57 protein-coding genes, 2 tRNA genes, 1 other RNA gene and 1 pseudogene (1 of these 61 running past the window's edge) are annotated in these 57,671 nt (G+C 26.9%); 35 read left to right on the top strand and 26 right to left on the bottom strand.

What is annotated here, in order from left to right:
* The 3 genes from ACWXVP_RS01130 to rplA all read left to right on the top strand — a co-directional run.
* Window positions 1-699, top strand: part of the annotated coding region (locus ACWXVP_RS01130; protein ID WP_456012682.1) for a hypothetical protein (this coding region is incomplete at its 5' end). 545 nt of the annotated region lie to the left of the window's left edge; 699 of its 1,244 annotated nt are in view.
* Between the two features lie 295 nt (window positions 700-994).
* The gene (gene rplK, locus ACWXVP_RS01125) at window positions 995-1,438 is read left to right on the top strand and encodes a 50S ribosomal protein L11 (protein WP_438340820.1); all 444 of its coding nucleotides are present in this window, start codon (window positions 995-997) and stop codon (window positions 1,436-1,438) included.
* On the top strand, window positions 1,438-2,130 hold the full coding sequence (gene rplA, locus ACWXVP_RS01120; protein ID WP_438340819.1) for a 50S ribosomal protein L1: 693 nt from the start codon (window positions 1,438-1,440) through the stop codon (window positions 2,128-2,130). Before rplK ends, rplA begins: the two co-directional genes overlap by 1 nt.
* Before the next feature lie 110 nt (window positions 2,131-2,240).
* On the opposite strand, the gene eno is transcribed toward rplA, so the two are convergent.
* Window positions 2,241-3,617, bottom strand: a complete 1,377-nt coding sequence (gene eno, locus ACWXVP_RS01115; protein ID WP_456012680.1) for a phosphopyruvate hydratase — start codon at window positions 3,615-3,617, stop codon at window positions 2,241-2,243.
* 150 nt (window positions 3,618-3,767) lie between these two features.
* Between eno and ACWXVP_RS01110 the strand changes: the two genes are divergently transcribed.
* The gene (locus tag ACWXVP_RS01110; RefSeq protein ID WP_444705117.1) at window positions 3,768-4,469 is read left to right on the top strand and encodes a hypothetical protein; all 702 of its coding nucleotides are present in this window, start codon (window positions 3,768-3,770) and stop codon (window positions 4,467-4,469) included.
* A 48-nt stretch (window positions 4,470-4,517) separates the two neighbouring features.
* Window positions 4,518-5,951 (top strand): trigger factor, encoded by a 1,434-nt coding sequence (tig, locus tag ACWXVP_RS01105; protein ID WP_456012678.1) that lies wholly within the window; start codon window positions 4,518-4,520, stop codon window positions 5,949-5,951.
* A 125-nt stretch (window positions 5,952-6,076) separates the two neighbouring features.
* On the opposite strand, the gene hpt is transcribed toward tig, so the two are convergent.
* The 13 genes from hpt to ruvA form a co-directional block, all read right to left on the bottom strand.
* On the bottom strand, window positions 6,077-6,631 hold the full coding sequence (gene hpt / locus ACWXVP_RS01100) for a hypoxanthine phosphoribosyltransferase (protein WP_438340815.1): 555 nt from the start codon (window positions 6,629-6,631) through the stop codon (window positions 6,077-6,079).
* On the bottom strand, window positions 6,601-7,272 hold the full coding sequence (locus tag ACWXVP_RS01095; protein WP_456002102.1) for a deoxynucleoside kinase: 672 nt from the start codon (window positions 7,270-7,272) through the stop codon (window positions 6,601-6,603). Before ACWXVP_RS01095 ends, hpt begins: the two co-directional genes overlap by 31 nt.
* Window positions 7,273-7,430: 158 nt before the next feature.
* Window positions 7,431-8,303: a tetrahydrofolate dehydrogenase/cyclohydrolase catalytic domain-containing protein gene (locus ACWXVP_RS01090; RefSeq protein ID WP_456012676.1), complete on the bottom strand. Its 873-nt coding sequence runs from the start codon at window positions 8,301-8,303 to the stop codon at window positions 7,431-7,433.
* A gap of 2 nt (window positions 8,304-8,305) precedes the next feature.
* Window positions 8,306-8,482 carry a DUF2188 domain-containing protein gene (locus ACWXVP_RS01085; RefSeq protein WP_438340812.1) on the bottom strand — a complete coding sequence of 59 codons (177 nt, stop codon included), beginning with the start codon at window positions 8,480-8,482 and terminating at the stop codon, window positions 8,306-8,308.
* 625 nt (window positions 8,483-9,107) lie between these two features.
* Window positions 9,108-9,500: a transfer-messenger RNA gene (gene ssrA / locus ACWXVP_RS01080) on the bottom strand.
* Window position 9,501: 1 nt separating this feature from the next.
* Complete coding sequence (gene smpB, locus ACWXVP_RS01075) at window positions 9,502-9,933, bottom strand: SsrA-binding protein SmpB (protein WP_455966273.1); 432 nt, start codon at window positions 9,931-9,933, stop codon at window positions 9,502-9,504.
* Window positions 9,934-9,964: 31 nt separating this feature from the next.
* Window positions 9,965-12,109: a ribonuclease R gene (rnr, locus tag ACWXVP_RS01070; protein WP_456012674.1), complete on the bottom strand. Its 2,145-nt coding sequence runs from the start codon at window positions 12,107-12,109 to the stop codon at window positions 9,965-9,967.
* A 12-nt stretch (window positions 12,110-12,121) separates the two neighbouring features.
* A complete protein-coding gene (gene secG, locus ACWXVP_RS01065; protein ID WP_438340809.1) occupies window positions 12,122-12,364 on the bottom strand; it encodes a preprotein translocase subunit SecG in 243 nt (80 codons plus the stop codon).
* A gap of 15 nt (window positions 12,365-12,379) precedes the next feature.
* On the bottom strand, window positions 12,380-14,053 hold the full coding sequence (gene aspS / locus ACWXVP_RS01060) for an aspartate--tRNA ligase (RefSeq protein WP_444705112.1): 1,674 nt from the start codon (window positions 14,051-14,053) through the stop codon (window positions 12,380-12,382).
* A 1-nt stretch (window position 14,054) separates the two neighbouring features.
* A complete protein-coding gene (gene hisS, locus ACWXVP_RS01055) occupies window positions 14,055-15,314 on the bottom strand; it encodes a histidine--tRNA ligase (RefSeq protein WP_456002093.1) in 1,260 nt (419 codons plus the stop codon).
* Window positions 15,315-15,329: 15 nt separating this feature from the next.
* Window positions 15,330-17,972, bottom strand: coding sequence for a protein translocase subunit SecDF (secDF, locus tag ACWXVP_RS01050; RefSeq protein ID WP_456012672.1), 2,643 nt, complete (start codon window positions 17,970-17,972; stop codon window positions 15,330-15,332).
* A gap of 87 nt (window positions 17,973-18,059) precedes the next feature.
* Window positions 18,060-19,007, bottom strand: a complete 948-nt coding sequence (gene ruvB, locus ACWXVP_RS01045; RefSeq protein ID WP_456012670.1) for a Holliday junction branch migration DNA helicase RuvB — start codon at window positions 19,005-19,007, stop codon at window positions 18,060-18,062.
* Window positions 18,991-19,602 (bottom strand): Holliday junction branch migration protein RuvA, encoded by a 612-nt coding sequence (gene ruvA / locus ACWXVP_RS01040; RefSeq protein WP_456012668.1) that lies wholly within the window; start codon window positions 19,600-19,602, stop codon window positions 18,991-18,993. Before ruvA ends, ruvB begins: the two co-directional genes overlap by 17 nt.
* Window positions 19,603-19,713: 111 nt before the next feature.
* On the opposite strand from ruvA, the gene ACWXVP_RS01035 reads away from it, so the two are divergent.
* The 3 genes from ACWXVP_RS01035 (at window position 19,714) to ACWXVP_RS01025 (ending at window position 22,076) form a co-directional block, all read left to right on the top strand.
* Window positions 19,714-20,262, top strand: coding sequence for an inorganic diphosphatase (locus ACWXVP_RS01035; RefSeq protein WP_456012666.1), 549 nt, complete (start codon window positions 19,714-19,716; stop codon window positions 20,260-20,262).
* A 140-nt stretch (window positions 20,263-20,402) separates the two neighbouring features.
* On the top strand, window positions 20,403-20,783 hold the full coding sequence (locus ACWXVP_RS01030) for a hypothetical protein (RefSeq protein ID WP_438340802.1): 381 nt from the start codon (window positions 20,403-20,405) through the stop codon (window positions 20,781-20,783).
* Window positions 20,784-20,966: 183 nt separating this feature from the next.
* Entirely contained in the window at window positions 20,967-22,076 is a 1,110-nt protein-coding gene (locus ACWXVP_RS01025) for an MHO_1580 family protein (RefSeq protein WP_456012665.1), read from the top strand.
* 146 nt (window positions 22,077-22,222) lie between these two features.
* Here ACWXVP_RS01025 and nadE read toward each other — a convergent pair whose 3' ends face one another.
* Window positions 22,223-22,990, bottom strand: coding sequence for an NAD(+) synthase (gene nadE, locus ACWXVP_RS01020; protein WP_456012663.1), 768 nt, complete (start codon window positions 22,988-22,990; stop codon window positions 22,223-22,225).
* 139 nt (window positions 22,991-23,129) lie between these two features.
* Between nadE and efp the strand changes: the two genes are divergently transcribed.
* Genes efp through ACWXVP_RS01005 form a run of 3 tightly spaced genes read left to right on the top strand, consistent with a single transcriptional unit; the run spans window position 23,130 to window position 25,832 of the window.
* Window positions 23,130-23,687 (top strand): elongation factor P, encoded by a 558-nt coding sequence (efp, locus tag ACWXVP_RS01015; protein WP_438340799.1) that lies wholly within the window; start codon window positions 23,130-23,132, stop codon window positions 23,685-23,687.
* On the top strand, window positions 23,687-23,998 hold the full coding sequence (locus ACWXVP_RS01010) for an MMB_0454 family protein (RefSeq protein WP_438340798.1): 312 nt from the start codon (window positions 23,687-23,689) through the stop codon (window positions 23,996-23,998). Before efp ends, ACWXVP_RS01010 begins: the two co-directional genes overlap by 1 nt.
* A complete protein-coding gene (locus tag ACWXVP_RS01005; RefSeq protein ID WP_456012661.1) occupies window positions 23,991-25,832 on the top strand; it encodes a hypothetical protein in 1,842 nt (613 codons plus the stop codon). The genes ACWXVP_RS01010 and ACWXVP_RS01005 overlap by 8 nt, the downstream gene beginning before the upstream one ends.
* 16 nt (window positions 25,833-25,848) lie before the next feature.
* Here the strand turns inward: ACWXVP_RS01005 and ACWXVP_RS01000 are convergent, their stop codons facing one another.
* Window positions 25,849-26,556, bottom strand: a complete 708-nt coding sequence (locus ACWXVP_RS01000) for a pseudouridine synthase (protein WP_438340796.1) — start codon at window positions 26,554-26,556, stop codon at window positions 25,849-25,851.
* Between the two features lie 124 nt (window positions 26,557-26,680).
* Between ACWXVP_RS01000 and ACWXVP_RS00995 the strand changes: the two genes are divergently transcribed.
* The 5 genes from ACWXVP_RS00995 (at window position 26,681) to ACWXVP_RS00975 (ending at window position 28,995) form a co-directional block, all read left to right on the top strand.
* Window positions 26,681-26,989 (top strand): MG284/MPN403 family protein, encoded by a 309-nt coding sequence (locus ACWXVP_RS00995; protein ID WP_444705106.1) that lies wholly within the window; start codon window positions 26,681-26,683, stop codon window positions 26,987-26,989.
* Window positions 26,973-28,106 carry an MHO_1580 family protein gene (locus tag ACWXVP_RS00990; RefSeq protein WP_444705105.1) on the top strand — a complete coding sequence of 378 codons (1,134 nt, stop codon included), beginning with the start codon at window positions 26,973-26,975 and terminating at the stop codon, window positions 28,104-28,106. Before ACWXVP_RS00995 ends, ACWXVP_RS00990 begins: the two co-directional genes overlap by 17 nt.
* The gene (locus ACWXVP_RS00985; RefSeq protein WP_438340793.1) at window positions 28,106-28,651 is read left to right on the top strand and encodes an MHO_1590 family protein; all 546 of its coding nucleotides are present in this window, start codon (window positions 28,106-28,108) and stop codon (window positions 28,649-28,651) included. Before ACWXVP_RS00990 ends, ACWXVP_RS00985 begins: the two co-directional genes overlap by 1 nt.
* A gap of 8 nt (window positions 28,652-28,659) precedes the next feature.
* On the top strand, window positions 28,660-28,884 hold the full coding sequence (locus ACWXVP_RS00980) for a phosphopantetheine-binding protein (RefSeq protein WP_444705104.1): 225 nt from the start codon (window positions 28,660-28,662) through the stop codon (window positions 28,882-28,884).
* A 36-nt stretch (window positions 28,885-28,920) separates the two neighbouring features.
* Window positions 28,921-28,995 (top strand) — tRNA-Trp (locus ACWXVP_RS00975).
* A 101-nt stretch (window positions 28,996-29,096) separates the two neighbouring features.
* Here the strand turns inward: ACWXVP_RS00975 and ACWXVP_RS00970 are convergent.
* Window positions 29,097-29,171 (bottom strand) — tRNA-Thr (locus ACWXVP_RS00970).
* Between the two features lie 95 nt (window positions 29,172-29,266).
* Between ACWXVP_RS00970 and prfA the strand changes: the two genes are divergently transcribed.
* The 10 genes from prfA (at window position 29,267) to ACWXVP_RS00920 (ending at window position 38,902) form a co-directional block, all read left to right on the top strand.
* On the top strand, window positions 29,267-30,346 hold the full coding sequence (gene prfA, locus ACWXVP_RS00965; RefSeq protein ID WP_444705103.1) for a peptide chain release factor 1: 1,080 nt from the start codon (window positions 29,267-29,269) through the stop codon (window positions 30,344-30,346).
* Window positions 30,346-31,056, top strand: coding sequence for a peptide chain release factor N(5)-glutamine methyltransferase (locus tag ACWXVP_RS00960; RefSeq protein ID WP_438340790.1), 711 nt, complete (start codon window positions 30,346-30,348; stop codon window positions 31,054-31,056). The genes prfA and ACWXVP_RS00960 overlap by 1 nt, the downstream gene beginning before the upstream one ends.
* Before the next feature lie 35 nt (window positions 31,057-31,091).
* Window positions 31,092-32,198 carry a molecular chaperone DnaJ gene (dnaJ, locus tag ACWXVP_RS00955; protein WP_455993996.1) on the top strand — a complete coding sequence of 369 codons (1,107 nt, stop codon included), beginning with the start codon at window positions 31,092-31,094 and terminating at the stop codon, window positions 32,196-32,198.
* Between the two features lie 90 nt (window positions 32,199-32,288).
* Complete coding sequence (gene topA / locus ACWXVP_RS00950) at window positions 32,289-34,130, top strand: type I DNA topoisomerase (protein ID WP_456012659.1); 1,842 nt, start codon at window positions 32,289-32,291, stop codon at window positions 34,128-34,130.
* Window positions 34,131-34,211: 81 nt separating this feature from the next.
* On the top strand, window positions 34,212-35,321 hold the full coding sequence (locus ACWXVP_RS00945; RefSeq protein ID WP_455966292.1) for a hypothetical protein: 1,110 nt from the start codon (window positions 34,212-34,214) through the stop codon (window positions 35,319-35,321).
* A 3-nt stretch (window positions 35,322-35,324) separates the two neighbouring features.
* Entirely contained in the window at window positions 35,325-35,615 is a 291-nt protein-coding gene (locus ACWXVP_RS00940) for a hypothetical protein (protein WP_444705101.1), read from the top strand.
* Window positions 35,615-36,283: a (d)CMP kinase gene (gene cmk, locus ACWXVP_RS00935; protein ID WP_456012657.1), complete on the top strand. Its 669-nt coding sequence runs from the start codon at window positions 35,615-35,617 to the stop codon at window positions 36,281-36,283. Before ACWXVP_RS00940 ends, cmk begins: the two co-directional genes overlap by 1 nt.
* Window positions 36,283-37,599, top strand: coding sequence for a ribosome biogenesis GTPase Der (gene der, locus ACWXVP_RS00930; RefSeq protein ID WP_456012655.1), 1,317 nt, complete (start codon window positions 36,283-36,285; stop codon window positions 37,597-37,599). The genes cmk and der overlap by 1 nt, the downstream gene beginning before the upstream one ends.
* 2 nt (window positions 37,600-37,601) lie before the next feature.
* Window positions 37,602-38,576 (top strand): NAD(P)H-dependent glycerol-3-phosphate dehydrogenase, encoded by a 975-nt coding sequence (locus tag ACWXVP_RS00925; RefSeq protein ID WP_455994565.1) that lies wholly within the window; start codon window positions 37,602-37,604, stop codon window positions 38,574-38,576.
* A 29-nt stretch (window positions 38,577-38,605) separates the two neighbouring features.
* Complete coding sequence (locus ACWXVP_RS00920; RefSeq protein ID WP_438340782.1) at window positions 38,606-38,902, top strand: HU family DNA-binding protein; 297 nt, start codon at window positions 38,606-38,608, stop codon at window positions 38,900-38,902.
* On the opposite strand, the gene recU is transcribed toward ACWXVP_RS00920, so the two are convergent.
* The 5 genes from recU to ACWXVP_RS00895 all read right to left on the bottom strand — a co-directional run bounded on the left by recU (window position 38,892) and on the right by ACWXVP_RS00895 (window position 44,413).
* A complete protein-coding gene (gene recU, locus ACWXVP_RS00915; RefSeq protein WP_438340781.1) occupies window positions 38,892-39,395 on the bottom strand; it encodes a Holliday junction resolvase RecU in 504 nt (167 codons plus the stop codon). The two genes, ACWXVP_RS00920 and recU, sit on opposite strands and share 11 nt — an antisense overlap.
* Before the next feature lie 51 nt (window positions 39,396-39,446).
* A complete protein-coding gene (locus tag ACWXVP_RS00910) occupies window positions 39,447-41,573 on the bottom strand; it encodes a UU173 family protein (RefSeq protein WP_455966300.1) in 2,127 nt (708 codons plus the stop codon).
* The gene (locus tag ACWXVP_RS00905) at window positions 41,563-42,414 is read right to left on the bottom strand and encodes an MAGa7180 family putative nuclease (RefSeq protein WP_438340779.1); all 852 of its coding nucleotides are present in this window, start codon (window positions 42,412-42,414) and stop codon (window positions 41,563-41,565) included. The genes ACWXVP_RS00910 and ACWXVP_RS00905 overlap by 11 nt, the downstream gene beginning before the upstream one ends.
* A gap of 191 nt (window positions 42,415-42,605) precedes the next feature.
* Window positions 42,606-43,124 carry a peptide-methionine (S)-S-oxide reductase MsrA gene (msrA, locus tag ACWXVP_RS00900; RefSeq protein ID WP_438340778.1) on the bottom strand — a complete coding sequence of 173 codons (519 nt, stop codon included), beginning with the start codon at window positions 43,122-43,124 and terminating at the stop codon, window positions 42,606-42,608.
* 221 nt (window positions 43,125-43,345) lie between these two features.
* Window positions 43,346-44,413, bottom strand: a complete 1,068-nt coding sequence (locus ACWXVP_RS00895; RefSeq protein WP_456012653.1) for a hypothetical protein — start codon at window positions 44,411-44,413, stop codon at window positions 43,346-43,348.
* 223 nt (window positions 44,414-44,636) lie between these two features.
* Between ACWXVP_RS00895 and ACWXVP_RS00890 the strand changes: the two genes are divergently transcribed.
* Genes ACWXVP_RS00890 through ACWXVP_RS00880 form a run of 3 tightly spaced genes read left to right on the top strand, consistent with a single transcriptional unit; the run spans window position 44,637 to window position 47,748 of the window.
* Entirely contained in the window at window positions 44,637-45,572 is a 936-nt protein-coding gene (locus ACWXVP_RS00890) for a Vmc-like lipoprotein signal peptide domain-containing protein (RefSeq protein ID WP_444705096.1), read from the top strand.
* 51 nt (window positions 45,573-45,623) lie between these two features.
* Window positions 45,624-46,583, top strand: a complete 960-nt coding sequence (locus ACWXVP_RS00885) for an ABC transporter permease subunit (RefSeq protein WP_438340775.1) — start codon at window positions 45,624-45,626, stop codon at window positions 46,581-46,583.
* On the top strand, window positions 46,573-47,748 hold the full coding sequence (locus ACWXVP_RS00880; RefSeq protein ID WP_455993983.1) for an ABC transporter permease subunit: 1,176 nt from the start codon (window positions 46,573-46,575) through the stop codon (window positions 47,746-47,748). The genes ACWXVP_RS00885 and ACWXVP_RS00880 overlap by 11 nt, the downstream gene beginning before the upstream one ends.
* Window positions 47,749-47,809: 61 nt before the next feature.
* Here ACWXVP_RS00880 and ACWXVP_RS00875 read toward each other — a convergent pair whose 3' ends face one another.
* Window positions 47,810-48,820, bottom strand: coding sequence for an HxHSH motif-containing lipoprotein (locus ACWXVP_RS00875; RefSeq protein WP_438340773.1), 1,011 nt, complete (start codon window positions 48,818-48,820; stop codon window positions 47,810-47,812).
* Between the two features lie 3 nt (window positions 48,821-48,823).
* A complete protein-coding gene (locus ACWXVP_RS00870; RefSeq protein ID WP_456012651.1) occupies window positions 48,824-50,689 on the bottom strand; it encodes an MAG3240 family lipoprotein in 1,866 nt (621 codons plus the stop codon).
* Window positions 50,690-50,790: 101 nt separating this feature from the next.
* On the opposite strand from ACWXVP_RS00870, the gene ACWXVP_RS00865 reads away from it, so the two are divergent.
* The 4 genes from ACWXVP_RS00865 to ACWXVP_RS00850 are packed head-to-tail and all read left to right on the top strand — an operon-like array spanning window position 50,791 to window position 55,215.
* Window positions 50,791-51,741, top strand: a complete 951-nt coding sequence (locus ACWXVP_RS00865) for a hypothetical protein (RefSeq protein ID WP_444705092.1) — start codon at window positions 50,791-50,793, stop codon at window positions 51,739-51,741.
* Between the two features lie 22 nt (window positions 51,742-51,763).
* A complete protein-coding gene (locus ACWXVP_RS00860) occupies window positions 51,764-54,112 on the top strand; it encodes an OppA family ABC transporter substrate-binding lipoprotein (RefSeq protein WP_456012649.1) in 2,349 nt (782 codons plus the stop codon).
* Window positions 54,113-54,122: 10 nt separating this feature from the next.
* Window positions 54,123-54,596 carry a hypothetical protein gene (locus tag ACWXVP_RS00855; protein ID WP_444705090.1) on the top strand — a complete coding sequence of 158 codons (474 nt, stop codon included), beginning with the start codon at window positions 54,123-54,125 and terminating at the stop codon, window positions 54,594-54,596.
* Window positions 54,597-54,633: 37 nt separating this feature from the next.
* Window positions 54,634-55,215, top strand: coding sequence for a hypothetical protein (locus tag ACWXVP_RS00850; protein WP_456012647.1), 582 nt, complete (start codon window positions 54,634-54,636; stop codon window positions 55,213-55,215).
* A 78-nt stretch (window positions 55,216-55,293) separates the two neighbouring features.
* Here ACWXVP_RS00850 and ACWXVP_RS00845 read toward each other — a convergent pair whose 3' ends face one another.
* Both ACWXVP_RS00845 and ACWXVP_RS00840 read right to left on the bottom strand, forming a co-directional pair.
* Entirely contained in the window at window positions 55,294-56,346 is a 1,053-nt protein-coding gene (locus tag ACWXVP_RS00845) for a helix-turn-helix transcriptional regulator (protein ID WP_456002014.1), read from the bottom strand.
* Window positions 56,347-56,358: 12 nt separating this feature from the next.
* Window positions 56,359-56,763 carry a cytidine deaminase gene (locus ACWXVP_RS00840; RefSeq protein WP_456011887.1) on the bottom strand — a complete coding sequence of 135 codons (405 nt, stop codon included), beginning with the start codon at window positions 56,761-56,763 and terminating at the stop codon, window positions 56,359-56,361.
* Between the two features lie 200 nt (window positions 56,764-56,963).
* Here ACWXVP_RS00840 and rpsP point away from each other — a divergent pair, with 200 nt between their 5' ends.
* Together rpsP and ACWXVP_RS00830 are read left to right on the top strand one after the other, a co-directional pair.
* Window positions 56,964-57,224, top strand: a complete 261-nt coding sequence (rpsP, locus tag ACWXVP_RS00835) for a 30S ribosomal protein S16 (protein WP_438340765.1) — start codon at window positions 56,964-56,966, stop codon at window positions 57,222-57,224.
* 2 nt (window positions 57,225-57,226) lie between these two features.
* Window positions 57,227-57,671, top strand: a pseudogene (locus ACWXVP_RS00830) (tRNA (guanosine(37)-N1)-methyltransferase TrmD); the annotation flags it as partial.

The following is a 57,671-nucleotide window of genomic DNA, read 5'->3' as shown; positions in this document are numbered from 1 at the left end:
CAAATCGATCCTCAACTTAAAAAAGAATTTAACAAAAATGTTAATTTAGGTGTTGAATTGAATAAACTTAATGTTAATTCGGATAAAAAATCAATAGAAGAATTTCAAAAATTACTTGAAGATGAAAAAAAATTAAATGAACTTCTGAAAAAATTTGATATTAAAGAATTTAATTACGAAGATGAAAAACTTAAAGATGCGCTTGAAAAAACTAAACTTTTACAGCCAGATAATATTCCACAACAAGCAAAAATTCAATTATTAGGAGAAATTAGTAAGCTATTAACAAAGACAGCAAGTGATTTGCTTTTCCCTAAGGGTGAAAATTTAAAATTCGAAGAAAAAACACAACAAGAAAAACAAATTGAAAACGTTAAAACTATTGTTTCTATGGTTAAAAATCTAAATATAGAAGCAAATGAATCTAGTTTTTCAAACCTTAAGAAAATGCTTGAAGAATATAAAGAAAATTACAAGAAAGATAATGATAAACTTTCTAAATATGGTCTTGGGGGAAACTCATATAATGAAAAATCAATTGACGAAGCAATAAAAACAACTGATGAACTAATTAAACTTTCAAAAATGAATAATTCAAAAGATGGCAATAATAAAAAATACCCAAACCTAAAAATTCAATTGCTGGATCATTTAGTTAGATTATTAATGCCAAGTAGTGCTGACTTTTTACAAAACTAAAGCCTTAGTAATTTTGTAAAGGTTATTATAAAGGTATCCGAATGTGGATACTTTTTTTATAAATTTAGTTAGAAAAGCATAAAAATTTCTAAAAAATTACTAATATAGAATTCTTATTATGCCTCTATATATGTCGATATTATTTATTTTGATTAAATTTTAAGATAAATATAATGAGTTTATTTTTATAAAATAAGTTATTTGCTATAATTTCTAGGTGCAATGTAAAATTGCCTAAAATGTGGAAGAATTTATTAATTCGTTTGAACCACAATTATCGAAAGGATTTTTAAAAATGGCAAAGGAAATAGTAAAAAAAGCTAAATTACAATTTTTAGCTGGACAAGCCAAACCGGGCCCTGCATTAGCAGGTGTTGGTATTAACATGCCTGAATTTACTAAAGCTTTTAACGACCAAACAAGAGATAGAGGTTCGGAACCAGTTCCTGTATTAATTACAGTTTATAAGGATAAATCATTTATTTTTAAATTATTTACTTCACCAACATCATATAAATTGATTCAAGCTTCAAAAATTAAAAAAGGTAGTGGAGTTCCAAACAAAGAAAAAGTTGGTTCAATTACTTTGGAACAATTAAAAGAAATAGCGGAATATAAAATGCCAGATATGAATGCAATAACTCTAGAAGGCGCTATGCATCAGGTTGCTGGAACTGCTAAAAATATGGGTATTACAGTTGAAGGTTATGAAGAATGACTAAAAGGAAGTGCTAACTAATGGCTAAGAGAGTTACAAAAAACGCTAAAGTTTTAAAAACATTAGTTAACAAAAAAGATATTTACCCTTTAGCAGATGCAATTGAATTAGCTAAGAAAGCTTCATTTGCAAAATTTGATGAATCATTAGATATTGCTATTAAATTAAATTTAGACACAAGAAAATCAGACCAACAACTACGTGGAGCTGTAGTGCTACCAAATGGTACTGGTAAAAGCATTAAAGTTTTAGTGGCTACCGATGAAGTTTCAGCGCAAAAAGCGGCATTAGAGGCTGGGGCAGACTTTGTTTATTCATCTTCAGAACTACCAGAAATTTTAAATCAAGATAAATATGAATTTGATGTGATTGTTGCCGATCCAAAAATGATGCTTGTTTTAGGAAAATATGGTAAAAAGCTTGGTCCAAAAGGTTTAATGCCAAACCCAAAGACAGGAACAGTTACAACAAATCCAGTTAAAGCTGTTGAAGAATTGAAAAAAGGTAAAGCAAATTACCGTGCTGATAAGGGTGGAATTATCCATGCCTCAGTTGGTAAAAAATCAATGCCTACTGAATTGTTGGCTCAAAATGCTGAAACCATAATTCAAACAGTTAAGAGATTAAAACCACAAACTGTTAAGGGAACATATGTTTTAAACATTGTAGTTTCTACTTCAATGGGTGCTGCTGTTAAAGTGAAAATCGATTAATTTGTTTTAAAAAAACTTGGCTTTTTGGCTAAGTTTTTTTAAAACAAAAATAATAAAATTAGACCAAACCCATAACAATTGGGGATTAGGTCTAATTTTATTTTGATATATTATTTTAAATTATAAAATGTTTCTCTTCCTTTAAACTTAGCTCTATTACCTAGCTCATCTTCGATTTTTATTAATCTGTTATACTTAGCAATTCTATCAGTTCTTGACATTGAACCAGTTTTTATTTCCCCGGTGCTAAATGCTACTGATAAATCAGCGATAAATGTATCTTCTGTTTCACCAGAACGGTGTGAGATCACAGGAACTAAATTAGCTTCTTGAGACATCTTGATTGCTTTGATTGTCTCTGTTAATGAACCAATTTGGTTAATCTTAATTAATGAAGCATTAATTGCTTTTTTAGTAATAGCTTCCTTTATATATTGAGGATTTGTTACAATTAAGTCGTCCCCTACTAACTGAACCTTTTCACCATACTTCTCATTCATTGCAATAAATCCATCCCAATCATCTTCATGGTGTGAATCTTCAATTGAAATGATAGGGTATTTATTAATCAATTTACCAAAGTAATTCACAAGTTCTTTAGTTGTAAATTCGTATTTATTTTTAGCATATTTTTCAAAACCAGCTCTTTTATCTAATAATGCCTTCTTAAATTTCTTAAATACATACTTCTTCGTCTCTGAATCATATAGTTCCGAACATGCAGCATCCAAGCAAATTGCAATCGAATTTACGCCTTCTGTTGCGGGATTAAAACCAGCATCCTTAATTGCTTTAACAAGAAAATCAAGTGCTTCCTCATGGGTATGTAAATTAGGTGCAAAACCACCCTCATCACCTACTTGTGTTCCGTGTCCTGCCTTCTTAAGTAATTTAGCTAATGTATGAAATACTTTATTTGCCATTTGCAGAGAGTGTTTAAATGATTTAGCCCCTACCGGCATAATCATGAATTCTTGAAAATCAATGGTATTTGAAGCGTGTTCACCACCGTTAATAACATTTAACATCGGCACCGGCAAAGTAAATGAACTTGCGCTAATTTGTTTTAAAGAAGCCAGATATTCATATAATGGCTTTTTAGCTTCGATTGCAGCTGCTTTTGCGCATGCTAGAGATACAGCTAAAATTGCATTGGCACCAAATTTTGATTTTGTTGGAGTACCATCAGCATCAATCATAATATTATCAATCAACTCTTGATTTTTTACATCATGCCCAATTAATAAACTGGCTATTTCATTATTTATATGATCGCAAGCACCTTGAACACCCTTTCCACCAAATCAATTATCTTCATATTTTGTTCCTTTATCACGTAGTTCTAAAGCTTCCTTTGATCCAGTTGATGCGCCCGATGGCACTAGAGCTTCAGCGAAAGCTTTTTTAGTGGTTATCTCAACCTTAACTGTTGGATTCCCTCTACTATCTAAAACTTCATATGCATATATTTTCTTAATTTTAGACATTCCTATTCTCCTTAAAAATTCTTTAAAAATAAAATTAATTTTCGTCATCTAATAACGCTAATTTTTTTATATATAAATTATAGAATTATTTATTAATTTAGAAGCAACATTATTTATTTTAATAATGTTAATAGTGTAAAATTTTATATTATGGATTTAATAGAAAAAGAATTTAATGATTTCATTGATAAAATAACAGAAATAAGATATGACGACCCGCTCAAAGCAATTTATCTCTTAGATAACTCGAGAAATAAATTTGTTATTGATGCAATGCAAAAAGAAATTGACGCTTTCAGAAATACTATATTATTTCAGATTAAAAAAAACAATTTAAAAACAAAAACCAATTTAGATACTTTATCACTAATTAATTCATTAAAAAACAAAAAAATGGATTATATTTTTATGCTTAACTATAATGAATTAAAAAATCGAGATATAAATGAATATCTATCTGAATTTCAATTCTTTTTTAATGGAGATGGTTTTGACAACGGAGGATTTCAAACGCTAATATATGATTTATTGCAAACAAAGAATGTTGATTACAATTACAAAGTTAATAATATAATAATTAATCCTAAAATAGATGGTTCATTTTTAAAAAATGAGGCAATTGCTAAACTGGAAAAAGAAATATTAACAATTTACAGCAATGATGTAGCAAAAAGCAAAATCGCCAGACAAGTATTCAGTGCATATTTATTCAAAAATTGAATTAATATTTTAAAAAATAAAACTATTAGCGAATATGAAGAAATAATCAACGTTACTAAGGTTTTATTTGGCGAAAGGGATGAAAATTCACTATCAGATAATGAAAAATCATTATATTCATTATTTAAGTAAATAATGTTATAATAATAACAATATTTTTTATTCAAGGAGAACAAAAAAATGTCAAGAAAATTCAATGAGGAAAATACCGAATTAATTATCGATTATACCATTAATGGCGAGGAGTGAACCAAGGCCTATGAAAAAGCCCAAAAATCATTAGCTAATGATGTTACAATTCCTGGATTTCGAAAAGGTAAAGCCCCTTTAAAAGAAGCTCTAAAAAGAGTTGATCCATTTAAAATTTTTAATAAAGTAATTCATGATAAATTTGATGATGTTTATAAAAATCATATAATTACTCAAATTAAAGACGAAGATAAAATTATTAATGATTATCACCCTAGTTTTGATGTTAGTGATTATTCTGACCAAGGTGCCACATATGTATTTAGATTCCCTCTATTTCCTAATGTAAATTTAGGTGAATATAAGAAACTTAATACTAAGTTAAACATTGCAAACATTGATAAAAAGATGATTGAAGGTACCAAAGAAACAATTCTAAAAAATTACGCTGTTTCCATTGAATCTAATGAACCAATAAAAATGGGTGATAGTGTAAATTTTGATTTTACTGGTTACATTAATGGGGAAAAATTTGAAGGCGGAGAAGCTGAAAAATTTGACATAGTAATAGGATCAAATCAATTCATTCCTGGCTTCGAAGAACAAATGGTCAATCTAAATCGTGGTGAATCAAAAGATATAAATCTTAAATTCCCTGAAACATATCATGCAAAAGAATTGGCTGGAAAAGATGTAGTCTTTAAAGTAAAAATTAATTCAGTTAAAACAAATAATTACCCAGAGGTAAATGATCAATTCTTAAAAGAAGCAAAAATAAATCCATTAGTAAACACTATCGAACAATTTAATGAATATGTTGAATTTGAAGCAACAAAAGCAGTTTTACAAGTAGCTTCGCAAACCTACACAGATGAAGCAATCAACGAAATCATCAAGAACTCTTCAATAACAATTTCTAACATAATTATTAATGAAGAAGCTGAAAAATATTATAAAAGTTTTATTCAACAACTAAAACAAAAAGGGATTAGCGAAAGAGATTATTTTGAATTCACAAAAACCAATAAAGAGGATGTTCTAAAAACATATCAAGATGAAGCCTTTAAAAATCTTTTTAAATCATTTGTTTTAGGAAAAATTGTAGATGAGGAAAATCTACAAATCACTGATGAAGAATATGAAAATAAGGTTAATGAAATAGCTAAATCATATAATTTAAAACCAGAACAAATAAAAACCTTCGTTTCAAAGAAATCATTGGAACAAAATGAACTACCACATAAAATTTTTACTTTACTAGTTCAATTTAGCGATTCTAAAAATTATGAAAAATATAGAAAATTAGAAGAAAATATAAAACAATATGAAAAGAATGTTGAACAAGCTATTGTTAAAATGGTACAATCAAAACCTAAGGACAATGATAAAGAATCGGCAACTAAGGCTGACAAGGCTGAAAAATAGATAAACGCAAAAATAAAAATGCAAGATTAAAGTCTTGCATTTTATAATTTCTTTTAATTATTCAGCAATGAGTGTATGCTTTGTGTATCAAGAAACAACTCTTTGTGGCAAGATTTTAATCACAATTAAATAATGCTTTTTTTAATTGTGCCTATATAAGGCAGCTGTCTCATTTTTTCTTCTCAATCAAAACCAAAACCAACAACAAAGTCTTCTTTTTGAATAATAAAACCATAATTATCAGGCTCAAATTCCACAATTCTACCACTAGGTTTATTTAATAAAGTAAGGACCTTAAGACTCTTAGGATTTCTAGATTTCAAAATTGACACAACCTTAGTCATAGTTTTTGCTGTATCGACAATATCTTCAACTATTAACACATCACGACCCTCGATATTATTAACAAGATCAAGAATTATCTTAACATTTCCTGATGGTTTGTCTTTCCCATCATATGAACTAGTTATCATAAAATCCGTAATAAAATCTATGTTAATTGTTTTTATCAATTGAGCATAAAACGGTAAGCATCCTTTTAATAAACCGACAAGAATTAAGTTATTTGAATTTTTATATGTTTCATTAACTCAATTGCTTAGTTCAATTATTTTTGATTCCAATTGTTCTTGGTTGAAAAGAACTTTTTCTATTCGTGGATCAATTGTCTTAACTGCCATTGTTTTTCCTCTTCATCAATAATTTTTACTACTTGCTTATATACCTCATCCTCAGATAAATTGTTTGTATCGATAATTTTGTAATTAAGTTGAAAATCATCAGCAAGTTCTTTAAAAATTTTATAATAATTTTCATGCAAGTTCTTGAAATAATCGTAATTAAGATCTCAATTATCTATTTCAATAGCTCTCCCTCGCTCAAAAATTCTTTTCTTAAAAGTATCAAAACTTATATCAAGAAATATTACTAAGTCCGGTAATTCGCTTTTTGTAATTAACTTAGAAAATAAGGCTTTGAAGCCATCAAAATATTTAGGTTCCTTTTTACTAAGAATTAACTTAGCAAAAATATAATGTTCAATAGAAAATCTATCCAAAAACAAATGCCGATCTATATCGGGTTTATCTTGCAATTTATTATAAATTTCCATAAATTTTGCTGAATGGTTTTCAATAATAAAACTTTGAAAACTAATAGTTAAATTTTGTTTCTTCTCATATAATCACTTTAAAAAAGTATTGAATACCTCATCATTTTCTTCAAATTCATTCAGTAGTAAAGAATTTTTATAATGATTAGCTAATTTGGAAGAAAGCGAACTTTTTCCCGCAGCAATCATTCCACTTATTCCTATTATCATAAAGACCCCCTAAATAAGAAAACTAAAAATATTTAAATTATTTTACTAAATGTTGTAATCAAAAAATAGTAAAAAAATAAAAAATAGCAATTTGTGTAATATGCTATTTTTTTATAAAAAAACAGTTAATAATTATATTAAAAAACATATAAAGTTAATTATAAATCTATCAATATTTTTGATAAAAAATTTGAATCGTTTTGCATATCATATGCCTTAACCAAATTAAGCATTAAGGCAATGATAGTCATGGGTCCAACACCGCCAGGTACTGGAGTTAAATATGATATTTTGTTATTTATCTTAGAAATATCAATATCACCGACAATTAAACCATTTATTCGATGTATTCCTACATCAATAAGGACAACATTATCCTTTAATTTTATTCCGTCCAGGCAGCCACGGCAGCCAGTTGCTACAACAACTAAATCATTCAATAATAAATCGTCCTTCGGAGTATTAATATCATATCTTCTTACATGAGACCCATTTTGCTCAAAATAATCAGCAAGCGGCTTTCCAACTATCTTGCTTTGACCGACAACGGCAATATTCATATTATTAAAATTAATTTGATATTTTTTTAATAATATAACAACACCAAGAGCTGTAGCAGGGAGAAATGAATTAAAATTAGTTAAAAAATTTGCTTCTTGATTCCATTGTGTCAAACCATCAATGTCCTTAGTTATATTAATGCAATTAAGTAACTCTTGTAGATTTTTGACTTTATCCGTTTGCAAAGGAAGCTGAACTAAAAAACCGGTTGTTTCTTTGTTCAGAATATCAATATTATGCTTTATTTCTTCTTCTGATACGTTTCTATTTAATTTTATTAATTTTGTTTTAAACCCAAGGAAATGAGCAATATTTAATTTATGCTTTATATATATATTAGATTCCTCAAGATCACCAACCTGTAATATACCTAAAATTGGCATTTTATCTTCTGCCATGTTTTCAAATTGCTTTTTTATTTTAGTTTGTATTTCTTCCTTAGTTTTTTTACCATCTAAAATATTGTACATTTTTATACTTTTCTAAATGCACCAGTCTTACTTTGCACATTAATTGACGTTGTATCCTTCAATGATTTTGCATAATCCATAGCTTCTTTTTGCGTTTTAAAAACTCTCAAAGCTCTTTGCCCTTTTGGGTTTTTTACTGCCCATCCATCAGGATGATTTACGACTAATCTCACTGCCATTATTTTTCCCCTTTTATTTTAAAATTTACAATAAAAATACTTTATATATTATAAAATCATACATTATTTTTTAATTAAAAATAAGCTATTTTATTTAAAAAAAATAAAAAAACTTTTTTTGTTATTAATATATTTTTTTATCAAAAAACCGGATTAAATTATTTTCTAAACTTTACATCAAAAAATAGCAATAAAATAGGTTTTTACGATAATTGTAAAATTTAACTTAACAATTCGGCGAGATTACAATTGTTATTTTGAAATAAAGCCACCACAAATTAATAATTTCATAAATTTATTTATTTGCTAAATATCTTAAATATTTTAAAATTTGCTATCTCCCAAAATTTTAAAAGGTCATTTCTTTCGATATCTTTTGAGTTTTTTTGTAAATTGAAAAAATAAATTTTAAGGAGTTTTTTTAATAATGGCGACTCTTTAACTTTCTACATCTATCATTTTACTTGACGTTGGTATATCGGTGATTCCTCTTATTCAGTTATTAATATTGCTATTTGTCTAATAAAAATTTTTACTATAATTTTTATCTAATTATTTTTATAATTGATTCTTAACATAAACAAAAAAACATGATGCCAAGGCATCATGCTAGTGTATTTACATTTGGTGGAGATGCGGGGAATTGAACCCCGGTCCATACATTGTAATATTTCAATATCTACAGTTTATTCTATTTTTATGCTAACCAGTTTTAATTAAAATAGAAAAAAAATTAAAAGGGTGTCAGTTTATTTGAGTCATTCAGCCCTTAACTGAAACAGTACTGAATCAAGCCCAAGACAACAAAATTCTTAAATGCGGGCCACATTATAAGATTTTGACCAGATTTTAATTAAGCAAATACTGGATTTAATTGACGATTCATAACGTTTGTCATGAAGTAGTCTTTTTCTTTTTTGTTTTCTAAGTTTGCATTTAAAAAAGCCTAGAAGTATTATGGTTTACAAGACCACTGCAATTGAAATACGTAAATATTTGTCGAAGCCATTACATCCCCGCTAATATATTTTTCTAAGGTTTCTTTTTAGCTCTTCTTGTTTAATTTTTTCACGTTTATCGTATTTTTTTAATCTTTTAGCCAAAGCAATTTCAACTTTTATATAATTGTTCACTCAATAAATCGAAAGGGGAACCATTATTAAGCCTAATCTATCAATTAAATTACTTATTCTCAAAATTTCTTTTTTATGCATCAATAATTTTCTTGATCTATCCAATTCGCCCTTAACTAGCATATATTGGGAAATATACAAATTATTAATCCAAACCTCATTTTTGTTGCTAATAGAGCAAAAAGCATTATCTATTTTTGCATTTTGTGCTCTCAAACTTTTTACCTCTCAACCAAGTAATGAAATTCCTGCCTCATAAGTACTATGAATCTCATAATCAAATTTAGCAAATTTATTTTTTATAATTAACTTTGGCATAAATAATATTATAAGATCAAAAAAAGAAATATTAACACAAAGACGCATTAATATTTCCCTTTTCTCTTTCAATTCCAATAATTTTTATTTTATAATTATGGCCAACCTTGAATAAAAGGCGGTCGCCTTTAGCTTCATAATTGGAAATTTTTATAACATTATCATCCAAATCTTCAAATCTTATTAAAACACTTGTTTGATATTCGTTAATATTAAAAAATACTCCAAATTTTTCAATAGAAACGGCCGTAGAAACAAATGTCTTATTGATTAGTGATTCAAAATATTCAGCTTTTCTAATATCAACAATGTCTCTTTCAACAGTCATTGCCGTTCTTTCGCTTTCAGAATTCATAAGCGCAATTTGCTCAATTTTACTAGATTCCTCCGAAAATTGTTCATCGCTAATTTTTTTACGAGCAAACAAATATTTCTTAATTAAACGATGCAATAATAGATCAGGATATCTTCTTATTGGTGAGGTAAAATGTGAATAATATTTAGAAGCAAGACCAAAATGACCGATATTTTTAGATGAATATACTGCTTTTTGCATTGTTCTAAGAAAAGCATTTTTTATATAATCATCCAATCCTTTTTCTTTTAGTTTATTTACCATTTTTGAAAAACTTAATGGGTTTCCATCAAAAGGTACCAATATATTATTTAAATGTGCAAATTTAATAAGTTCTTGAAGCTCAAAAAGCTTATCATCAGATGGTTTATCATGAACACGATATATTGAAGGAATATGGTTTTCAAACATCATTTCCGCTATTGTTTCATTTGCTCTAACCATAAAATCTTCAATCATATTTTCGCTTTCGCCATCCTCTCTTATTTTGATGTCTACTACCTTATTATTTTCTATAATTAACTTTGGTTCCTTAATTTCGAAATTAACATAACCTTCTTTGATCTTATATTGTCGAATAATTTTTGATATTCTTTGCGAATCATCCATTAATTTTTTTAATTCTAATGATACATTTATCTTTTTATTAAAATAATCATTCACTTCATTATAAGTTAGGCGATAATTAGAATTAATTACACTTTCATAAATATCTTTTTTAACATTATTACCTTCTTTATCTATTTCTAACTCAAGTGTAATAGTACATCTATCGACATTAGGGTTTAATGAACAAATTCCATTAGATAATTCATAAGGTAACATAGGTATAACCTCACCTGGCAAATAAATTGATGTACCCCGAAGCAATGCCTCACTATCAATTTTGCTTCCTTCTTTTACATAATAAGAAACGTCCGCAATATGAATATAAAGTTTTGTATTACCATTAGGTAACACAAAACATGATATTGCATCATCAAAATCCTTTGTATCTAGACCATCAATAGTAACAGTTAATAAACTGCGTAAATCTTTTCGTTGTTTAATTTCATGATCACTAACAGATGTAGGCATATTGGAAGCTTCCAGAAGAACACTATCATTGAATTTCTGGCTAACTTCATTTTCTGCGAGAATTTTAGCAAATGGAAATTCAAAAGAATTAATATTTGTAATAATTCTATTAAACTTAATAGCAATATTTTTTCCATTTGGTTCTAAAACAAAAACCTCAACAACATCATCTCTATTTATATTTTTAGGTATATTCATTAAATTAAAAATCTCAAACTTTCCTTTATCTCGATCATTTGATGCTTCGAAATAAATCTTCCCATTATGTGATCTTAAGAAATTTCCTATCAAAATATTTTTTTTATGTTTTAATAGTTTTGTAATTTTTGCCTTATATAACAATTCATTTTGATCGTTATAATAATAGAAAATTTTGGCCTCTATTAAATCGCCATCAAGTAGATTTCTTGTTTCAAATGGAAATAAAATTGCAGATTTTTTCTTCAATTCATCATTAGCGTCAATAAAATCAATAAAACCTAATCTTTTATTAGTTATTGCAACAATATCTTCGACCATTGTAAGATAAAAAATAGGAATATAGGAACCATCCCTCTTGTATTCGATTTTTTCGTTTTCTTCCAATTTTTTAAGTATTAATGATAAATCAGTATTTAATGATGGATGTATGTTTAATTTCTTTACAATTTCCAAAAAACTTAAACCTTGTGGATGAGATTGAATGAATTTTAATATCTCAACTGAGTCTAATTTTTTAACATTTTTAAAAAATTTATTGTTCATTATATGTAAGTTTTAACCTTGCTGTCAAACAACGCGCAAAATAATTGCAAATATAAACATTAAAATGCCTAAGGAAATCATCGACCATTTAAGAACTTTTTTAATTCCGCGTTCTTTTGAAATTTTAAATAGGTCAAGATCATTGCTACCAACAAGTGCACCGCTAAAACTATTAGAATCTGGGGCCATCATAAATGATATTCCTATAATACCTAAGGATATTATTAAAAGAATTACAACTAATGCTCATACCATAATATTATTTTTCTCCTAACTTTTAATTTCTATCCCATACTCAGCGAGTTGATCTTTTGCTAATTCTGATGGCGCTGAAGTAAGTAAATCTACACCTTTTGCGTTTTTTGGAAAAGCAATAACATCCCTTATGGATAATGATTTGGTTAAAATCATTAAAACTCTTTCAATACCAAATGCAATGCCACAATGCGGTGGTAAGCCGTATTCAAATGATTTTAAGAAGAAGCCAAATCTTGATTGTTGTTCTTTTCTTGATATTTTTAAAATATCAAAAATCATTTTTTGAATATTGAGATCATGAATTCTAATCGATCCAGAACCTAGCTCAAAACCGTTTAAAACTAAATCATATGATTTAGCTCTAACCTTATTAAACTCATCATTTTTCAAATAATGAACAGTAGATTCGTCAAATTGAGTAAACGGATGATGTGCAGGAGCATAAGAATTAGTTTCCTTATCAAATTCAAACATTGGCCAATTAACTATTCACAAAAAGTTTAATTTATTTGGATCTGCTAACTTATATAGCTCATTCAATAGTGTTCTTATTGCACCCAAGGCTTTTAAAACATTTTCTTCATCGTTACCGGCCGATATTAAAGCGATCGGGTTTGATAAATGAGTTGACTCTTTTTTTGTTGCAAGGTGTTTGCTAACTTCACATGATGGACAAGTTAAATCTAACGTTTCAAAAAACTCACCACCATTCTTATAAAAAATTTCATTAATTATATCAATATGCTCATTAACATCCCGGTCAAATATTATACCCTTTACATATTTCATTCCGAATTTATCACTCAATTCCTCTGAATAATCTTGAATTAAATATGGATATCTTGTGTCGGGTTTATCGTTTCCATAATGTTTCATTGAGTATTCGAAATCCATTCGTGGAAATTTTGTTTCAATATTATAGCCTAATTTTCCCAGAACTTCTGCTCACATTTCCTCACATAATGCAAAGATTTCTTCCTCCGAGCCAAAAGACATTTCAATATCTAATTGAGTAAATTCTGGTTGTCGATCCTTTCTTAAATCCTCGTCTCTAAAAACTCTTGCTAGTTGAAAATATTTTTCAACACCTCCAGCCATCAATAATTGTTTAAATAATTGAGGTGATTGAGGTAGTGCAAAAAACCTTCCTTTTTTTCTTGTTGGCACCAGGTAATCTCTTGCGCCTTCTGGAGTTGATTTAGCTAAAATAGGTGTTTCAACCTCAATAAAACCTTTCTTATCGAAAAAATTTCTAATATAAAGCGATAATTTATGTCTAATTTTAAGATTGTTCAATACTTTTTTATTTCGAATATCCAAAAATCTATATTCTAGACGTAAATCCTCATTTGCAGAATTATTCTTATCATCTTCAATATCAAAAGGGATTTGTTTAGATGAATTAAGAATTTGATATTCATTAACTAAAACTTCAATTTCACCTGTTTTTAAGTTTGCATTAGCATCAAGGCGCTTCTTAACGATACCATTAACCTTAATGCAACTTTCCTTGGTTAAAAGTGGGTCAGAAATATTAACAAACACCAATTGAATGATACCGCTAGAATCTCTCAAATCAACAAACATTTGATTCTTAAATTTCCTCTTAGTTGCCACTCAACCAAACAGTTCCACACTATTACCTATATTATTTATATCTAAATCTGCACAATATATTTTCTTCATTTTATATTACATCCTTTATTATCTCTTGAAATTGTTTGATGTCATGGTATTTATGAATAATTTCAATATCTTTAATTTTTATTTTTATTTCTTGATGTTTCGAATTTAATTCCTTAAATATGAGCATTCTAGGTTTTAATTGATAATTTAATTTAAAAAGTTGTTTAATTGAGCATTTTTCATTAATGAATTCGATGTTGTACTCTTTTCTTAAATCATAAGCGATTTTTAATATTTCATCTTTTTCGTGATCATTTATATAACCTATAAGAATATCTAAATCCTCTTTTATCTCTTCGTATTTGTCAATGTTATAAGCAATTATGTTAGATATTCTATCAACGCCGAAAGCAAATCCGATCGATCCGATCATGGGGCCGCCGAAAGATTCAACCATTCCATCATATCTGCCACCAGCAAGAATTGTTGATTTCGAACCAAGAGCCTTCGAGTCTGAAACAAATTCAAAGACAATATCTGTATAATAGTCCAATCCTCGCACTAAATATGGATTAACCTTGTATCTAATATTAAATTTATCTAGCAAAATTAACAACTCATTAAATTCCTGCTTTTCATTATAACTTAAGAAATCAAGTAATTTAGGAGCATTCATTACAAATTCTTTTTTATTTTCCTCTTTATCATCAAGAATTCTAAGGGGATTTTTTTCTAATCTAATTTTTGAAATTTCACTTAGTTGATCTCTGTATTTTAAAAAGTAATCCTTTAAGTATGCAATATATTTATTTCTGCTTTCAATGCTACCAAGATTATTAATTTCTAAAATAGAATCATTTATTTTTAAATCATTTAAGAAATCATTAGCAAATTTAATTGCCTCAAAATTAGAGAGAACTGATTTTTTTTCGATTAATTCAATTCCACCTTGAATAAATTGTCTATATCTACCCTTCTGTGGTCGCTCATATCTAAACATAGGACCAAAGTAAAATAATTTTGCCTTTGTAAAATTATTTATCTTATTTTCGATATATGCTCTAATAACTGATGCTGTGCCTTCAGGCCTTAAGCTAATAGTTCTATTGCCGTTATCGCGAAAAACATACATTTCTTTTGTTACAATGTCACTAGTTTCACCAGCTGCTCTTATAAAAAGATTATAGTCTTCAATAATTGGTGTTTCAATAAATTGGAAATTATATTTTTTGCTTATTCCCTCAAAAGTCTTACGAATAAAATTTAGTATTTTAGCCTCTTTATTATAAATATCCTGTGTGCCTTTTAATCTTTTGAACATATATTCCTCACTAAATTACATCGAAAAATCATTAATACCAATAAAGGTTTGCTCTTGGATTTTTTCTGTTTTTCAAAAATCATTTTCAATTCTTTTGTGTTTATTTTTATATCTTAAATTAATTAAATGTTCTAATAGTCTTGGAATAATAAACATGTTTAAATATCAAGTAAATAACAATGCTAATTGAAGTGAAAATATTGCATTAAACGATACACTCACAAGCAAGAATGGAGCTGATGATAATAATACAAATCCCAAAATAACATTAAATGTTTGAATAGTAAAGGTATCACTTATTAATATTTTGATAATATTATGAACCTGGGTTGGATTATAAATAAAGTTCTTGGTATTAGTATCTTTTAAAATTTCATCTTTTATGATTGATGAATTGATTACCGAATCAACAATATTGATAAACGAAACAAATAATAAACCGTCAAACACAAAATTATCAATTTTAGTTCTAAAGATAATGAATATCCCTAACACTAAACCAATCAAAAGAATTTGTTTTACTATAAAAATAACTGCTGATTGCATTGAATATCTAACTGTGATATATATGAATATGCAAATATTGGTTAATAGCATTAATAGAGAGATTCAGGCAGTTGAATACCCGATGTTGTTATTTCCTAAAGCATTAGAGCTAGTTACTAAAGTAACATCTGCATAATTCTTTGAATTAAATAACTTTAGCAATTCGTTGTTTATTAAATTGCTCATATCCATATTAGAATAAATTAATAGCGAATTTAATCCGTTTTCACTTGCTTTTACTTTCTCGATTAAAACACCTTCATTATGAGAAATAATAAAATTTTGCAATTCATTTAATATAGTAGTTTGTCCACTAATATCAACGCCATTTTTGAAATTTAAACCAACACTATAAATAAACTTAAATTTTAAATTAGAATCGACATTAAAACCTAATAATGCTGACTTTTGTATTCCAGAAAAGGAACCAAATATTAATATTGACACCATAAGAATAGCGATAATAGGAATAATAAGTAGTCTTACCTTAAAGAAATTATTAATCTTTAAAGTAAATTTATGTATTTTTTTATTTTCACTTAAAAGCAAATACTTCTTATTATCAAACGATTCGGTTTGAACTATAAGTCTAAACAATATGGTATTTAAACCAATAACAATAAAAGAAATTAACAAAGCGCCAATACCCATTAATGCACCAATAGTTGAAGAATGATTAATATTTAAATAGAAAGCCAAAATGGCCCCAATGCCTATAACAGCTACTACATCAAGTCCAGATATCAATGACCTTTTTGTCGCCTTATTTATAGCTTTGTTAGTATTCGAACCTTCCTTAATTTCCTTTGCAAAGATGTGCAATTTTCTAATTAATAAACTAAATGCAATAAATAGTAACATAATTGCTGTTAGTCCAATTATTGAATTTATAACTACACCAAAAGCAGTTATGATTGATAAAAATACAAATATCAAGAATGCCAACGTAACACTAGCAGTTACACCAAGTAGTCTGTACTTTATTAATAAAAATAGTGACATAACGGCTCACATAACAACTATAGCAATGATATATGAATCAAATTGTCTATATGATTTAGTAATAAAATAAGAAGTTTGTTTTTCTAATTTAAATGGTGTATATGAGAAATTAATTAAAGAAGTTAATTGTTTATTTGAATAACCATTAGAAATGTTATTAATTAAGTAAAATATTGAATCACGTTTTTTTGATGAAATCAATGAAATAGGAGATATTGCAGAAATTAAATATCTTTGGGCATTAATTGAATATTTTAAGCTTGGTTTTAACGTCTTTAATACTTTTCCGTCCTTATCGCGTGTAACATCATCACCTGCTTTATTATTGGCATATGCATAATTAACAGGATTATTTTTTGCTCTATCTCAATTTTCTCTATCATTTTGAATGGCATTTTGAATGAATTCATCCAAATTTAACCAAAAGTATACCTTTGAGCTGGGGTCATCTTGACCTTGTCCTTGTTGTTGAAAACCTCTTATAAAATAATCATATGCAAGGTGTGTAAATTGATCTCATGCATAACTATTCAATTTAATTTGAATTCTATCTGCATAACCCTCAGGTATTTTATCACTTGCGGGATTTGGATCTAAATCCATGTTAAAATTTTGAGACCCTTCATCAATGAGCTCTTTCAACCCATGGAATGAGCTTTCATTACCTTGATATCTACCTTTATAAAATAATGGATTACCATTATGATCGGTAATTGTTAAATTAGGTTTTTTAATTAATGAGTCTAAAAGCTGTTTTTGGGATTTATCATCAGTTGCTGACAAATCTTTTACTTCAATAAGATTATTAGACAATAAATTAACATCATAGTTAGAAGTTAATTTATCACCTTTTTCTTGAAGGTACTGCTTTACAATATCTGCAATTTTATTTGGTTGTAATTCGTTTTTAGAACTTGTTTGGTTGCTATTTTTTTGAATTTTTAAAACTGTTTTAGTTCCGATAATTTCATTATTAGTACGATTAAATTTATTCAATGTTGGTGTTAAATAAAAAATAGAACCAAAAATAAATGCTAACAACATCCCAATAAATATAAAAATACTAAAAACTCATTTTATTGCAGGGCTAATTTTATTTTTTTTATTCATAGGTACAATTATATAATAATTGTTATATTTTGAATATATTTTAATAGTTATAAAGTTTTAAATATAAAAAACATAAAAACTTATTAGTTATTTATTAATTGATTTTAGATATTCAATTCCGTCGCTGGTTATTCTTCGACCCCTAACAGTTTTTTCAACGAACTTTTTTACTAAAAGAATAGGCTCTAAATCATTAATTATTGTTACCTTATCATCTTTTAAAATTGAACTTATAGTATCTAAAGAAGCACTTTTATTTTTAAATACATTTTTTAAAATACTCAAATATTCAACCTGAAAAATATTTAATCCCCCGGGATATATATCTAGATACTCAAATGATTCCTTTACCAAACTTGCTTCTATTTGATTTAAGTTTCGAAATAATGCAAAGTCATAAACTCTTTTTAATAAGTTGTTAGCAATCCTTGGAGTAGATCGACAGTTTCTTGCTATTTCCTCAATTGCATCTGGCGTGATTATAATGTTATTTCTATTGGCTGAATTACTGATTATCTCTTTAATTTCTTCGTTACTATAAGGCAATAATTTTCCGATATATCCAAATCTATCTTTTAGTGGATTTGATACTAAATTAAATTTTGTAGTAGCCCCTATTAATGAGAACTTATTTAAATTTAATCTCATTATTTTCATATCACCTTCAACACCAACAGGCAAATCAATAACATAATCTTCAATGGCAGAGTATAATAATTCCTCAATATTCTTATTTATACCATGAATTTCATCAATAAACAGAATATCATTTTCACGCAACGAAGAAAACAAAGTTAATATATCACTTTTCTTTTGAATCAGGGGCCCTTGCACATAAATGATGTTACTTTGAGTCTCATTAGCAATTATTTGAGCTAAGGTAGTTTTCCCTAATCCTGGTGGCCCGTAAAATAATAAATGGTCAATAGGCCTTTTTTGTTTTAGTGCTGAGTTTATCATCACTTTTAAAGTAGATGTAATCTTATTTTGCCCAATAAAATTATCAAAACTTTTTATTCTAAATTCTTGCTTCATTTTGTTTTTGACTAATTATTTTAATTGCATTTTCAACAGATTCTTCAATATTGCTCGTTAATTCCATATTATCAAGAGCAAGTCTGATCTGATTATTTTTGAATCCTAACATTTTCATTGTTTCTTCAAATTCTTTTAAAACTGTGTTGTTTTTTGAAACTTTATTGAATTTTTGCATTTCTTCATCACTCATCTTTGAAATAAATTTAATATATTTATCCTTTAAGGTCAATAAAATTGCATTAGCAATCTTTGGCGATACATAAGGTACCTTTATTAACTCTTCTTTATTAGAGTTTGCAATATAATTAATAATATTTTCTCAACCTGAATTTAATATTGAAATAGCAGTTTTAGGGCCTAATCCTTGCAATGAAATTAAATCCTCAAAAACTACCATTTCTTTAAAATTGTCAAATCCATATGTCACCCTAGAATATTCATTGTTTATTTCAGATATAAATATTTTTCTCACCTCCCCTGCTTTAAATCTACTCATTTGTGGCGCACAAATAAGTTCACCTCTACCATTGTGGTCTAAAATAAAATAATTTGTATTTGTGTGTACAATTTTTCCGTATAAATAAATTGTCATTTTTTTCTTCCTCCTGAATTCAAATATAAGTGCGAAATTTTAAAAATCATCGACTTTAAGAAAAAATAGGGAAATTTTTTAGAAAAAATAAAAATTGATAAAATTTTATTTATGAAAAATGTAATAGTAAATATAGAAATTCCTAAAAATTCAAATATTAAATATGAGTATGATCGAAAAACCAAAAAAATAAAAGTTGATAGAATTTTGCGTGAGGGTTTTAGATATCCAGCAAACTATGGTTACCTTTCAGAAGCACTTGATTGAGATGGCGATGAACTAGATGTCTTAGTTTATTCACCTGAAATTTTTATGCCTGGTGTCTCAGTTGGAGCAAGAATTATTGGAGCAATGAAAATGATTGATTCAGGTGAAACTGATACTAAATTAATCGCTGTTCATGCTGATGATTATCGTCTTGATCACATTAAATCATTAGATGACTTGGATAAAATGTGACTACATTCAGTAGAAATATTCTTTAAAAACTATAAATTCTTCAAAGGCCCAAATATTACCAGCATAACTGGATTTGAAGATGCAAAATGAGCGCAAAATGAATATAATGAATGTGTCGAATTAATGCAAAAATACGGCTCTCTTACTAAAGAGGAATTCATTAAAAAAATGAAAGAATTACACCCAGATAAATATCTATAAAATGTAGCATTGCTAAAAATGCTACATTTTTTTTGAAACTTTAAAATTTTTTTATATTTATAAATATAAAATGTTTTTTCAGTTTCATAGATTCCTATAATTCCTAAAAAAAATATTAAAATAATGGTGAAAGGTAAAAAATGAGACAAAGATTTAAAAATATCCTTATTATAAGACCAATATTATTAAAACTATTAAAGGATTTTGTGGGTTTAAAAAATGAAAATGGCAGTTTTAGATTAGAATTAGACATTACTAGACTTGAACTGGAATTATCCAAAAAAATTGCAAATTTTGAAGAACTTAGATTGCAAAGATTAGAAATTACGAGCGGATCAAAACAATTAGTTATAAAACTAATTAAAAGTCTAAGTCAATTGGACCGTTCAATATTACTAACAATTTTATTCAAAGACGATCTAAGCAACATAACTTGAAAAACCTTCAATATATCAAAATCCACATTCTATCGAAGATTAAAATTTATCGAAAGTTTATTATATTGATGTTTATTCGATTAATAAAATAGTCAAATAAAGCTTATTTGCAAAGATAGCAAATATGGCTTTTATTTATTTTGGCAAAAAATGAGAACAAAATATTTTTTTATGTAATAAAAGATTTCAAAAGTTTCATTTATTAGCATAAAGTAAAAAATAATGGTGTACTTATTATGCCCATGAGAGAGGCATAGAGAGGATTTAATGCTACCAATTTATAATTATTCAAACATTGAACACCAAAAAGAAGTTGTTGAATATAAAGAGAAAATTAGTGCAACTGTCGGAACATACAATGTCGAAGATAGATGAAATTTAGACATCGGACTTACAAAAGATCAAAAATGTGAAATATTAATTTTAAGAAACCTAAAAGAGAATACATGAATTATTGAATTCACGATTCCTAAATCAGCATATGAGAATTCAAGAATTAAAATTTTGCAATTAAATAATAAGGATCTTGAAGTGCAAGATCTAGAGAAATTAGAAAATGAACGGATAAAATTTCGCATTTCAAAATATGCAGACAAAAGCGAAATAAAATTCGAAGATTTAAAGGAACTAAAGGTTAGTTTTTATAACAGGTGAAGAGCTAATTTTTATAACAAGCTTTCATTTGTTATTAATTTCAAAATAGAAAATAATGTTGTTGATTTTAATAATATTAATGTTAAAGAAAAAGATTTGAAGTTTGAGCTAATTGAATCTATAAAAATTACCTTCGATGGCGAGACTGGGGAATATACAAACATTTTCGAAAATAATGTTGCTTATGCTAATAGCCTAATTTACAATATGAAGTTTTTTAACCTAAAACAAAATAATTTTTTAGAAAAAGCAATGCAACAAACGATTGAATTAAAGAGTCCAGATCAATATTACATTCCTAAAAGGCAATATCAGTTAGAATTTTTAAATAGTATCTCTATTGAAGAAGGCAATAGATTCATTACTGCTGAATTAATACCAAGAAAAACCGAAATAAACAAGTTCAAGTACACAATAGATTACTATATAAATAATAAAAATAGTTGAAATAGTAAAAAGAAAGAATTTATTAGTTCCAAAACAGACGGACTTATAGGCTATCATATTTCGCCCACATTTAAAGGTAATGTTAAATTAGAATTTCAACTAAATCAAAACATCATAAATAATATTAGCAAAATTAAATATTATGACCATTTTGACAAAAAACTTTTTGATTCCAACGAGGGATTAATCAAGCTTTTTTGTCAAGTTGTAAAGACAACTGATGAATATCAAAATTTATATTATTCAAATTGAAAAAAACACATAAAAACTTCATAAATTTTTTAAAATTTAGGTTCGAATTAATAAAGGCCTAAATTTTAATTTAACATTATGCCTATATATTAACTAAATTTAAAAAAATTTATATATAACGTTCATTAATTAAAAATTAATACTTCAATCTAGTTATAAAAAAATAAATTTTATTTAAACTTTGGGCCTCTTGGAATTAACTTTCTTTTATGGCTTGTTTTTTTATGAAAATACTCAATTTTAGTTGAAATATCACTACTTATTAAAGTATTATCCATAATATATTTTTCGAAATCATCATATGAAAAACCAAGTTCATCTTCATCATATTGATCATTAAGCAAATTAGCAGAAGGTCTCTTATCCAAAATTTCTGTTGGTGCATTTAATAGTTTAGCCATCTCATAAATATCAGATTTAAATATATTTGCAAATGGTAATAAATCGCAACCACCATCACCTCATTTGGTAAAATATCCTAAATAATATTCATCAAAATTGTCTGTGCCCAATACCAATGAGTTATTTTGTTGTGCTTTGGTATACAAAACATTCATAAAATATCGTGATTTAGTGTTGGCTTTTATTCAATCCTCCTTTAAATTAAACTTATCAGAAAAATCGTTAAATTCCTTTGTTAAATCAATTGTTTCAATCTTATTTTCAACAACTAAATTTAACTTCTTGATGTGCATTTCATTAATATCATCTGCCCTTGTTTTTAAATAATAAAAATGAGCATCTTTTTTAAAAACTTGATAACTAATAATTGCCAAGGTTGAACTATCAATGCCGCCAGAAATCCCAAGGACAACCCCACTAGCATTAGCTTTTTTCACCTTATTTCTTATCCAATTTTGAATTTTTTTAATCATTATCAAGTATTTATTGTTGAAGTTTTTTTTATCTTTATAATTATTTAATTCATTTTTTTTCATAGTAATTATTCTATTATTAATTTAGATTTTATAAATGTTTTTAAATTAATATTAATTTATTAATTTATAATTTAGATATTTTTATTATAACAATATAAAGCAAATATAATTAATAAACAATATTTTAAGGAGTTAAATTATGATAAATGTTAATGACCTAAAACCGGGTGTAACCTTTAAATTAGACGGTAATATTTATGTTGTTTTAGAAGCACAACACTCAAAACAAGGAAGAGGCCAAGCCAATGTTAAAGCAAAGGCAAAAGATCTAAGAACCGGATCGATAACTGTAAAATCTTTTACTGGTGGTGAAAAAGTAGAAAAAGCAATGATTGATAAGGTATCAATGGACTATCTATACAATGCAGGAGATAACATTGTGCTAATGGACCAAGAAACATTCGAACAAATAGAAATACCTGTATCAACAATAAAATGAGAAGTCAATTTTTTAAAAGAAGGTATGAAAGTTATTGTTAGAAAATATGAATCAGAAGTTTTGGATATTGAATTACCAGCTAATGTTGGATTAGTAGTAACAGAAGCACCAGATGCAGTTAAAGGAAACACGGCTCAAGCCGCCCAAAAGAAAGTTACTTTGGAAACCGGTTATGTAGTCGAAACTCCTCTATTCATCAAAGAAGGAGAAACAATTTTGGTTTCAACTGAAACTGGTAAATATGTAGGAAGAGCATAATGAGCAATTTTATCTCAGTCAACACAAGAATGAATTTTGACTTCAAGGTTGAAGAACATGTTATTTATCAAGCAATAAATCAATTCTTTGAGTCTCAAGACTCAATAATTCTTACAAAAAAACCTATTATTAATATAAAAAATAGCACAAATAATATTGAGATTTTTATTTCTTACAAGTTAAAAAAAGAAGCTATATTATCATTCGAAACTAAGAACGCAATATTCATGCTTGAACAAAGAATTTATTCATTAATCAATGTTAGACCAAACAATATTAACATTGTTTTTGAAGGAATTGAAAATGTTTAAAAATAGAAGAATTAATAATTTAGCTATTGATAATATAAAAATTAATTCATTAGCCCAGATAGCAAATACTAAAAATCCAAATGTAGCAATTAATATTAGCGCTGCAAAGATTTTTCATGCGCTCTTTGCTTTTCATTATAAATTTGATATAAATAATCCCCAGTGAATATCTAGAGATAGATTCATTGTTTCGTGCCCGGATGTAAATACCACCTATTACACAATTTTATATTTAATGAATCTTATTACGAAGGAAGAAATTGAAAGCATTAATAAACCAAGTTGCAAATATCATAACTATTTAAAACGCAATAACAAACTTGGTATTGACTTTTCATCAGGCAAACATGGTTGCGGTATTGCAGAGGCTGTTGGTATTGCGGTTGCTGAGGCCTTTTTATCAAGTAATTTTTCTGAAATAAATCACTTTACATATGTTTTTGCTTCAAGCAAAGATCTAGAAACAAGCATTGCGACTGAAGCTTTACAATATGCAGGATCAATCAAACTAAATAAACTAATTGTGCTATATGATTCAAACACATTATTAAATAACTTTAATTCTAAAAAGAATAGTAATGACATTAGAAAAACATATGAATCATATGGATTTAATTATATTATTTTAAAGGATGCTAATTACAAATCTATTGCAAACGCAATATCGAAAGCTAAGAAAGCAAAAAAACCAACACTTATCGAAATCAAAAGTTCAATTGTTGAATTAGCAGTTAATAATTTTAACAACTACTACAATAATAAATATTATTTAACAGTAGATGAAATTGAGGAATTCAAAGAAACAACTAACTTCAAGCGTGGTGACTTTTTTGAGAAATATCAAGAAGTGGTAGATGAGTATAAGAAAGTTATTAATTATAATAACGATTTATTTAATAAATGAACTGCTTCAGATAAATTAATTGAATTCTTGGGAGAAGATCTAAAAGAAAATGTAAATGATAACTTTATATCAAATTCAGGCGATATCTACTCTAATATGGTTGTTATCTTAAATAATATATTTGATAAATACAAAAACGCTTTCCTACTTTCTTCTTCGCTAGATCCAATAACAAGAATTAAATCAACTAACGGAGTTTTTGATTTTAACAACAAAAATGGCCGTTCTTTACTATTAGGATTAAAAAACGAGGCAATGAGTTTAATTGCAAATGGTATATTTGGACACTCAAATTTTAAACCAATAATAATTGATTCCTTATCAAATACAGACAAGTTAATTCAAGGAATCAAAAAATCTGTTAGTGATAACCTAAAGGTATTATATATTCTAAAAAATGACTTAAATTCTGTTGAAAACTCTAATATTTATTACCAAAATGAGGAACAAATAGGTATTTTATTGCAAATTCCTAATATAAAAATTTTATATCCTGGCGATCTTAATGAATTGATGGGCTCTATTGAATATTACCTTAATAAATTTAATGGTCCCGTAATCATTATAGCCAATTTTCATAGCAATTGAAATTGTGAAAAAACTTCAAAATACAAATTTCTATCAGGGTCTTATCATGTACTAAAAAATGATTCAAAATATAGCCTTTTAGCCAAAGGCAACGATCTCCAGGTTGCATTCAAAATTGCTAATAAGCATAACTTGAATTTAATTTCAATATCAAATGATGAAAATATTGCAAAATTAAATTATGATAAAAAAACGGCTATAACATTCACAAAAGATATTTCTGAAGGTTGAATGAAATATGCTAAATATAACCTCAACATAAATAACTCAAACAACAAAATTAAATCAGATTTTAATTATATTGAAAAAAATATAAAATTAATCATTAATAACAAAAGCTAGGTTCTTATATATCTACCTAGCTTTTTTTAATTTTTTTAAACCATTCCAACTCAGAGGCCGTAATATGCCTATGTTCTCCAACTCTTAAACCATCATCTGTAATAACTCCATATCTTTTTCTGTGTAATTTTTTAACAAAATTATTAACTAATAAAAAGAGATTTTTCACATGATGATTTCTACCTTCTTTAAGAACGATAGAGTAGGTTAAATCTTTGATATGTTTTATTGTTTGTTTAGAAAAAACACCATTAAGTTTTACAAAATTAGAGTTTAAAAAATTTAAATCTTTTTCACTCATTGGCTTTTCCAATGTTGCAATGTATTCTCTTTCTATATTAGATGAAGGATGGGCCAAAATATTAGCAAAATTGCCATCGTTAGAAATAATTATTACTCCTGTTGTATTAAAATCAAGCCTTCCAATTGAATAGCAATATTTATCCATTCCCATTCACTCATAAATAGTTTTTCTACCCTGCGGATCTCTTAAAGTGCAAATGGTGTTTCGAGGTTTATTAAGTAATATATAAAATTTTTTATCACTTCTTTCGATGATCTCGCCATCTATTTTAATAACAGCCTCAGCATCAACTCTCTGACCAATTTTTGCAACTTGACCATCAACTAATACTCTTTTTTGCATAATCATTTTTTCGGCCTCGCGTCGCGAACAAAAACCAAAATCCGAAATCATTTTTTGCAATTTAACCTTGTTTTCCATAATTAACAAACCCTTCAAATAACACGTTAAAAAAAATATATTTATATTATAAATATTTTGCGTTCATAGTTTCTTTTTTATTTATCTTTTTGATTTATCTAATTTAATTAAAGCAGGAGGAAAAATGTTGGAAAACAAAATTAAAAATCTTAAAAGTATGAGTTTGCAAAGAAAACGAGCTTTTATAATTGATTTTTGCCTAAATCAAAAACTTAAAAGAATACAAAACAACATGAAAGATACTAAGAATGTAGGATTGTTAGATTTTTTCATAAGTTCGCTAAGTGAGGACTATAAAAAAATCTTCATTAATGATTTCATTACAGTAGATAGTGATTCGTCGTGATATCTTGAAAACTGATCTAAAAATGCTTATTATAAGAAATTAAATTATTTAGTAGACCTATTTATAGATTATGTTTATTGCTTTTAATGAAACCCCCAAACTTCATTCATTAGAAAATAAGCAAGAACAGTGAATGGAAGAATATATCATAAATGCAAAACAAAGAAAATATTTAGAAAACTGAAATAGTTTCAATGAATTAACCACAATTAAAATCAGACGCATTATAAGAAGTGATAAATTCATTATTACATTTGAGCATAAAAATCCATTAAAAGAAATAGAGGCCATAAGAGTTAATGGACTAATTAATAATAAAATAATAGAATTCAAGCCAAAATATGAATATAATAGTGGTCATTTTATACTAACTTATAATAGTGATAATGATTCTAAAAATAAATTGGAATTTAATGACATAGCAAATATCAATTTTGAAATTGAATATAAGGTGAAAAATTTATGATATCAAGCAAAAGCATTTACCTATTGAATTAAAAACAATCCAAGATCTAAAAATATAAATCTAAATAATACGAAGGCCATAAATGTATTAAGTGAGATTGAAATAAAATCACTACCAGACCGCATTAATAAGAACATAATTAACCATAAATTCAAAACAAAATATTTGAATTTATTCTTTAATACCAACAATTTAAAACAAGGAATTCATAACATCAAACTATTATCACTAAAAATTGCCAAAAGCGATCAAGAGACTAATGAAGAATACATTCTAGATAATAGCGATATTTATGATTTAACATTTTCATCTGCAAACATTTATGACTACGCAAAAAATAAGTATGATACTAAGCTTAGCTATCATAATTTTAATAATGCAGACTTAGTTATAGATACATATTCTTATTATGATAAATTTTCAGATACTGTTATGGTAAATAATCAAAACCTTAATGCAAAATTGGGGATTCTAATACCATTAAAATACAAGGGAACATATGGTTATGAAATTAACCTTGATATAGGCAAAAATTTAAAGTCCTTTAAAATGAGTTATTCACAGGAAATTGAAAAACCTTTTTTTGATATCAACAATGGATTAATAAGAATGAATACAAGATCAATTAAAGGTTGACTTACAGATGAAAAATGGCACAAAATTAAATATGATAATTTTGCGGACGTAATCAAAATGGCAAACTCTTTGCAATCAATAGAACAAATAGGAGGTAAATAATGAGTGAAAAAAGTAAAAAATTATTATTATGAACATCATTAACAATAGCGATTGGTGGTTGTGCTGGGTTGGCGACAGCATTTGTAGTATTACAACAAAAAAACAAAGAAAAAGAAAGTAGCCAAGTCGATACTATTCAAAAAGAAAAATTAAACGACAAAACTAATAAACTATCAATTAAAAAAAGCCAACAACAAAAAGATTTAAAAAATAAAGAGAATGAATTGGAACAAAATGACCATAAAGAAGATTCATACATAGAACCACAGGAAAAGAAAAATATTAATTGAAATGATGTTTTCCCTAATATAAAGAGCAGTGACTATTATGACAAATTAAACTATAGAAACGGGCAGGCTTGAATTGATGAAGACATGATAGTTTATATCATAAAAGACATCATAAATAGAATGCTTGTAACTGAAGGCGAAGTTGAATATGCTTACAAACAAATTGATGACCAAAATTTGTTAATAACTTTTAAATGGAGCAGTGAAAAAGAAAAAAGTGTTGTAACATACAAGATAAATACAAATAAGTTATAATAATATTTATGAATTTTAAAGAATTAGTATTTAACGAACTTAAAAAACATACAAAAAAAATTTTTAATAACGAAACATTAATTAAGGATCTTGATATCGATAGTTTAGATCTGGTTCTATTAGTTTCAGATATTGAACTAAAACTAAAAATAGAAATAAAAGACGAAGAACTAATAAAATTAAAAACCATTGGTGATATTATTTACATAATAGAGCAAAAATATACAAAATAGAAAAAAAATGTATAATATTCTATGAGCGTTTCTTATACGGGTATAGTTCAATGGTAGAACAACGGGCTTCAACCCCGTGTGTTGTGAGTTCGAGTCTTGCTACCCGTGCCATATCATTAATAAATGTTTTAATAGAACAACTAAGGTTGTTCTATTTTTCTACAAAAAGAAAAATAAAAGCCAATTGAATTGGCTTTTGGCAATTAAACATATGGTGCCGTCAACTGGAATTGAACCAGCGACCCCTTCCTTACCATGGAAGTGCTCTGCCCCTGAGCTATGACGGCAATATTTAATACGCTAATAATTATATAAAAAAATGCATATTATTTTTAATAAATTTGACGCAAATTATAGTAATTTAAAATATACTTTTATTACTATGGAAAAAACAATGTATGAATCTCTATGCTCAATAAAGAAGCAATTCCTGGAATTAGAGCAAAAACTAAACGATCCTGAAATCTATAACAACATCAAACAATACACAAAAATATCTAAAGAAAAAGCAAGCATTGAAGATATCTATGTATCATTCAAAAAATACCAAGATATTGAAGAACTATACTTATTATCAAAAGATATTATTAACAATGAAAAAGATGCTGAATTGATTGAATTAGCAAGAAATGATATTAATAGACAAATAGAACAGATGCACGAACTTGAAGAAACAATAAAAGAATTACTATTGCCCGTTGATGAAAACGATGAAAGAGATGTTATTGTGGAAATTCGCGGGGCTGCTGGCGGCGATGAGGCCAATATTTTTTCAGGCGATTTGTTTAGAATGTACCAAAAATTTTGTGAAGAAATGGGATTTAAAATAAAAATTATTGATTACACATACGGTTCAGCAGGTGGATATAGTCAGATAGTTTTTAGTATAAAGGGTGAAAAAGTGTTTTCAAAAATGAAATTTGAAAGAGGAGTTCATCGAGTCCAAAGAGTACCATTAACTGAAACACAGGGAAGAGTTCATACTTCAACAGCGACAGTTACGGTTTTACCTGAAGTAGATGATGACGTTCATATCGAAATTAAGCCTGATGAAATCGAGATTGATGTGTTTAGATCATCAGGAGCAGGAGGCCAGTCAGTTAACACAACAGACTCTGCAGTTAGAATTACACACAAACCATCTGGAATAGTAGTTACATCACAGGACGAAAGAAGTCAAATCCAAAATAAAGAAACTGCTTTAAAAGTATTAAAAAGTAGACTTTATGAACTAGAAGTTCAAAAGCGCGAAGAAGAAGAAAGTGGACTTCGAAAACTTGCGGGTACTGGGGAAAGAAGTGAAAAAATTAGAACTTACAACTATCCACAAGATCGGGTTACAGATCATAGAATCGGGTTTTCAACTTCCTTAAAAATAGTTATGGAAGGTGATTTGAAAAAAATTATTGAGGCGTTAATTGCCGATGAAAAAGCTCACAAAATAAAAGAAGCAGGTTTATAATGATTAAAAAAGAGGTATTGCTACAAGAAAAAAGAAGATATGAGCTACCTCTTTTTGTTTCAAAAAAGGAAGAAAAATTATTAAAAAAGGACTATCCGGTACAAAAAATTATCGGATATCAAACAATGCAAAATATCCATATCGATATTAGATATAATGTATTAATTCCACGATACGAAACAGAAGAGGTTATCATCGAATCATATAATTACATTAGCAAATATTCTGATGTCCTAGATTTATGCTGCGGTTCAGGTTTTATTGGTCTTGCTATTTGCAAAAATATAGGATGTAATGTAACATTATCAGATATTTCAAGACAAGCAATCAAACAAACTAAATTAAATGCAAAAATTAATAATCTATCAAAATACAATATTATAAGAAGTAATTTATTTAAAAAAATAAACAAAAAATTTGATTTAATTATCTCCAACCCACCCTATTTAAATAAGAAACATTTATTTTCTTCTTCTTTAAAATGAGAACCAAAGCAAGCGCTATTTGCCAAGGATAATGGATTATTTTTTTATAAAAAAATTACAAAAGAGGCACCAAATTTCTTAAAAAATAATGGTTACTTAATTCTTGAAATTGATGATTATGCCAAAGAATGAATTGAAAAGGAATATTCTAATGTTACATTTAAAAAAGATATTAATAAAAATTTTAGAATTGCAATTCTAAAATATGATGACCTTAAAAAATAGCACTCTAATTAAAAATGTGCTAAAATTTTATTATTATGATGAATAAAAGAGACTATTATGAAGTTTTAGGCATAAATAAAAGTGCGACCGAAAAGGAAATCAAAGCTGCCTACCGTAAATTGGCAATGCAATATCATCCAGACAAAAACAAAAATGCTGATGCTGAAGAAAAATTTAAAGAAATATCAGAAGCATATGAAATTTTATCAGACACAAATAAAAGAGCAAAATATGATAAATTTGGTCATAACGCCTTTGATGCTAACGGATATCAATTCGGGGATTCGGAGGATATTTTCCGTAGTTTTTTTGAGGGTTTTGGCGGAGGTTTTTCTGGTGCTGATATCTTTGGGGATATTTTTGGATCATTTTCAAATTTTGATGAATCAAACCATCAAAGAGGTCAAGATCTACAACTAATATTAAACATTGATTTTGAAGATGCACTATATGGAAAAACAATTGATCTTAACCTAGATAAATATGATGTTTGCGGTCATTGTAAGGGCAGCGGTGCAGACACCCCTTCTGATGTAATTTTATGTAATAATTGCCATGGTTCTGGAAAAATACAACAAAGAGTTGCGATATTTACTACCATAAAGCCATGTCCAGTATGTTTAGGATTGGGCAAGAAAATAAATAAGATATGCCATCAATGCCACGGCAAAAAAACAGTAAATTCAAAGACTATTCAAAAGATAAATATTCCGGTAGGGATTGAGGATGGGGATACAATTAGAATTGTTGGCTTTGGGAAACCTTCATCAAACGGAAATAATATTGGAGATTTATATATAGTATTCGCTATTAAACCTAGCAAAAAATACAAAAAAATAAATAATGATCTTTACATTGAAATGCCTTTATCAATTAAGAGCTTATTACTCGAAGAGGAAATTAATGTTCCAACACCATACGGAACAAAAAAAATTAAGTTAGACCATAGCATTAAAATAAATGAACCATTTAAAATCAAAAATTGCGGATACCCATATAAAAATTCTAGTTCCAAGGGCGATTTATTCATTAAATTTGATTTATATGTTCCTAAATTAAGCAAGAGCGATAATTCTCAAATTAAGGAAATATTTAAAAATACAAGTGATACAAAACGAGAAGAATGATTAAAAAAATTCTAATCGTTTTTTTAATTCGTTTTTTAAAATAAAATTGTGCTATTATTTTTGATAACATTTTAAAATATTTTACTCAGAAGAGAGGCTTAGCTTATGTCAGAAAAAATAATGATTGTCGAATCACCAAATAAAATTAAAACAATTCAAAAAATTGTTGGTGATCAAATTAAAGTTATTGCTAGTTCAGGGCATATTTTAAAAATGGCAACATCAGGCACAAATAATCTTGGAATAGATTTCGAAAATTGAGAACCAGAGATGATTCCTGATCCAATGAAAAAGTCAACCATTTCAGATTTAAAAAAAGCAACTAAAAATGCTAGCGAAGTTCTAATTGCAACTGACCCCGATCGCGAAGGCGAAGCAATAGCAAGTAATCTAATTTCAACCTTAAAATTAAAAGATAAATACAAAAGAATAAGATATAATGAAATTACAGATGAAGCAATAAAATTAGCAGTTGAAAATCCTTCTGAAATAGACGAAAACCTTGTAAGAGCACAAAAGTCAAGAAGGATGCTAGATAGAATTATAGGCTTTAGACTATCACAATTAATGATGCAAAAAGTAAAAAATGCTCCTACTAACCCTTCGGCAGGAAGAGTGCAATCCATTGCTTTAAAACTAGTTTGTGATCGTGAGCACGAAATTGAAACATTTGATCCAATAATTTATTCAAAAATTGAAGCAATTATAGATAATGATGTCAACATTCCTTTGTACTTAAAAAAAGACAAAAAATATGAAGATAATACTTGGTTAACCAATGAACAAGGTGAAAAAATACTTTTTGAATTATTAAATAGCAACTATGAACTAATTGTTGATGACATCAATGTTTCTAAACGCAAGGAATCAGCTTATACACCTTTTAAACAATCAGTTTTATACAAGGAAGCAAAACACAATTCCCAGGCAGTGCAATCATCAGCCCAAAAACTTTTTGAAAACGGGTTAATTTCATACCCCAGAACTGATTCAACTAGATTAAGTGAAACATTTGTTAAAAAAGCTCGTAAATACATAACCGAACAATATGGTAGCCAATATGTAGCTAAAGAAATAAAAGGTTTTTCTGGCGCTCAAGATGCTCACGAAGCAATTAGACCCACATACATTGAATTAACACCAGAATTAGCATTACAAAAGTATAATCTTAACAATATCGATTTTGAAATATATAAGATGATTTATGATAAAACAATAATGTCACTAATGAGCTGTCCTGAAAAAGAAATTGTAAGATTTAATTTACATAACGGGAACAATAATTTTAGAATGTCGTATAGTAGAATACTTTTTGACGGTTATTATATTTATTCAGGCAAAGAGTCATTAATTAATATTCCAAATATTAAAATTGGCGATATCATCAAGGCAAAAGATTTTATTAAAGAGGACAAAAAAACATTACCGCCTGCACGTTATAGTGAGGGTTCATTAATTAAAAAACTTGATGATATTAAAGTTGGAAGGCCTTCAACATTTGCTTCAACAATAAAAGTATTAAAACAAAGAATATTTGTTGAACCAATTGACGGACATCTAGTACCCACAGAATTCGGAAAGGTTGTTCTTGAAAAACTTTTAACAAGTTTCCCAAGAACTATTAATGAAGAATATACAGCTAAGGTTGAGGAAAAATTAGACTTAATTTCAGAAGGAAAAGAAGAATACAAAACTTTAATGAAAAAATTCTGAGATAGTTTCAATGAACGCTATGAAGATATAAAGGATCAATTAAATGTTACTATTTTGGAGCCAGCTAAACCGAATGAAAGCTGCCCTTTATGTAATGCAGAACTCGTTTATCGCTATACAAAACTAACTAAACAAAAATTTATTGGTTGCTCTGCTTTCCCTAAATGCAATTTTATTAAGAACATTGATAATCCTGTAAAAAAATTCTACAGAAGAAAAAAAGCAAAAAAATAATAAAATACATAAGTTCGTAAAATACTATGTATTTTATTTTTATTTTATTTAAAAAAAATATTAATATGTAAAATATTAATCATGAAAAATAGGCAAAAGAAAGCTAGGGGAAAATCAGACTTTTGAACACTTTTTGTAATACCAACTGTCACGCTATCTGCAGTAGCGGGTGCTATATATTATATTGTTAAAAATAGTCAAACAATTCAAAAAGAATTTTGGTCAATTGATAAATTCAATAATAAAGCCAAGGAAATTCTCTTAGAAAAAAATATCATAGGATCGTTGCAAGCTAAGAATTTGTATGAAGATTTTAAAAATCAACAAAAACTTGCAGAAATCCGAACCAAAGATTTTGATAACACTTATAAAGATATTATTAAAATGAACAAGAGCAAACTTACTTTTGAACAAAGAAAAATCCTCAATAATCGGCCAAAACCATTTGACGCGGATAAATTTTTAAAAAACAAAATTAATATTATCCTCGATTTTGAAAAATCAAAGTTTTTAGATTTTCATTTTACAGATGTTGAAAGAATTCAAAATAACCCTTTTGACCTTAGAATTCATTATGAAGTTTTTTTAAATTATGAATATGCAAGTGGAGTTTTTGAAACAAATAAAATAAAATCCACCCCTGAATCAAAATACTATTATAAATCAAGCCAAGTTGTAACTTTTTTATCAAATACCTTAAAAACACATCAAGGCACAGAGTTTTCAAAAGAATGACCAAAAATTAAAAAAGAAGCCGAAAAGATTGTAAGCAAATATGATGAGATAAACAAAAAAATTAAAGAAAAAATTCTGAAATATGAAGAAAAACGAAAAGATATTAATGAAAAAGAATCAAAAACTCCTTTAGAAATGCAGGAATTAGAAGATTTAAAAATTAAAATTAATAACTTAAAACAGGAAGTAGATAAAATCTTCAAGGCCAATAATTTTCAAGAAGAAATTTTTTCATGATTTGTTAAGGCGATAAATGAAACTAATGCTGCACAAGACATATATCCAAAGAAAACTTTTGAAATTGTTCCGTTTAAAGAAAAAGATAATGACCAATATGTTTTATGAAATCCGAAAAAAGGTGTTAATGAATTGACCATCAAATATCAGTTTGTTAATATTAATAACAAAAAAATTAAAAGCAATAATGAAATAAAAATTTTCACCTTGGATGTTTAAAATATGAGTAAGGATAAGGAAAATTATAACAATTTAAAGGCAATCATCAAAAGCGATCATCAAGTCGCGATAAAACTAATTAAAGTAGCGCAAAAATACAACCTTGACATCGACCAAAACGATTTGCTTAATAAATTAAATAATAATCAATCTGATGATATCACACTATTAATCAAAAATTTAATCTATTTGCTAAAAAAACAACCAATCCAAGAAAAATTTAAACCTATCAAACTAAAAACTGATAAACAACTAGAAAAACTCATAAAAGACTTTAGGAAGGAAAATAAGTAATGAAAAATAAAATTAATATCGCAATAGATGGACCTAGCGGCGTAGGCAAAACTGTAATGGCCAGAATGCTAGCTAGTGAGTTAAATTACGTTTTTATAAGTAGCGGAAATTTATATCGTGCTATTGCATATAATGCTATATTAAATGGCATTGATTCTAATAACGAATCAGAAATTAATAAAGCATGAAATTTTGAGGACTTATTCATAACAAAAGATGAAAAAATTTTTCTAAGAGGAGAAGATATTACTCTAAAAATTCGTGAGGATAGAGTTTCTTTGTATGCATCAGCAATTGCCAAATATCAATCTGTACGTTTAAAAGTTAATACATTCATTCAAAAAAAAGGCGCGCAAGAAAAGGGAATAATTGTCGATGGAAGAGATGCTACTTACCGTATTCTTCCAGATGCAGAAGCAAAATTCTTCTTATGAGCCACACCAGAAGTTAGAGCTCATCGTCGTTTAAAGCAAAATAATTTACTTGGTATAGAGTCCAAATATGATGAGATTTTAGAATCAATTAAAATAAGGGATGAAAATGATACAAACCGTGATATAGATCCATTAATAGAAAGTGAAGGCAGTATAAGGATTGACTCAACAAATATGAGTGTGGATGAAAACTTTTTAGTAATGCTAAAAGAGGTCAAGAAGAGGTTAAACTAATGAAAAATACAATAGCGTTAATAGGAAAGCCTAATGTCGGAAAATCAACTCTTTTTAACAAAATAATTGATAAAAGAAAATCAATTGTTTATGATACTCCTGGAGTTACTAGAGATAGAATTTATCATAGCGCAAAATGGTCTGGATATGATTTTAATATTATTGATACCGGAGGAATAACACAAGAAAACGAAGACTTTAAAGAGCAAATTAAAAAACAAGCAGAAGTAGCAATCAATGAATCTGAAATTATCGTTTTCATAGTTGATGGTAGAGAACCGATCACATCAGAAGATTTTTTTGTTGCCAGTTTATTAAGAAAATCAAACAAAAAAGTTTTGCTTGTTTTAAATAAGCTAGAATCAAATATAAAAACATTTTTTGATAATCAAATATATAAATTGGGGTTTCAAAGCATTTTTCCAATAAGCGCTATTCATGGCGATGGAGTTGGCGATTTGCTAGATGAAATAGTTAAAAATCTAAATTTTAATGATGACAAACAAACAAATCACTTTAAACTTACTATATTAGGCTCGCCTAATGTCGGAAAATCCACGCTACTTAACACCCTTACCAATGAGGAACGTTCTATTGTATCGAATATTGCTGGAACAACTAGAGATTCTGTCTCTTCAATAATAAAAATTGAAAATGAGGAATTTGAAATTATTGATACAGCAGGTATTAAAAGAAAAAGTAAATTATCCAATAGCATCGAGCACTATGCATTAATGCGAGCCACAGATTCAATACAAGAAGCTGATTTATGTTTATTAATGTTAGACGCCACAGAAGAAGTTAGTCATTTTAGCCAAAATATTATTGGAATTGCCTATGATTTAAAAAAACCATTAATTATTATTGTAAATAAATGAGATTTAATTGAAAAAGATACCAATACAATGGATATTTACAAAAAAAACCTTTCTAAGAAATTAAAATTTGTAGATTGAGCACCTATTGTTTTTATATCCGCTAAGAACAGAGTCAGAATAAGCAAACTAAAAGATGAAATAATTAAAATTAAAAACAATATTTCTAGAAAAATAATTACCAATCAATTGAATTCAGTAATGATGACTGCACAAATGATAAAACCCGCTTCACCCATTAAGGGTAAAAGATTATCAATAACCTTTGCAAGACAAATTGATGGAAAAATTCCAACTTTTTTATTATTTGTAAATGATGAAAAATGTGCGCACTTTACGTATTTAAGATATATAGAAAACCAAATAAGGCAAAATTTTGATTTTAGTGGAACACCTATTACCCTTATACTAAAAAATAAAAATAAAAAAGAGGACAAATAATTATGAAAAAAAGAATAGCTATTCTTGGTAGCGGGGCAATGGGTACTGCATGTGGAAATGTTTTAGCTGAAAACGGACATGACGTTATATTTTATGGCATCAATGATAATGAATTGCAGGACCTTGAAAAGGGCTTTAATAAAAAATATTTTGATAATAAATTAATTACCAATTTCAAAACAACAAAAATCCTTGAAAAGGCAATAGAAAATGTTGAATTTATCATCATAGCAATACCTTCAAGATTTATTCCACCTGTTTTTGAAGAATTAATAAAATTAATCAAAAACGACGTAACAATTATTAATGTAATAAAAGGTTTTTGGCCTAATACAAACAGTTTTGTACATAACAAAATGGCTGAAATGGCAAAAGATAACACAAACATCAAAGGCATAACTTCATTAATCGGTCCTTCCTTTGCTATTGATATAATAAATAAACACATAACAATTGTCAATGTCGTTTCAAAGGATATAAATAAAGCTAATGAAGTTAAAACAATATTCACAAATGACTGATTTGCAGTTTCGGCTATTGATGATGTTATTGGCGCTGAAATAGGCTCAATATATAAAAATATACTAGCAATAGCATCGGGCATAATCGCATCATTGGGATATTCGACCAATACACAGGCAGCGCTATTAACTATGGGATTAAAAGAAATGGTAAAATATGGAAAATTTTTAGGCGCTAAAACCGAAACAATATATGATTTATGTGGCTTGGGCGACTTAATTCTTACAGGATTATCAGAAAAATCAAGAAACTACCAATATGGTTTAAACTTCCTAAAAAATAAAATAGATGATAGCCAAACAACCGTCGAAGGGTTATATGCCCTAAAATATATTTATCATCAAAATATATCTAAAAATAAACTAAATTTACCATTAATAGAAGGAATTTACAAAATAGTATATAATAAAGAAAATCCCCAAATTATTATTAATAGCTTAATTAAAAGGGTTTAAACTATTTATTAAATTAAGGAGTCTGAATAATGACAAAGAGAGAATTAATTAAAAAAACATCGGAAGAAACGGGCTTTCAACAAGCAATGGTTGAATCAATTTTTGATCAAGTTGTCGATATCATTATTGAAGAGTTAGCTAATTCAAGACAAATAACTATTTCAGGTTTCGGCGTTTTTTCCTCCAAATATGTAGCTGCAAAAACCCAACAGCATAACATTACAAAAGAGGAAATTGAAGTTCCTTCAAAAATGGACCCAAGATTTAAGTTTTCAGATGTTTTAAAATCAAAAGTTGATGAAATATATCAAAAAATTAAAAAGTAATATTCTCAACTATGTTCAATATTCCAGGAAAAGATAATGATAATTTTTTTCCTCAACACAAGGCTTCTTCATAGTGAAGGGCTTTTTTTGTTTTAAATTTTTCCTGCAAAATATGATGTTCAATTAACAAAAATAAATTTTTAGGCTTAAAATAAATTATTCAAAAAGCAATACCATTATGCTTTTTAATAAGATCAAGGTATTCAATTTGATGCTGTTTAATATTATTAAAAGGTAAAACATCCGATTCAGTGCTTTTGGCCTCAAATGCCAAAAACCTTCCTTTATATATTCCATAATAATCAACAGAGCTTTTGCTGCTGATTATTGCATTATCTAGTTTCAACTTTTTATCATGCAATTGAACAGATTTAAAAGTAATATCAAGATTCTTCTTATGGATAATACAAATGCTATTCTTAAAATAAAACTCTCTCGTTTGATTGATGATTGTTTCTAATAACATACCGCGATTTTTGAAATTAGCTTTCATGTTAGAATTACAACAAAAAAACAATAAAATTTTTCCTTGTTTTTTCTCTAATTATTTATTGTATTTATAAAAATTCTCAAAATATTCGTCCTTATTTTTTAACAAATACTTAACCAGTTCTGCAGCCATTAACATTGCCATAACATCATTATGACAATAAATTTTTAGATCTTTAATTTTTCGGTTTCATTCATTATCCTTAATAAGATTTAGGGCTCTTGTCGTAGCAATTGTTAGCGCCTCCGAACCATTTTTAACATTAAGTTTTGAATATGGAGTGATATTATATTTTAAATGTTTATTTAAATTATTATTTGTTACAAAATATTCAATCTTTTTTATTGAATATGATCCATTAATATATCCTAGATTTATCATTCTATCTACAACAAAAATTTTCTGTTTTCGTCCAGAAAAAAAATTGCATATGTCAACAAGACGGTTTACAATAAAATCGATTTTTTTTGCATATTCATTAAATTGAATCTCGTCTAATTTATTTTGCAAACAATAAATATGAAGCGACTCTTTTATTTCAAGTAATCTGCTCTTCTCATAATTTATATTGTAAATAATATAATATGAAATTTCTTGGTCATATAAATCATCGATAATTTTTTTATATGTATTGATATCAAAAGTTAAAGGATCATAAACATAATCATTACTTTCATAAATTTCATCATTCTGCGTCTTTACAATTGATGTTTGAGATATTACTTGATTTCATGCTGGCAAATAATCGAGCATTGGAGTAGGTAATGTTACACCTTCAAAATCAAACCAAGCAATCTTGGCATTCTTATCCGTTATTACATTATACTCATAAATGCTTTGTATTTCTGGATTTATAGAAATAAGATTATTATCATAAAATTCACTAACAGTTCTTTTTGTTAGTAAATCAACATCATTATTTAAACCGGAAATTAGCTTTAATATTTTTTTGCTTCCAAATTTATATTTAGGGAACTGTTTTTCAACTAATTTATAAAAGAAAATATTCGAATTAAAATTGTCAATGAAATCATCCTTAGTTAAAGTTCAATCCATTTGTAGCGAATCTCTATTATTAATCAAATAAATAAACTCTTTAAATGAACACGTATAATCACTTATATTTTTTGTGTGCTCTTCAATATTTGCCAATCTTTTCTCATTAAAATCGTATCCAGCGGAAATCAATTCGCCTTTAACATGGTCAATGATTGATAAATTATTTGTTTTTTTTGATCTTACTGGTTTTGTATATGCAAAATTAGGATCACAAATATATTTAGCTTCAACTTCATCCTCGGATAATAAGACTTTATCATTAGGTTTAATATCTACGCCGCCTTTATTTGGAGAACAATATTTTGACAGATTGAACTTTAGGATATTTTTTCTTACATTCTTTTTCTTTTGATATCTAGGTTTTAACAAAAATATCTCATTAATATCACTATTTAGTGATTTGGTGATGATATTATAATTTCAATATGCCTTTAATAGATTTTTTCTATTCGTTTTTTGCGAATAAATTAAATCACCAAAATGTTTTAATTTTGTATCATAGAAAGCAACTTTTGCATAACAAGATTGATATTCAAAGGCTGGATTTATAATCAAACGATAATTTTCATTTATTGATTTAATTGTATCAGCCAATACATCATCCTGCTTTTGCTTCAATGATATATATTTGATTTCTTCGTCCTTTATATGATATCTTTCTTTATAAAAATCAACTAAAAAATCAATTGCCTGATCATAAACGGTATCTAAGCCCGAGGAAAGAATATTAACTGTTGTAAAAATGGAAAAAAGAAAATTTAAATTTTTATATACATCTTCATCAACTGTGTTATTAATTAATTCATGATTATTACGAACTGTTTCCTTTAAAAAATCTATTTTTTCCAGGGTGTCGAGTTCTTGGATATAGTCTTGCTTTTCCTTATCTAAATATTTAGACGCAAACTCGTTTGAAATATTGTCTATTTTATCAAAATAAAAGTTAATAAGTTCATGATTGACACTAGAATCATTATCGTCCTCTAAATCAAAATTAAAATTACCTGCAAAAATTTCATGGCTTGAATCTAAATTGCCATCAATGCTATTAAATACTAACCATGGATGTGTAGTATTAGCAACTAAAAAATCGCTAAATGAATATCTTACCTTATTTTTCATACTCTGCCACAGCCTTGCCTTCATTGACTCACTCTAGATATAATTTTTTTCATTCATCATAATTCTTACATTCTAAATATTTTACAATATCAACATCTATACTATTATTTCAAGTAGGACTAATACCTAATTTTGTGTATTTATCATATCATTTTTTGCATGCTGCCATATCATCCAAGACTTGTTCTTCATTTACCTCAAAAGGTCAGCCCTTAACAACTCGATTATTTATGTCAACTAAATTAGGGTCTTTGTAATCTTCTTCTTCTAAAAAACAAGCAATAATTGCAAAATGTTTGGCCCCCATCAAATACGAATATAATTGTGCTTGTTTTAAATAAGCAACATTAATCATACCTTGTTTCCAAGATTCAAGTTTTTTACTTCCGACGGTTTTTATCTCAATAATCATCTTCTTTTCAGCAATATAGCCATCTGGTAATCCGCCAAAGAAAACATTATTTTTGAAATAATCATAGTTAAACTTTTCGGCAGGGAACCGTTGAATAGGTAAATTGAATGATTTTTCAATTTTTTCAAGAATTTTAGGTTCTAAAATAACTCCGGCATTTACATATTTCGGATCCAATACTGGAAATCTAAAATTAGCTATTCTCGCAAATGCAGCAAAAGGGCTATTAAACTGAGTTAGTTTTAAAATATCTCCAAGAGCTGAACCAGTTATTTTTCTAAAACCGCCAAATTCACCAGGTTTTTTTGATAATAAGTTTTTATGGTATTCAGCAGTTAATTTAACTGTTTTTGTTTCATGATCAACTACATATTGATTGCCATTATAATGCAAGCGGTTGGGAATAATTATTTTCTTTTCTTCATTCATTTATTTACCTCACTTATACTTAAAAAAATAAAAATAAATAGATTTAGGTTATCTTTTATTAATTTTACTAAGTATTATGTTAACTATATTTGAATTTTTTTAAAAAAATAAACGAAATAATATGGATTTAACTAAAAACATAGCTTTTCTTGCTATGTTTTTTTCTCGTTACCTACATTAATATAATGATATTATTTTAATAAATTAATAATTTTTTTCTCACTCTCATTTAATTCAGGTTCAATATCAAGTCTTACATGACAATAACCAGATGGATTTCTTTGCAAATAATCTTGATGATATTCTTCTGCGATTACAAAGTTTGTGAGAGGTAAAAGTTCTACATAAAATTCACTATAATTTCCCTTTAAAATATTAAATAACTTTTCTAATTTAGTAAAATCACTTTCATTATCATAGTATACACCGGTTCGATATTGGATACCAATATCACCTCCCTGCTTATTTAAGGATCCTGGATTAATAATTCTAAATAAGTGTAAAACAAGTTCCTCTAAAGAAATTTTCTCATTATCATAAATGACCCTCACTGTCTCAGCATGTAAGGTTGATTTAATTTGATAATATGAGGTTACATCAGTATTACCATTTGCATAACCAGTCTTAGTTTCTATAACACCTTTTAGACGCGAAAAATAGGCTTGCACACCCCAAAAGCATCCGCCAGCTAGATAGATAGTTTTTTTCATAATTTTCCTCCTTATTTAATTTAATTTTAAGTTAATATAGTACTTAAAAAACCAAACTAAATATATCTTAATTTCTATTAGGTATTCATAATTTAAATTATTATTAGTTTATTTTAAATATAATACATTAAAAATAAAAAAAGATATCAGCCTTTATTTTATGTTTTTTTTATTTTGTTATAAATCAACTTATTTTTAGTAGTTTTTAAAATATTTAGTATCTAAAATTTTATTTTTTTATATTTTTTAGCAATGCTCTTATAAATTTCAAGAATATTTTCATAAAAATTAGCATTATTCTTATCAAGCAAAGAAATTTGCTTAATTCCTTCTAAAATATCATCAATCATTCTTAAATTTCTGGCCTTATTGTATCCTCTTCAAATATCATATTTTTTTCTAAATTCTTCATAATACTCTTCTCTTGATAATCAAGGATTAAAGCAAATCATAATTTCTCTAAATAATGAAAATAAAATCAATATTTCGGAATTATACATATCAGTTATAATAATATATTTTTTAGGACCAAATGAAAAGGTTATCGATCTTGTCATCGTTTTTTCAATATAGGGCAGTTTTATTAACTCAATATTTCTATCTTTAAGAAGCAAAGAAACTTTACTAATTTTTTCATCAAAAGAATCAATTTCATTAAACAGTGTATCAATTAATCTAACAATAACAAATTTTGGTAAATATTCCTTAAATCTTGATCTTGAAGCAATGTCTTTTCCTTTAAAATTTTCTCTAATGAATAATTCACAAAAACGAATAAAAGGGATTCTATTATGTTTTGTAATTTTGCAATGATTAATATACAAATGTTTTGAAATATACTTTGAATATTCCTCAATGTTCAATGTTCCATAATATTTTTCAAGAAATTCAATTATTTCTTCTTCACTTGGCGACTGGCTAAGCCTATTATCACCTAAGATATTAGTAAGATAACGATTTTTTTCAAGTATCTCCCAGCCTAGTCTTTTAATTATTTCTGTTTTGTCTAATGGGCCAACATTAAGATTATTTCTAAAAAAATATCATTTATTTGTTAAATAGCCAATTTTTAGGTCTAGCATTTTTTCTAAATCTTGAATTAAATTAAGACTAACATCATCTCTTAAATCGTTTAACAAGTTAAATATTTTTCTTCGATCGGCTTTAATCTTTTTGCAAACATCATTTGTCTTAATATTGGCAATTGTGAAAATATTTCTTAAAAATTCTCCAAAGGTTGTACATGAATTTATTCGATTCTCTAACATCAATAAATCTTTTTTACTCATATAACATCTTAACCTTTCAGCAACAAGTTTATAATACCAATTGGAAACAATTTTATAATTAATTTTAATTAATTACTTTGTTAATTTAAATTTTATTTAATTTTTCATATTATTTTAATAAAAATCGCATAAATAAGACAAAAATGCAAAAAAAATAAAAATATAGTTAAACTATTTTTGTTATAATTTATTAAAGTAATTTAATTTTAAATGAGGTAAATATATGAAAAAAAACATAAAGTTATTTTTATCACTATCACCTTTAATAGCAGTTTTAAGCACTCCATTAGTAGTTGCATCATGTAGTAATAAAAATGGCGATTCAACTGCGGAAATCAACCAAATTATTTCAAAAAAAGACCAAATTCAAAAAATTATTAAATATGAGGAAGATTTAAATGAAAAAGAGAATGCTCAAAAAATACTAGAAGAGATAAATAAACTTAAAAAAGATGAAAAAGACGAAAAAAAGGTTAAATCATTATTAGAAAAAATAAAATTAGCAATATCAAGTTTCAATAAAAGAAACACACAAGAAAAATCAGGATTAATTGTTCAAAAAATAGCCGAAAATCAAGAAGAAGTTATTGCTTCTGATGTAGTTAAGGAATTAAAATCAGCAAAAAAATGAGAAGATGTTAAAAAAGTTTTTTCAAAATATTCAATTATTTTTATCGAAAATGAATTAAGAGAAAAAGAAGAATTAAGTATCTCCGCTTCAACTCATTCGCATGATGATGAGGGTGAAATTCACCTAGATATTAAATTCAAGGTTTTAAATACTACAATTAGATTTACATTAATTGGTTTCAAAAAAATCGAACCTGTAAAAACGATTTCAAATTGAAAATTTACAACAAAATTAAAAAATAAAATTGAAGAAAAAGAAGCACAAACTAATTTCTTGAATAAACTAAAAGCAGAGCAGGAAAAAGGCTTTAAAAATTTATTAGAAGAATTACAAAAAACACTACCAATCGAAAAAATTGATAAGAATAAAAATGATATTGAATTTAGTATCAATTTTGATGATTCAAAAACTAAATTTGTAGATAACTTCTTAATATTAAATATAAATTTCTATAACACCGCAGACAAAAAAATAGTTCAAACAGAATCAATTCAAATAGAAAACATCGATGACCATCACGAAGAATAACGCATTCAAAATACGCCAATGATAGATAGAGTTAAAAATAGGGGGTAAATTATGACAACTAAAATTAAAATAAACTTGTTCAAAAATATTGCTTTCTATTTTTTTATTTTCTTTATTTCAATTGTTATTATATTCTTTGCAATAAATGTTTTAATTGAACCTCAAATTAAAAAAAATATAGCTATTTATTCACAAATTTCACATAACTATGGAGCTAGATTTAAGACCTTTTTAACAAATTTATTTACATTTAATCCCGGAAAAATATACTCTCATGAATTAGCAAGTGTTGAAAATAACATTTTATTTCTCTACCTACGGCAATTTCGTTGGACCTTTTTAATAAGTCTATCAGTATTTATTATTAGCTTTATTGTCGGCAACATATTAGGAGTGTTTTCTGCTTATAAATTTAATAAATCATATGATGTTATAACCTCTATTATTATTTCTTTTTTAGGTTCCTTACCAATCTTAATTATTTGCATTCTTGCTTTATCAAGTGCAGACATATTTGGCTATCCCTCACAGTTTTTAAATAGTAAACTTAGCTTTGCTTCGCTAATAGTTCCTATACTAATTTCTTCACTTCCAACAGTAGCTATCTTCTTTTCTAAATCAAGAAAAAAAACGTTTGAAATTCTTAAATCAGATTATTATCTATTTGCAAAAACATATGGAATGAAAAAGCGTGATTTACTAAAAAAAGTTGTTTTAAAAGAATTGTTAATTGGCGAACTCAACTTATTTTTTGTTCTCTATGTTTTATTATTCACAATAACAATTTTAGTTGAAAGAATTTTTTCAATCCCAGGCCAAAGTTTATTAATTTCATTTGCTTTCAGAAAAGGTGAAGTAGATATTATTATGTTTTACTTTATCTTTAATTTTATTTTACTAAGTTTTCTTTTATTAATCAATAAAATCGCTATAATAAAGTTGAGCCCGAAAAACGAATTCACTTCTTTACTTCTTTTTAAAAAATATAAACGAGGTAAAAATGCACAATAATCTATTTAACTTTGCAAGAGAAAAAAAATCGAATTCGAATCCTTATGTTATCCATACAAATTCCGCAAAACAATACTGAAAAAGATTTTTTGCCAATAAATTTAATCTTATTTGTTTTATATGCTTTGTTATTTTAATATTAGCTTTATTAATTGCCACATTTTTAATTAAAAACTCTCCTACTCACTCAATCAATGAAAATACAACACTAGTTAATGACCTGCCATCAAATATTTCTCAAAAAATAACAAAAAACTTTAATCGTGGTGTTGAATTAGATTTTATAAGAAACATCGCAAAACTGGAAGCAAAATCAGCGGCTAGTGAACATAGAAACCTAATATTTTGAATTGAATTTGACTCAGCGAGAGATATTGGTGGAGAGCAAACTATTTATACAGATATTGTTACTTTAACATACAATCCTTACAATCTAATCAAAGCAGTAAATCTCTTACAATTATCTAAAGATATGCCCATAAAAATTCCTAATGGTTTATTTCTGGGAACAAACAACCAAGGAATTGATATATATGCTAGAACGATAACATCTATTTGGTCAACTATTTTAATAATTCTTGCTGCAATTATTATTAATATTTTTATCGGTTTTAATTTTGCAGTTATTATAAATATTTATAAGCAAAATATAATTGTACGATTTATTGATAGAATAATTAACTCTATTAGTGTTATCCCAGAAATTATTTGAGTTTTTCTATTATCTATTTTTATCGGAACAAGTTTATATGGGTTGTTTATATCATTATCAATAATTTGCTGAATTTCATATTTCAAATTTGCAAAAGAAGAAATCAATTCCTTGCTAACACAAGAATTTATCGTTGCTTCTAGGGCTGTTGGGGCATCAAATTGAAGAATTGCCTATAATCATATTTTCAAAAGAATTTTTGCAAACTTTCTAATAATATTAGTTGAAAGATTTTCTATTAATATCTTAATTGCTTCTTCATTAGCATTCCTAGATTTTATTAATGATTCAAATAGCATAAATATAGGTTTCATTTTAAAAGAAGCAATTAGTTTGGTATCCAATAATCCCGGATATCTCTTAACCGCATCAATATTTATAATTGCTTTTTCAATAAATTTAAAGCTACTATCATCAGGTTTAGCTAATACATTTAACCCAAAAACAAAATAAAATAGGCCAAGCATACTTCACAAAGAAATTCAACTTAGGCCTATTTTTTTAAAAAATTCAATTAATTAAGATTTAATTTATCAGATATACCTTCCTTTTTAGCAACATCAATCAATATTTTCTTAATACTTTCCATAATTTGTTTAGCTTTGGCTTGATATTCATCATTAATTAGATTATTAGATTTGTTAAAATCCATATTTTCACTAAATAGTTTAATTAAAAAATTATAATCTGATTCATAGTTTTTTTGGCCAATGTTGTCAATAACATTTTCTTTTAAAACTTTAAAATCTTTTTTTAATTCACCTATTATTTTTTGATCCTTTACACTCTTTTTTAACAATAAATGCCATAACCCCATTTCAAAGGTAAGATTAACAATGGCATGTGAATGAGTATGAGAATTTTTGTCACTCTCGATATTTATCTTGTCAAGATCTTCTATTTTCGAAACTTTTTTTTCATTAAATACATTCTTTCTTAAAAAATCTCAGGCATCGATAATGGACTTTTGCAGCTCACCAAGATTAATATCCTTTCCACTCAATCTCTTATCAATAATTTCGATAAATTTAATAAACTGTTGATTATCAAAAACTAAATTAACATCGTTCAAAACGGCATCAACATCTTGAAAAATTAGTTGATATTTATCTAAAAGTTTAGCTAAACTTGTTTTTTGTTTACCTGCTTCTTCTAATCATTTAACAAAAAAATCATTAATTTTTTTTGAATTCTCAGGTTTTCCTTGGTCGATAATTAATGCAGCAACCTTGTTTCTAAAAGCATCTATTCTTCTTATAATTCTAATATATCGCTTACGATAATTTCGATACGTCTGTTTAACTTCTAAAAATAATTTCAAGAGTTCATTATCGTATATTTTTTTTATTTCAAGTGTTGGTTTATTTTCAAGTTTTATCTCAACAATATTACTCTTATTTTCTATCGATTCATTTAATGATACATTTTCTGAATCATTTGGATATCTTATACATGAAATTGAAATAGCAGGCAGCCCAAATAAAGATAATCCCAAAAAACTAGTCAAAATTTTTTTGATCCTCATTAGTTATACCAACCTTTCAAAATTAATAAGTGTAAATATATCATTAGATTTTTGAACATCATAACCCTTAAAATAATTCCAATAAACAGAAGCCTTTGCTATAACTTTATCATTTTTTGATTTATACTTAAAATCAGACGGATTATTAAATGAAATAAAATTTAATTCAATATATAATTGACCTAATTTATTTTTTTCTGGTTTTAAATTAAGTTCAATTCTCTTTATACCATCTAATGTTTTGCCTTGTTTATTTTCTAGAGCATAAGCTAATAAATAGTTATTAATATATGCTTCAAGCACCTTGACTTGATATGAATTATTATCTAAAAGCGAAACATCAAAATTTTGTCTACTATCGTTATTTCAATAATTAAACAATTTATCCATCTTATTTGATGCTTCATTAAGCCCTTCAATAAACGCTGAATCCTTGTTACTGTTAACAAAATCCGAAAGTTTTATGCCAGCTTTTATCCCATTATTACTTGGTTTAAATGAATAAATATCCTCAGGTAAAATATTTGCGTTATTTTTATTTTTAGTAATCAATCCCTTTAACCTGTGTCCATGATCATCAAAGTTAGAACTTAACCAGGAATATTTCTTTTTTGTGCCATCTTTCTTAGTAACCTCAACAATTGCTCTAAAAACCTGATTAGTGTCAAAATAATCAGTAAATTCAAAATCAACTATTTTATATTCAAGATCTTCTTTTTTTCTATATTCTGGAATCTTTATTACAAAGATCTCATCTTTTAGATTTCAAAATAAATTCATCAAACCTTTGGCATTTCAATAATCTTTTGAACCTGATGACTTTATGAAGTGATTAATATTATCAATAATTGTTAGATATCTCTTTCCATCCATGAATAAAAGGGGATTTTCGACGTAATCAGTAAATAATGGATATTCTTCTTTTATTCCTTTGGTTCCGACCCCAAATTTTCCATTTGTAGCATAATTTCTGAAGCCATTTAAATAATACTTTTTATTCTTATTTTTAGATTTTATTAATTCTTGACCGTTCCAATCCTTAATACTACTTATCTCAAAGGAAATATAATCTGTAGCTCCAGAGTATGAATGTTTTATTTCGCTATTGCTTCAATCAATATCTATTGATGCCACATCAACGTTAAACTTATTTAAATAAAGTTTTAATAGTTTTACAAATGTTGATCTCATCTCATTATGTTCATTTGACAAAAAAGATTTTGCTTGTATATATTGAGGTTGAATTCAATTTGAAAACAATACCCTATGCTTTTTAGCATTAATAAGATATTTACGATTCATTATAGAATAATTCAAATCAATATCTTGGTTCAATCTAAAAATTACTGTCTGTATGTCCTCAAAATAGGGGTCCCTATTTCTATTAAAATCTTTCCCAAATATCAATGATAGAGTTGTAAATCATTCGTCATTAAAAGAACCTGCTGAGTCAACATCATCAAACGAATATTCATTCAAAAAGCTATTAATATCACTCTTTTCATCTGAATCGAATATACGAATATTATTATTACCAGTAGTAAACTGCTTTCAATTATTTCTATATGGAAAATCCGGTTTATATTCAACCCATTCATTTTTATTAAGTAGGTACATTTTTTTGTTTTCTATCTTTACTGCATCAAAATTATGGCGGCCATTCTTATCGAATCAATAAAATATATGTTCATCTTTTTCTATTGAAGCTATTTGGCTAAGAGTTAATCTATTCAAAAATACTCTCGATACCTTATCAATATCTAAATATACTTCTTTTTTAATATTTTGACTACAACTTAAAACTGCAAAAGGAATTGCCACAATAGGAGAAATTAATAACAAATTTAATAGCTTTTTTCTTATTTTCATAATACAAATTTTATCACTTTTTTTTATATTATAGTTATAAAAATATTGTATAATTATTACAAAATTACGAATTAATAAACATTGTGAAAGGAGGTAAATATATGATAATAAATAACGTGGGGACTGCATTTGAAAATAATATAGAATTAACCATATTCATAAATATACTAGTTTATATCCCGATATTAATGATTTTACCACTCATATTATTAGGTCTCCTTTCGTTTATAAAGCCATCTGAAAAAGCAAAAAAAGGTAATGCAATTATTTATATGTACGCTTTTTCAACTGGAATGTTTTTAATGATTGGAGCATTCGGTTTTTTGCGAGAAGGATATAAAATTGCTATCGATTTTACACATGATGGCCCAAATAAGTTTGGTTCAGAAATAAACAGGACACTAGTAACTGTCGGTATTCTCGGGATAAGTGCATTAATAGGCTTTAGTGTTGTTATTGCAGGAAGGTATTTATTTATTAGAAAATCTAAAATAGATCCTCATAAAAGTCATGAAGAACATAACCACTCAGATCACCTAATTTCATTTAAAGATATTGATAACCCCAAAGCAGCTTGATTAGCAATTGTTATGTTATTAAGTCACAGAATAATTGATGGTTTTTTTATTGGATATTCAATATTTAAAATAATATTTACACAAAATACTTTTTCAAGTTCACTTACTCTACTAATAACATTTACCATCCACATCCTTATTGAAGTCACAATCATATACTTCCGTCAAATTCAATATGGAGAAAAAAAAGGAAAGGCAGTTTTATATAATTTCATAACTTTTTTACTTATAATCCCCTTCATTTTTTTAGGAGCATTTACTGGGCGATTCATAAACGATGATTTAAAATGAATACAATCCTCATTATTGATTTTTGGAGGCGCAATTATCATATTTACCGCTATCTTTGAACTAGTCCCTGAATTTATTCATATAAGAAACAAAGATACTAAAACTTTATATCGAACATTAATAATTTTTGCTGCTTCTATTGTCACAACAATAATGCTTTTAAGTTTTCATAGTCATGTTTAAACAAACTAAGGGAGGAAATAAAATGAACAAAAAAATGATTTTATTAACACCGTTAATCAGTTTAATGCCTATAATTACAATATCATGTGTAAAAAATAATTTCAACACCAATAAATATCGTTTCATTGAAAAAAATAATTATGGTAATGATTATGCTAGCTTTAGCTACCTTGATGATAACTATACTAGTAAAAATATTCACAAAATTAACCTAGCAACAGCAGCAAAACTAATACGAATAAAATCAAGCCAACAGCCCTTAATTGATTTTAGAGACAATATTGTTTTAGCTCCCTCAGAACTTCATTATAAATTAGAATGGGCCAACAAAATTAATATCACAACGCCAATAGGCACTAATGAATATAGTAATGATAATACTGATATTGTAGATTATGAAAATGAATCAAACAAACCAGAAAATGGTATTTTTAAGCCTAAAAAGGATAAGGGTAATGGTTTTAACTCACCCTTCCTATTTGTTCCTTCGAGTGATATCAAATCAATAAATAACCCAAACTTTGCTAAAGATTTGAATAACACAAATAAAGTTATAATAGAAATTAAAAATAGAGACAATGTTTGGATTAATTACCTAGGCAATATTATAAATACCAATAACCATATTAACCACAAATCATTTAAACTGGGGTTATTATCAAAATTGTTACGAAACAAAGAATATCGCCACTCTTTTGCTGCAAAGCATAAGATTGATCTTTCAAAATATAACAATAAAAAACTACAAAAAAATGATGGTTTCGATCTATATAACTACCTAATTCAAAATGATATTGATGTTGATGCACTACTTAATTTTGATAATAATAAAATTACTATTAAAACAAGGGACGGATCATTTAAAAATCTAAAACAAATATTTGATAATATCCTAATTATTCAAAATTATCTAGATGCAATTCCTTATGAAATAATAGAATCAAGTTACAAAGATCCACTAAAAAATCTTGATTGATTTTTTAATTATGGTGAAACCTACCAAAACAGATTTTATGCAAGTAATTATTTTATTTCGCATATGAATGCCAATGAAACTACCTTAAAAATAAATAAAAACTATCAAAAAAATGAAGATGATAATCTCAAAGAAATAATCATTCAATACAACTCGTTGCCCTTATCGCAATCTACGTTTTCGCTCCAATCATTAAATGCTTTTAAGCAAAATATTATTTCAAAAATAGAATATGAAGACCTTAATTTAGATGAAAAAAACTATATTCTTGAAAACTATAAGAAATATAATTTTTCATATCAAAAAAATTATAATAGATATTCAATTAACAACAATATTATCATTAACCAAAATCCTGATATAAAAACGAAATATATGAATAAAAACTTCATGAAACTATATTATGGATTAAAAGATAATAACTCACTAGAACTTAGCAAAAATAATTTGACATTTCAATCATTATTTAACAACCTAATAAACCAGTATAGCCTAATTGAGGATGACAAAAATCTATGATTAAGTCAAGCACCAGAAAATCTTGATATTTTAGCTTCTAATGAAGCTATTGGAATAAGCGAACTAAAGGATGCATATAATCAAATATCGAAACCTATTATTTTTGGAGCGAATAATAAAAAATTAAGCGATACATTCCAATACCAAAATAAAAATAGACTAAATGATCCATTAATTGTTTTTGTTGAAGACAAGATTAAATCAACATGATTTAAATTTATTGAAACTAACCTAAGAAATATAATTGATAATTTTTATAAAACATCTAATTCAAATGAAAATATTTATGTAAATATTCCTATAATGATCACCAAGGATAATCAATTTATTAACAAAAGGATACTGCTGATTAAAAAGATTTTTAATTCTATCGACCGCCGGCTAAACATAGATATAACTAAAATTGATAACTTTGAAAAATATCAAGAATTTTTTGAGAGAAATAAATCAATATACAAAAAATCTACATTTAAACTATTCCAGGGAACAACACCAGAATATTTATACAAACAATTAACAAATTTTGAAAATAATTTAAATAAATTAATTGACCTTATATCTAAAAATAAGAAAGATTATTTAACTAGTTTTGAACAGATTATTTCATTGCATAATTTTTTAGTGAATAATAATATAAATCTCAAAAATAGTTTGAGCAAAACACAAGAAACATTATTTATCACTTATCTAAGTAATTTAGAAGTAGAAAACCAATTAAAACTTATTAATGAAATTAATAATCTAATTAGTTATTCAATAAATCTTATAAATCAAATTAACATCAATAGCTTTTCTAAAATTATTTATCAAAATAACATCATTAAACCACTTGGTTGAAATAACTTAAATTATTTACAAGATATAAAAATTAAATAAGGAGAAAAAAATGATTAAAAATAAGAAGAAAATATTCTTATCAATAATTGCTACTAGTTCTATCCTCGCACTGCCAATTGTTACATTGTCATGTAATTTTGATAAAAAAAATCCAAATAAACCAAAAGTACAATTATTAACCGACTCACAAATCCAAGAAATAAAAGACAAATTTGAATTCACATTAAAACCTGAGGGCAAAAAATTAAATGAAGAAGGAAAATTATATGCCTTATGAGATAAGTTTACAAAATCAAAATATAATACTAAAATAAATACTTTTCAAATCATTAATTGAGATGCTGAATTTAAAAAAAACTTTTCATTTAAATATCATAAATTAAATGGTTTAGGTTCAGCGCATATATATGAATTCAAACTGGCATTTGATGGACAAACACCAATAATTAAATACACTATAAAATGTGTCGATAGAAATTATCAAGAAGAAGCTAATGGAATAGTCAAATTGCAAACTGATTAATTTAAAACATTAAAAAATGGAGTGGTATAATATAGATATGAAAAAGATAAAAAAATTTCTAATATTTAGTTCATTTAGTGGAATCGTATCTCCGCTAATAGCTGTTTCGTGTGGAGGACCGACAAATAGCCAAAACAATCAGCTTTTGCCTGACAAAAGTCAAAGTAATGCAACAGGCAAAATAAACCCTTTAAAACGTCCTAAAGCAAAACTTCTAACGACTTCACAATTAGGCGAAATAAAAAACTCGTTTTCATATACCCTAACAAATGAAGGTAAAAAGTTACCTCGTGAAGAATTAATGAAAATATTGCAAAAAATTAGAGCTGATTCCTATCCAATTGATAGGGGAATTACATCAAAAGCTGCTAATGACCCTTCAAGAACGTTCGAAAATGTTAAAGCAAATGAAAATTTTAAAAAATATTTATCTTTTACATCAACATTAGGAAACTTAAAATATCTTTCTGGTCATGTTATAGAGATGGAATTTGTACTTGAAGGTCTTGAAAAGAAGCAACCTGCTATCAGATATTCTGTAAAATGCCTAGATATAATTGTTAATGGGAAAATGAACACTGAGGCCACTGAGTATATTTATTTGGATTTAGACAATTAAATAAAAATAGGATCTATTAAGTCAGATCCTATTTTTATTTCTTAATTATTTCATTTAATGAATATTTTACAAGAAATATTAACTAAAAGAAACTTTTTCGTATTTATAAAAAACTTTCTTAGTTATATCGCAAACCTCACCCTTGCGATCATCATGTTGCACTGCACTACACTTGTCAAAAGCCAATAGAGCATCATCAATACCCTCATATTTAAAATTATATTCAGACTTAATTTTATGATATGCCTCAATATAAATATCATCAATTTCATTTTCGCTTTTATTAACAAAAAAACAATGTGTTAATTCATGCAAAATATAGTTAAAAATAAATGCTTCACAATTAAAAATATCAGAAACAAATATAAGTCTTCTAGCTCCTTTTTGAAAAGTAATGGCCGCAATATCGCTATTCTCGATAAAAGGCATTGTAATCAAAATAATTCCTTTAGTCAATAAATAATTTTGTATTTCATCAATTTTATTTTTAAAGTTTAAATTTTTAGCGCATATTAATTTAACAACTCTTTTATACACAACTTCAAAATTATTTTTTCTAAAAACACCAATTTTTTTAGTACTAATTGTTTCTAAAACCGATAATTCACAAAATCGAATTCAAACCTTACTATTAGGGTTGGCATAAATACTTTCATCTGCTAGTGCATTTTCACGCAAATATTGGGTATAATTATCTAAATTAGCAACGCCATAAAACCTATTCATAATCATCAATTTTTTGCTAATAGGCATATCCTTTGTTAATTTAATATTACTTACCAGTGGCAAACTTGGATTCTTAATGATAAAGTCCTCTCCATATTGCACCAAAAGTTTTTCAGCATCTTGCAGATTAGATTTTTCCTTATTAGCATATATTGAATAAACCTCAGATAGCGTACCTAATTCCAAATTAAAAACATTTTCCAAGCCTTCAATAATCGCAATACTTAAATTAACATTCGTTTTGCTATTAATGATTATGTAGACATATTGAGCACTAAGCCCTAAACGTTGTGCCAATTCTTTTTGTGATATTGAAAATTTTTCTAAATAATAAGAAATTTCTTCTCCAAAATTATTTCCATGCAAATCAAGATGTTTTAAATCGCAAACATGTTCAGTTTCCATAAAATCCCCATTTTATTTTTTAGCGTGGATAATGTCTTCATTTTTTACTGCGCTAGGTATTAATTGATTCATCGAAAATTGTCTTTCCTCAGTTAGATCAGTAGAATGCAATACTACCTTGGAATCTTTATCTAAAAATTGAGACATTACTTGTAGACAGGCACCGCATGGGAATAATATTTTATTCAAATTGCTAATTATATGTATTTCCTTAAATGTCCCCACTTCTGCGCCATATGCTACCGAACCAAAAAGTGCAGATCTTTCAGCGCAAAGTCCACTAGGATACGCAGCATTTTCACAATTGACTCCATAATATTCATTACCCAACTTATCAATAGCTAAAGCTGCCACTTTAACCTTTGAATATGGTGCAAATGAATAGTTTAATTTTTCTTTTAATAATTCTTTGTTCATAATAATAATTATACTATTTATAGTTTTTAAAACTATAAAACTAAATACTACAAATACAAATTATCTTTGCTTATATCAAATATAAAAATCAAATTAAAGTGTTAAGCATTTTTACTTAACATTTATTTTTTTATGTTAAAATTTTTTTATTAAAATTTAAATATACTAAAAATATATAAAAACTTCAAGGAGGAATACTTATGGTTAAATTAAGACTAAAAAGAACCGGAAAAAAATTCCATGCTACATATAAAGTTGTTGCTTCTGATGCTAGAGCACCACGTGATGGAAAATTTATTGATGAATTAGGATACTATGATCCTCATACAAAAAATTTATATCTAAATGAAGAATTAACAACTGTATACTTAAACAACGGAGCAAAGCCTACTGAAACAGTTAGAACTCTTTTAAAGAAGAACGATTTCTACAAAAAATACATCGAATCAAAAAACAAATAGTTATGAAAATAAACATTCTCACAATATTCCCAGAACATTTTGAAGCATTTAAAACCTATAGTGTTATAGGTAAAGCAATACGTCTTGGGCACCTAGAATTAAATATTATTGATTTTAGAAAATTTTCAAAAGAAAAAAGAAATAAGGTTGATGATTCTATATACGGCGGGGGTGATGGGATGCTTCTACAAGTCGAGCCTATCGATCTCGCTCTTGAAACACTACCCAATAGTTATAAAATCCTAATTAGTCCACAAGGACAAAAATTCAACCAAATGAAAGCACACGAACTTGCTAAGCATAATGAAATAACACTCGTGTGTGGCCATTATGAAGGTTTTGATGAACGCGTTTTAAATTTTGTGGATGAAGAATTATCAATTGGAGATTATATTCTAACAGGCGGAGAAACTGCAGCTATGGTTGTTTGCGAAGCTGTTGCTAGAT

Source organism: Mycoplasma sp. 1781 (assembly GCF_053851675.1).
Note: the sequence above shows the minus strand (reverse complement) of the source record. Positions and strands in the feature narration are given on the sequence as shown.